52 protein-coding genes and 1 tRNA gene (1 of these 53 running past the window's edge) are annotated in these 57,671 nt (G+C 62.3%); 35 read left to right on the top strand and 18 right to left on the bottom strand.

Going from position 1 to position 57,671, the window contains the following annotated elements; all coding sequences use genetic code 11:
• Positions 1-110 carry the end of a sensor histidine kinase gene (locus B9A23_RS10240; RefSeq protein WP_084278771.1) on the top strand. 1,294 nt of this gene lie to the left of the window's left edge, so 110 of the gene's 1,404 nt are visible here — the last part of the coding sequence; its start codon lies beyond the left edge, outside the window; its stop codon occupies positions 108-110.
• Between the two features lie 20 nt (positions 111-130).
• Here the strand turns inward: B9A23_RS10240 and B9A23_RS10235 are convergent, their stop codons facing one another.
• Together B9A23_RS10235 and B9A23_RS10230 are read right to left on the bottom strand one after the other, a co-directional pair.
• A complete protein-coding gene (locus B9A23_RS10235; RefSeq protein WP_254895070.1) occupies positions 131-745 on the bottom strand; it encodes a group I truncated hemoglobin in 615 nt (204 codons plus the stop codon).
• Between the two features lie 17 nt (positions 746-762).
• Positions 763-1,674, bottom strand: a complete 912-nt coding sequence (locus tag B9A23_RS10230) for a DUF3034 family protein (RefSeq protein ID WP_084278770.1) — start codon at positions 1,672-1,674, stop codon at positions 763-765.
• Positions 1,675-1,734: 60 nt separating this feature from the next.
• On the opposite strand from B9A23_RS10230, the gene B9A23_RS22765 reads away from it, so the two are divergent.
• Both B9A23_RS22765 and B9A23_RS10220 read left to right on the top strand, forming a co-directional pair.
• Positions 1,735-2,436, top strand: coding sequence for a cupredoxin domain-containing protein (locus tag B9A23_RS22765; protein WP_176217954.1), 702 nt, complete (start codon positions 1,735-1,737; stop codon positions 2,434-2,436).
• A gap of 8 nt (positions 2,437-2,444) precedes the next feature.
• On the top strand, positions 2,445-4,769 hold the full coding sequence (locus tag B9A23_RS10220) for a putative bifunctional diguanylate cyclase/phosphodiesterase (RefSeq protein WP_176217953.1): 2,325 nt from the start codon (positions 2,445-2,447) through the stop codon (positions 4,767-4,769).
• A gap of 9 nt (positions 4,770-4,778) precedes the next feature.
• Here the strand turns inward: B9A23_RS10220 and B9A23_RS10215 are convergent, their stop codons facing one another.
• On the bottom strand, positions 4,779-5,858 hold the full coding sequence (locus tag B9A23_RS10215; RefSeq protein ID WP_084278767.1) for a YeiH family protein: 1,080 nt from the start codon (positions 5,856-5,858) through the stop codon (positions 4,779-4,781).
• 131 nt (positions 5,859-5,989) lie between these two features.
• Between B9A23_RS10215 and B9A23_RS10210 the strand changes: the two genes are divergently transcribed.
• Positions 5,990-7,216: an MFS transporter gene (locus tag B9A23_RS10210; RefSeq protein ID WP_084278766.1), complete on the top strand. Its 1,227-nt coding sequence runs from the start codon at positions 5,990-5,992 to the stop codon at positions 7,214-7,216.
• 46 nt (positions 7,217-7,262) lie between these two features.
• Here B9A23_RS10210 and B9A23_RS10205 read toward each other — a convergent pair whose 3' ends face one another.
• Both B9A23_RS10205 and B9A23_RS10200 read right to left on the bottom strand, forming a co-directional pair.
• Positions 7,263-7,457, bottom strand: a complete 195-nt coding sequence (locus B9A23_RS10205) for a hypothetical protein (protein WP_084278765.1) — start codon at positions 7,455-7,457, stop codon at positions 7,263-7,265.
• Positions 7,458-7,568: 111 nt separating this feature from the next.
• Positions 7,569-9,905, bottom strand: a complete 2,337-nt coding sequence (locus tag B9A23_RS10200) for a TonB-dependent receptor (protein WP_084278764.1) — start codon at positions 9,903-9,905, stop codon at positions 7,569-7,571.
• A 175-nt stretch (positions 9,906-10,080) separates the two neighbouring features.
• On the opposite strand from B9A23_RS10200, the gene B9A23_RS10195 reads away from it, so the two are divergent.
• The 4 genes from B9A23_RS10195 to B9A23_RS10180 all read left to right on the top strand — a co-directional run bounded on the left by B9A23_RS10195 (position 10,081) and on the right by B9A23_RS10180 (position 15,192).
• A complete protein-coding gene (locus B9A23_RS10195; protein ID WP_254895069.1) occupies positions 10,081-12,090 on the top strand; it encodes an alpha-glucosidase in 2,010 nt (669 codons plus the stop codon).
• Positions 12,087-13,100, top strand: a complete 1,014-nt coding sequence (locus B9A23_RS10190; RefSeq protein WP_084278762.1) for a LacI family DNA-binding transcriptional regulator — start codon at positions 12,087-12,089, stop codon at positions 13,098-13,100. The genes B9A23_RS10195 and B9A23_RS10190 overlap by 4 nt, the downstream gene beginning before the upstream one ends.
• Positions 13,097-14,011 carry an aldo/keto reductase gene (locus B9A23_RS10185; protein ID WP_084278761.1) on the top strand — a complete coding sequence of 305 codons (915 nt, stop codon included), beginning with the start codon at positions 13,097-13,099 and terminating at the stop codon, positions 14,009-14,011. The genes B9A23_RS10190 and B9A23_RS10185 overlap by 4 nt, the downstream gene beginning before the upstream one ends.
• Positions 14,012-14,103: 92 nt before the next feature.
• Entirely contained in the window at positions 14,104-15,192 is a 1,089-nt protein-coding gene (locus B9A23_RS10180) for an LLM class flavin-dependent oxidoreductase (protein ID WP_084278760.1), read from the top strand.
• 101 nt (positions 15,193-15,293) lie between these two features.
• On the opposite strand, the gene B9A23_RS10175 is transcribed toward B9A23_RS10180, so the two are convergent.
• The 3 genes from B9A23_RS10175 to B9A23_RS10165 form a co-directional block, all read right to left on the bottom strand.
• A tRNA-Thr gene (locus B9A23_RS10175) sits at positions 15,294-15,369 on the bottom strand.
• A gap of 29 nt (positions 15,370-15,398) precedes the next feature.
• Positions 15,399-16,268, bottom strand: a complete 870-nt coding sequence (locus B9A23_RS10170; protein WP_084279218.1) for a hypothetical protein — start codon at positions 16,266-16,268, stop codon at positions 15,399-15,401.
• Positions 16,265-17,587: a replication-associated recombination protein A gene (locus B9A23_RS10165; RefSeq protein WP_084278759.1), complete on the bottom strand. Its 1,323-nt coding sequence runs from the start codon at positions 17,585-17,587 to the stop codon at positions 16,265-16,267. Before B9A23_RS10165 ends, B9A23_RS10170 begins: the two co-directional genes overlap by 4 nt.
• A gap of 100 nt (positions 17,588-17,687) precedes the next feature.
• Here B9A23_RS10165 and B9A23_RS10160 point away from each other — a divergent pair, with 100 nt between their 5' ends.
• Both B9A23_RS10160 and B9A23_RS10155 read left to right on the top strand, forming a co-directional pair.
• Positions 17,688-18,320: a PadR family transcriptional regulator gene (locus tag B9A23_RS10160; RefSeq protein ID WP_084278758.1), complete on the top strand. Its 633-nt coding sequence runs from the start codon at positions 17,688-17,690 to the stop codon at positions 18,318-18,320.
• Positions 18,321-18,406: 86 nt separating this feature from the next.
• The gene (locus B9A23_RS10155; protein WP_084278757.1) at positions 18,407-18,859 is read left to right on the top strand and encodes a hypothetical protein; all 453 of its coding nucleotides are present in this window, start codon (positions 18,407-18,409) and stop codon (positions 18,857-18,859) included.
• Here B9A23_RS10155 and B9A23_RS10150 read toward each other — a convergent pair.
• Entirely contained in the window at positions 18,856-20,046 is a 1,191-nt protein-coding gene (locus B9A23_RS10150) for a glycosyltransferase family 4 protein (RefSeq protein WP_139797416.1), read from the bottom strand. The genes B9A23_RS10155 and B9A23_RS10150 overlap by 4 nt on opposite strands.
• Before the next feature lie 346 nt (positions 20,047-20,392).
• Between B9A23_RS10150 and B9A23_RS10145 the strand changes: the two genes are divergently transcribed.
• On the top strand, positions 20,393-21,292 hold the full coding sequence (locus B9A23_RS10145; RefSeq protein ID WP_084278755.1) for an outer membrane protein: 900 nt from the start codon (positions 20,393-20,395) through the stop codon (positions 21,290-21,292).
• A gap of 244 nt (positions 21,293-21,536) precedes the next feature.
• Here B9A23_RS10145 and B9A23_RS10140 read toward each other — a convergent pair whose 3' ends face one another.
• The 3 genes from B9A23_RS10140 to B9A23_RS10130 all read right to left on the bottom strand — a co-directional run bounded on the left by B9A23_RS10140 (position 21,537) and on the right by B9A23_RS10130 (position 27,676).
• Positions 21,537-24,539, bottom strand: a complete 3,003-nt coding sequence (locus B9A23_RS10140) for a TonB-dependent receptor plug domain-containing protein (RefSeq protein ID WP_084278754.1) — start codon at positions 24,537-24,539, stop codon at positions 21,537-21,539.
• Positions 24,540-24,846: 307 nt separating this feature from the next.
• Entirely contained in the window at positions 24,847-26,667 is a 1,821-nt protein-coding gene (gene typA / locus B9A23_RS10135) for a translational GTPase TypA (protein WP_084279216.1), read from the bottom strand.
• Between the two features lie 130 nt (positions 26,668-26,797).
• Positions 26,798-27,676, bottom strand: a complete 879-nt coding sequence (locus B9A23_RS10130) for a LysR family transcriptional regulator (RefSeq protein ID WP_084279214.1) — start codon at positions 27,674-27,676, stop codon at positions 26,798-26,800.
• Positions 27,677-27,929: 253 nt separating this feature from the next.
• Between B9A23_RS10130 and B9A23_RS10125 the strand changes: the two genes are divergently transcribed.
• On the top strand, positions 27,930-30,617 hold the full coding sequence (locus tag B9A23_RS10125; protein ID WP_084278753.1) for a TonB-dependent receptor: 2,688 nt from the start codon (positions 27,930-27,932) through the stop codon (positions 30,615-30,617).
• 75 nt (positions 30,618-30,692) lie between these two features.
• Here B9A23_RS10125 and B9A23_RS10120 read toward each other — a convergent pair whose 3' ends face one another.
• Entirely contained in the window at positions 30,693-31,427 is a 735-nt protein-coding gene (locus B9A23_RS10120) for a hypothetical protein (protein WP_084278752.1), read from the bottom strand.
• Between the two features lie 100 nt (positions 31,428-31,527).
• Positions 31,528-31,836, bottom strand: a complete 309-nt coding sequence (locus tag B9A23_RS10115) for a hypothetical protein (RefSeq protein WP_084279213.1) — start codon at positions 31,834-31,836, stop codon at positions 31,528-31,530.
• A gap of 13 nt (positions 31,837-31,849) precedes the next feature.
• On the opposite strand from B9A23_RS10115, the gene B9A23_RS22235 reads away from it, so the two are divergent.
• On the top strand, positions 31,850-32,044 hold the full coding sequence (locus tag B9A23_RS22235) for a hypothetical protein (protein WP_139797415.1): 195 nt from the start codon (positions 31,850-31,852) through the stop codon (positions 32,042-32,044).
• 10 nt (positions 32,045-32,054) lie between these two features.
• Here B9A23_RS22235 and infC read toward each other — a convergent pair whose 3' ends face one another.
• Both infC and pdeM read right to left on the bottom strand, forming a co-directional pair.
• Positions 32,055-32,576, bottom strand: coding sequence for a translation initiation factor IF-3 (gene infC, locus B9A23_RS10110; protein ID WP_084278751.1), 522 nt, complete (start codon positions 32,574-32,576; stop codon positions 32,055-32,057).
• 146 nt (positions 32,577-32,722) lie between these two features.
• A complete protein-coding gene (gene pdeM / locus B9A23_RS10105; RefSeq protein WP_084278750.1) occupies positions 32,723-33,397 on the bottom strand; it encodes a ligase-associated DNA damage response endonuclease PdeM in 675 nt (224 codons plus the stop codon).
• 64 nt (positions 33,398-33,461) lie between these two features.
• Between pdeM and hemF the strand changes: the two genes are divergently transcribed.
• From hemF to B9A23_RS10090, 3 genes are all read left to right on the top strand, one after another.
• Positions 33,462-34,325, top strand: coding sequence for an oxygen-dependent coproporphyrinogen oxidase (hemF, locus tag B9A23_RS10100; protein WP_084278749.1), 864 nt, complete (start codon positions 33,462-33,464; stop codon positions 34,323-34,325).
• Position 34,326: 1 nt separating this feature from the next.
• Entirely contained in the window at positions 34,327-34,950 is a 624-nt protein-coding gene (locus B9A23_RS10095; protein ID WP_254895068.1) for a GNAT family N-acetyltransferase, read from the top strand.
• A 74-nt stretch (positions 34,951-35,024) separates the two neighbouring features.
• On the top strand, positions 35,025-37,112 hold the full coding sequence (locus B9A23_RS10090) for a RelA/SpoT family protein (protein WP_084278748.1): 2,088 nt from the start codon (positions 35,025-35,027) through the stop codon (positions 37,110-37,112).
• On the opposite strand, the gene B9A23_RS10085 is transcribed toward B9A23_RS10090, so the two are convergent.
• Positions 37,109-37,924 (bottom strand): transglutaminase-like domain-containing protein, encoded by an 816-nt coding sequence (locus B9A23_RS10085; protein ID WP_254895067.1) that lies wholly within the window; start codon positions 37,922-37,924, stop codon positions 37,109-37,111. The genes B9A23_RS10090 and B9A23_RS10085 overlap by 4 nt on opposite strands.
• Before the next feature lie 454 nt (positions 37,925-38,378).
• Here B9A23_RS10085 and rpsM point away from each other — a divergent pair, with 454 nt between their 5' ends.
• From rpsM to B9A23_RS10015, 14 genes are all read left to right on the top strand, one after another.
• A complete protein-coding gene (gene rpsM / locus B9A23_RS10080; protein WP_084278747.1) occupies positions 38,379-38,747 on the top strand; it encodes a 30S ribosomal protein S13 in 369 nt (122 codons plus the stop codon).
• Positions 38,748-38,796: 49 nt separating this feature from the next.
• Positions 38,797-39,186 carry a 30S ribosomal protein S11 gene (gene rpsK, locus B9A23_RS10075; protein ID WP_011446170.1) on the top strand — a complete coding sequence of 130 codons (390 nt, stop codon included), beginning with the start codon at positions 38,797-38,799 and terminating at the stop codon, positions 39,184-39,186.
• A 121-nt stretch (positions 39,187-39,307) separates the two neighbouring features.
• Positions 39,308-40,372: a DNA-directed RNA polymerase subunit alpha gene (locus B9A23_RS10070; RefSeq protein ID WP_084278746.1), complete on the top strand. Its 1,065-nt coding sequence runs from the start codon at positions 39,308-39,310 to the stop codon at positions 40,370-40,372.
• 119 nt (positions 40,373-40,491) lie between these two features.
• Positions 40,492-40,917, top strand: coding sequence for a 50S ribosomal protein L17 (rplQ, locus tag B9A23_RS10065; protein WP_084278745.1), 426 nt, complete (start codon positions 40,492-40,494; stop codon positions 40,915-40,917).
• Between the two features lie 169 nt (positions 40,918-41,086).
• Positions 41,087-43,222 carry a prolyl oligopeptidase family serine peptidase gene (locus B9A23_RS10060; protein ID WP_084278744.1) on the top strand — a complete coding sequence of 712 codons (2,136 nt, stop codon included), beginning with the start codon at positions 41,087-41,089 and terminating at the stop codon, positions 43,220-43,222.
• A 44-nt stretch (positions 43,223-43,266) separates the two neighbouring features.
• Entirely contained in the window at positions 43,267-45,513 is a 2,247-nt protein-coding gene (locus B9A23_RS10055; protein ID WP_254895066.1) for a prolyl oligopeptidase family serine peptidase, read from the top strand.
• A gap of 129 nt (positions 45,514-45,642) precedes the next feature.
• The gene (locus tag B9A23_RS10050) at positions 45,643-46,224 is read left to right on the top strand and encodes a hypothetical protein (RefSeq protein ID WP_084278743.1); all 582 of its coding nucleotides are present in this window, start codon (positions 45,643-45,645) and stop codon (positions 46,222-46,224) included.
• A gap of 117 nt (positions 46,225-46,341) precedes the next feature.
• Positions 46,342-46,878, top strand: a complete 537-nt coding sequence (locus B9A23_RS10045; protein ID WP_084278742.1) for a hypothetical protein — start codon at positions 46,342-46,344, stop codon at positions 46,876-46,878.
• Positions 46,879-46,986: 108 nt separating this feature from the next.
• A complete protein-coding gene (locus B9A23_RS10040) occupies positions 46,987-47,310 on the top strand; it encodes a DUF1476 domain-containing protein (RefSeq protein ID WP_084278741.1) in 324 nt (107 codons plus the stop codon).
• Positions 47,310-47,543, top strand: coding sequence for a BolA family protein (locus B9A23_RS10035; protein WP_084278740.1), 234 nt, complete (start codon positions 47,310-47,312; stop codon positions 47,541-47,543). The genes B9A23_RS10040 and B9A23_RS10035 overlap by 1 nt, the downstream gene beginning before the upstream one ends.
• A 23-nt stretch (positions 47,544-47,566) precedes the next feature.
• Complete coding sequence (gene grxD / locus B9A23_RS10030) at positions 47,567-47,890, top strand: Grx4 family monothiol glutaredoxin (RefSeq protein WP_084278739.1); 324 nt, start codon at positions 47,567-47,569, stop codon at positions 47,888-47,890.
• A 310-nt stretch (positions 47,891-48,200) separates the two neighbouring features.
• On the top strand, positions 48,201-48,998 hold the full coding sequence (locus B9A23_RS10025; protein ID WP_084279208.1) for an NUDIX domain-containing protein: 798 nt from the start codon (positions 48,201-48,203) through the stop codon (positions 48,996-48,998).
• 417 nt (positions 48,999-49,415) lie between these two features.
• Positions 49,416-49,877, top strand: a complete 462-nt coding sequence (locus B9A23_RS10020; RefSeq protein ID WP_084278738.1) for a hypothetical protein — start codon at positions 49,416-49,418, stop codon at positions 49,875-49,877.
• A gap of 146 nt (positions 49,878-50,023) precedes the next feature.
• Positions 50,024-51,277: a metal-dependent hydrolase family protein gene (locus B9A23_RS10015; protein WP_084279207.1), complete on the top strand. Its 1,254-nt coding sequence runs from the start codon at positions 50,024-50,026 to the stop codon at positions 51,275-51,277.
• Between the two features lie 37 nt (positions 51,278-51,314).
• Here B9A23_RS10015 and B9A23_RS10010 read toward each other — a convergent pair whose 3' ends face one another.
• On the bottom strand, positions 51,315-51,686 hold the full coding sequence (locus B9A23_RS10010; RefSeq protein ID WP_084278737.1) for a winged helix-turn-helix domain-containing protein: 372 nt from the start codon (positions 51,684-51,686) through the stop codon (positions 51,315-51,317).
• A 65-nt stretch (positions 51,687-51,751) separates the two neighbouring features.
• On the opposite strand from B9A23_RS10010, the gene B9A23_RS10005 reads away from it, so the two are divergent.
• The 5 genes from B9A23_RS10005 to B9A23_RS09985 form a co-directional block, all read left to right on the top strand.
• Positions 51,752-52,888, top strand: a complete 1,137-nt coding sequence (locus B9A23_RS10005; protein ID WP_084278736.1) for an aminotransferase class I/II-fold pyridoxal phosphate-dependent enzyme — start codon at positions 51,752-51,754, stop codon at positions 52,886-52,888.
• 109 nt (positions 52,889-52,997) lie between these two features.
• Positions 52,998-54,110: an AraC family transcriptional regulator gene (locus tag B9A23_RS10000; RefSeq protein WP_139797414.1), complete on the top strand. Its 1,113-nt coding sequence runs from the start codon at positions 52,998-53,000 to the stop codon at positions 54,108-54,110.
• A 112-nt stretch (positions 54,111-54,222) separates the two neighbouring features.
• Complete coding sequence (locus B9A23_RS09995) at positions 54,223-55,770, top strand: acetyl-CoA acetyltransferase (protein WP_139797413.1); 1,548 nt, start codon at positions 54,223-54,225, stop codon at positions 55,768-55,770.
• On the top strand, positions 55,767-56,972 hold the full coding sequence (locus B9A23_RS09990) for a CaiB/BaiF CoA transferase family protein (RefSeq protein ID WP_084278733.1): 1,206 nt from the start codon (positions 55,767-55,769) through the stop codon (positions 56,970-56,972). Before B9A23_RS09995 ends, B9A23_RS09990 begins: the two co-directional genes overlap by 4 nt.
• 182 nt (positions 56,973-57,154) lie before the next feature.
• Positions 57,155-57,671: TadE/TadG family type IV pilus assembly protein (locus B9A23_RS09985; protein WP_176217950.1), on the top strand; the 517-nt coding region annotated here is incomplete at its 3' end.

The following is a 57,671-nucleotide window of genomic DNA, read 5'->3' as shown; positions in this document are numbered from 1 at the left end:
GGTTGATCGAGCGCTCGGTCCATCACGGGCTTGGTGGCAAGCTGGATTACCAGTACCGGCCCGAAGGCGTGTACTGCAGGATCACGATTCCCAAGACCGCGCTAGTGTAGGTGCGCAGCAGGCTGCGCAGTCACCTAGTGACCACGTCCTTGTCCATCGGCGCCAACTTGGCCAAGAACCTGTTCTGCGCCGCAAACGGGACTTCCGCCTCGCGCATGGCCTTCTGAAGGTTCTCGACCAGAGCGTTGAGATCGGCCCGCGTGACGCCCAAGTCCTTGTGCGCCGATTTCATGTCGCGACCGGTGTAGGCGCAGCCCGCATCGAGCAGGTAGCAGAACTGTTCGAATAGCGTACGGCGCAGGCGGACGATGTCCTGGTTGCGGAAAATGGCGTCGATGCGCGGGTCCGTGGTGTTCAGTTCGACGAACCTGTTCACGATCGCGCGAATTCCCGCTTGCCCGCCAAATGCCTGCGCCATGTTGGAGTGCTGGAACGGCTTTGCGCCCGCGTTGGCGGGGGAAGTTTCGTAAGGCGCGACCGGCAGCTCGCCGGTTACCGGATCGGGCACCTTCTTCTCGACACCGAATTCCTTTTCCCAATCGATGCTGCCCGCAGCGTCAGTCGCCGGATCGGCTTTTGCAACTTCTGCCTCTTGCGGACCGGTCATGTCCTGTGCGCCGGCGCAGCCCGGATTTGTAAGAGCGACAGCGCAGGCCAGCGGTGTCAGGTGCTTGAGCACTTTCATCATCGTTTCAGAGTCCGTCAGAATGCAAATTGCAAGGAGACCAGCGCACCGCGCTGTCCATCGAAAGTGGCCACCGATCCGACATCTGCATAGGCAGCCGTCAACGTTGCGTTGCGGCTCACCGCCCAGGCCACGAACAGGTCATGGGCATCATCTTCCCGCGCGAATGCCAGGTTGCTGGGGCGCGTCCGATATTCCCCGCCGACAACCACGCGCGGTGAGAGCATCCAGCCCAGCGAACCTTCGAATTGCAGGCTGCGTGATGCGTTCAGAGGGCTGCCAAAGCCAAGCAAGCCGAACTGGTTTGCGTTGGTCAGGCGCGCGGTGGCATTGACCAGAAGGCTACGTGACAGGATAAGCTTCGTTGCGCTGGCAGTGAAGTCGGTCCCGCTGGCAGATCGCGCGCCGACAGCCTTGACTATGGCGCCGTCAAGACTGCGCTTGTGGTGCATACCCAGGCTGATCTGCGGAAGCAGCGCGGAGCCATAGACCACGTCACCTGCCAGCCTGACTTTCACGGCGAAGATGTCCTGATTGAAACGGTAACCTTCGCCCAGGCCCAGGGCGGCACCCGCTTTCCGGGTGTCGAAATTCTGGCGGGCATAGGACAGCTCGACGCGGTCGTGCACGCCGATCGACACGCCATGGCTCTGCCAGCCATAGTCCGCAAGCTCGATACCGGTTACGTGCCCGGAAATGCCGATTGCCCGGTCTGTTTCCATGCCCGCGATAGTCGACCAGGCCGCCAGACCGCCACCGCTCGCGCCTTCAATGGTCGATATGCCATTGGTGAGAACGAGTTTTCCGCCATCGAGCAGGGGGTCCGCACATGCAGGCGAAGCAACTGCGCAGGTCAGAAGGATTGCGCTGGCTGTTTTCCGGCAAACCCTGCCGAGCGAGTGCAGAGAGGCCGGACGTAACTCTTTCATATGCGATCAACCCGTGAACCAAAATCGATTTCGGGGTTAAATTTGACTCACTAGCAAATAGTGAAACATGCAATTCGGTTGTTTTGCAATGTATTAGGAAATGTTTGTGATTTGGCTCACATGACATTCCCGAAGCCCCTCTTTTTGGCCTTTGCAAGCCTCTCTCTTTTCGCAGGTATCCTGCCGGCGATCGGAACCGCCGCAGCACCTGCAGCCGTTTCCTTCCAGATTGTCGATCAGGCCGGCATGCCTTTGCGCGATGCGGTCATCGAAGTTGCGCCGCTTGCGGGCGATACCCGGAGACTTGCTTTTTCGTGGCGGAATGCGATGGCGCAGCGCAACCTCGCTTTTGTGCCTGGTACGCTGATCGTGCCGAAGGGGGCGACTGTCGCTTTTCCCAATCTGGATACCGTCCGCCATTCGATCTACAGCTTCTCGAAGCCAGGGCCATTCCGCATCGACCTGTACAGTCACGATCAAACGCGCTCGCAGCGGTTTGACAACGCCGGCACGATTTCTCTGGGATGCAACATTCACGACACGATGCAAGGCTATGTCCGTGTCGTTTCCACCCCTTACGCGGCGCGCTCCGATGGCAACGGCCTGGCACAGATCGATGGCGTCTCGGGAGGACGCCGCGAGGTTGTCGTCTGGCACCCACGGATCAGAGGCATCGGTGGGGAATGGCGGGGCAAGGTGCAACTCGTCCCCGGGCAGCGAAATCGCCTGACTGTCGCCGTAAGACCGATTGCCGGCAAATGAGCGCGGTCATGAGCATCAGGATGCGCGCCATGTTTGCGCGCAGCAAGTCCCTCATAGGCTTGCGTGTACGCTCTCTCGGCAGCCGCATCGCACTGGTTTACGTCGTGCTGCTGGCCATTCTGATGGTGGCGACCTTGTTTGTCGCCAATTCGAGCATCGCAATCTTTGCACGCGAAAATGCGGAAGGCGATCTTGGCTCGAATGCGCGCGTGTTCGATCAGATCATTGCGTCCCGGCAGAGCCAGATGGCCAATGCCGGTCAGGTCGTTGCCCGTGATTTCGGGTTCCGGGAGGCCTATGCCACTGGTGACACCGACACGCTGATCTCTGCCCTGCAAAGCCTGCGTGACCGGGCCAACGTCAGCGAAGCTGCCATCGTTCAACTCGATGGCTCGGTAATTGGAGGTGACCTTGATGGCACTGCGCTGCTGCCGCGGCTCGAGAACGGCAAGGATCGTGGCGTAATCAGGCTTGGCAAGGATGAAGCGCTTGCCGCCGCGGTCCCGATCGAGATGCCGGATCTTGCCGGGTGGCTGATCCTTGTGAGCCGACTCGGCCCGGCCGACGTGGCGCAACTGTCTCGGCTGTCAGCGGTGCCTATCGAGGCGCATGTCGTGGACCGCGGCGATCTTGCTCCGCATCTGGCGCAATTGCCGCTTGGGAAGATCGGCGAGGTCGATGATGGCAACGGGGAGCGGCTGGTCAGGGTTTCGCCGCTAGCCAGCCTGCAGGAAGGAAGCGAGGGGCGGCTCGTGCTGACTCACTCGCTGGAAGCCGCGATGGCCCGGTACACCGTATTGCACGTCGCGCTCATGTTCATCAGTCTGTTCGGAATGCTTGCCGGGGCCTGGGCTGCGATCCGCATCTCCAGAGGCGTGGCGAAACCGCTGCAGCAGCTTGCCGAGGCTGCCCGCGCTTATGCCGCAGGCGCGGTGTCGAAGGTTCGCGTGAGTGGCCCGTCGGAAGTCCGCTCACTGGCTGCAAGCTTCAATGCGATGGTCGAGGCCGTGGAGGAGCGCGAGCAGCAGATCCTTCACGCTTCGCTCCACGATGTTCTGACGGGGCTGCCCAATCGACGCTTCTTCATCGAAAAACTTGATCGTGCCGTTCAGCGCCAGACAGCTTCGGCAAGGACGCTCGTGGCCTTCATCGATGTCGATGATTTCAAGACGATCAACGACTCCATGGGGCACGCTATCGGTGACGGGGTTCTTTGCGCCGTGGCACAGGGACTGCAGGATCAGTTCCCTGATGCAATGGTTGCCCGTTTCGGTGGTGACGAGTTCGGTCTTCTCCTGAACGGCATCGAAGCCGGGTTCGATTGCACGGCGATCGCCCGATCGCTCGAGATAGTGCTCAATCGGGAAATGACTGTCGACGAACGCCCTGTGCTGGTCTCAAGCAGCATCGGCATCGCGATCGGGCCGGATGATGCGGCCAACGGCGATGGACTGCTGAATAGCGCGGATCTTGCGCTCTATCGCGCGAAAAGTGACGGCAAGGGCGGCTGCCACTTCTTCGAACCTTCGCTCGATGCCGAGGCAAGCCGTCGGCGCCGTATGGAAGTGGACCTTCGTCACGCCATCCGCGATGGCGATTTCGAGCTGTACTTCCAGCCGCTATACTCGATCTCGGAGGGCCGGGTAAAAGGCTTTGAAGCGCTGATGCGCTGGCATCATCGCGAACATGGCATGATCAGTCCGGCGACCTTCATTCCAATCGCCGAGGAAACCGGGCTGATCGTCCCCTTGGGCGAATGGGCGCTGCGCGAGGCTTGCCGGGTTGCTGCGCAATGGCCAGATGGCTTGTCGGTAGCGGTCAATATTTCTCCCCGTCAGCTTGGCGCTGATGGCCTTGCGAGCACTGTCGCGCAGGCACTGGCGCAAAGCGGCCTTGCGGCCCCGCGCCTAGAGCTTGAAATCACCGAAAGCGTATTTATCGGCAATGTCGAGAAGACACTGCGCGTACTTCACACCTTCCAGGCTTTGGGTGTCCGTGTGGCGCTTGACGATTTCGGCACAGGCTATTCCTCGCTTAGCTACCTGCGCTCCTTTCCGTTCAACAAGATCAAGATCGATCAGAGCTTTGTCCAAGCTTTGGGCGATGGTGGCAGCGCTCATGCGATCATTCGCGCCATCACCACGCTTGCCGATGCTCTGGGCATGGAAACGCTCGCCGAGGGGGTCGAGACAGCCGAGCTGCTCGAACTGCTGCGTAGCGAGGGCTGCGACATGATTCAGGGCTACCTGATCAGCAAGCCTGTTCCTGCTGCGGCGGTGCTCAACCTGCTGAGATCGGTACACAGTGCCGACCGCAAGGCGGTTGCCGGATGAAGTAGCAGGTTATCCGATCAGCATGGCCGAAGCGAGCGAAGCCACGAAACTGACGAGCGTTGCAATCGCCACGGGAACAGCCGGCCTGATGCCCGACTCCATCAGAAGGTCCAGTCGACTGCGCATGGCGGTTGCGATGACAGCAATCAGCAGGAAGCCCTTGGATCCTCCAAGGGCGGTATCACGCACTGACGGCGGTGTCTCGACCAGCGAGTTGATCACGACCACGGCGAAGAAGGCAACGATGAACCAGGGCAGGGCCAGCCGCTTCCACAGCGGAGCACTTGGCGTGTCGCCAGTACGGCCGAGAGCAAGGCCGGTGATGATTACCACAGGCGCAAGCAGCGCAACGCGCGAAAGCTTCACGATGGTGGCGTAGCTTCCAGCGGCCTCGGAGAAGGCATAGCCACCGCCGATTGCCTGGGCCACGTCATGGATTGATGCACCGATCAGGAAGCCGGCCTGGCTGTCGCTAAGGCCGAGGTATTCTGCGAGAATCGGGTAAAGCGACATCGCAAGCGCACTGGCAAGCGACACCACGACAAGGGTTATCGCAAACTGCGCCTGGCTCACCCGCTCGCGCCCGATAACGCCATAGAGCGCCATGGCCGCGCTGGCACCGCAGATCGCCGTGGCCCCGCCTGCCAGGATGCCCGTGTAGCGCGACTGGCCAACAAGCCTTGCCCCGGCGATGCCAGCCAGAAACGTGACGGTCATGATTGCCAGAAGCGCGAGGAACGGGTGCAGGCCGAGCGAGCCGATCTGCGAGAAAGTCACCTGCAACCCAAGCAGAACGACGCCAAGGCGAAGGCAGGTGCGCGAGGCGAAATCGAGGCCGAGGTGGCTGCGAGGGTCCTTCGCCACAAAGCTGAGCGAAAGGCCGATCAGCAATCCGAGCAGGATGATCGGGAAGTGATAATGCTCTGAAAGCCACGCCGCCGCCGCTGCTGCAATCGCGCAGATAGCCAGGCCCTGAAAGACGGTCTCGCGCGGCTCGGCTGGCGCAGGCACTTCCTGCGCCAGATGGATCTCGCCAAACAGGTCTGCTGCCGAGGGCAGCGAGTTCCAGTCAATCTCCGCCTTCGCCAAGGCTTCTCTCCCCGAAACACTCCCACCGTCTGTCCTACGGTGTCATATTGGGCTTCCTTTACGCGCTGAAGCGGCTATCGTGCAAGCGAGAAGCACCGCTGCAGCGGTCGGAATTGGTGGGAGATCGAGCAATGTCGAATGGTGCGGTGAAGGGCATGAGCCGCGGCGCGGTCTATGCGCTGGTGGCGCTGCTGTTCCTCGGCAATGCCCTGAACTACGTCGACCGGCAGGTTCTTGCGCTGCTCAAGCCCACGCTGGAGGCGGAATTTGGCTGGACTGACGCCGATTACGCGCACCTTGGCTCATCCTTTCAGATCGCCGCGGCGGGCACGCTGCTCTTCGTCGGCTGGTTTGTCGACCGGCTGGGTGTACGCCTTGCCTACGGCATTGCCGTCGTGGTGTGGAGCGCTGCGGGCATGGCGCACGCACTGGCGCAGACTGTCCAGCAATTCGTCGCCGCGCGCATCGTGCTGGCCGCGGGTGAATCCGTCTCTACTCCCGCCGGGTTGAAGGCAGCAGCAACCTACCTGCCGCTCGCCCAGCGCAACATGGCGATCGGTTTGATCAACACCGCTCCCAACATCGGTGCAATCCTGACACCCATCCTGATCCCGCCCTTTGCGCTGGCTTTCGGCTGGAAGGCAGCCTTCGTCGTCACCGGTGCGCTGGGCTTCCTCTGGCTGATCGGCTGGTGGCTCGGCACCCGCAACCTCCAGCCCGTCGGCAACGTGCCCGAACGCGCCCGCGTGCCGTGGGGCGAATTGCTGCGCGATCGCCGAACATGGACGGTGATCGGCGCCAAGTTCTGCACCGATGCGGTGTGGTGGTTCGTGCTGTTCTGGATGCCCGATTTCTTCAACCGGCAGTTCGGGCTGGGGCAGGGGGCCCTGGGCTGGCCCATCGCCATCATCTTCACGCTGGCCGCATTGGGCGCATTGACCTCCGGCGGCCTCTACCCGATCCTGCTGGGCAAGGGCTTCAGCGTGAACCGCGCGCGCAAGAGCTCGATGCTGTTCTACGCCCTCGTCGTCCTCGCCATGCCGCTATCGCTGCAAACACAAAGCCCGTGGATCGCCGCCATCCTGATTGGCCTCGGCCTCTTTGCGCACCAGGGCTTTTCCACCAACGTCTTCGGCATGACCGCCGACGTCATCCCCGCCACCCGCGTCGCCAGCGTGATCGCACTGGGAGCGATTGCGGGGAACCTGTCAGGCACCGGTATCATCGAGTTTGCGGGCTGGTCGCTGACCAACGGCCTCGGCTATGTGCCGATGTTCGCCATCTGCGGTAGCGCCTACCTGGTGGCGCTGGCCTTCATCCACCTGATGCTGCCGAAGCTGGAACTGGCGGCGGAGTGAAATAGATGAAACTTCTATCTTGATAGAGGCAGTAGTTCACCGGCTGTCATCCCATCGTAGAGGCTTTTGCATAACCGAGAAGCGTGATCACGATGGTATAAGTGAAAACGGCAGTCTGGGTCGAACTTGCAAAACCCCGCCGCAAGATCAGCCAACTGAAAATTGCGGGCGCAATGTAAATGCCCATAATCAGCGGTATACCAAGTTTGCGGCCGCCATGATCCGTGTGCTTTGCCGTCATGCTGACAGTCTGTCACTTTCCCTTGAGATCCGCAACTCTCTAGCTCTGCGGACGAAAAGAGGCTCCGGACCAACGCCCGGAGCCTCTTCTTCCACCCGAGGGAGGGGGAGTTTACTGGAACTTGGCGCGCAGGCTCACGCCGAAGTAGCGGTCGGCGTCGCGCGGGATCTGCAGGCGCTGGCCGGCGCTGACGTTGAGCAGCGCATAGGACTTGTCGGTGATGTTCCGGGCATGGAACGTCAGTCGATAAAGGTCTTCTGCGTCCGAGAAGCCGATCCCGGCATTCCAGATACCGTAGGCGTCGATCGGTCCGCTCTCGCCAAGGTCGGAGAACTGCTTGCCGACATGGCGGAAGTCGGTGTCGAGATAGAGCTTGAAACCGCCCAGATCGCGCTCGTAGCTGCCGCCAAGCGTGTAGGTGAACTTCGGCGCCAGCGGCAGGCGCGTGCCATTGCGTGCGTCGGGTGCGTTGGTGTTGGGGTTCGGGTTGAACTTCAGCACCTTGGCATCGGCATAGGCGCCGCTTGCGCGCAGCGTCAGGCCATCAACCGGCACGGCCAGCAGGTCCACTTCGAAGCCCTTGCTGCGCACTGAACCTGCGTTGGTCAGGTTCGAGACCACAGCCCCGTTGAGCAGCACGAAATTGTTCGCCTGGAAGCCGTTGTAGGTTACGGTGAAGGCCGCCGCATTGAATTGCACGCGGTTGTCAAGGAACTGCGACTTCAGGCCGATCTCGTAGGCGTTCGAGGTTTCCTCGTCGATCGGAATCGCATTGGTTGGCGCGGTGTGGTTGAAGAAGACGTTGAACGCCGGTCCCTTGTAGCCACGGGTGTAGCTGCCATAGAGCATCACGTCCTCGGTCGGCGTGATCTGCAGGACGGCGCGGCCCGAAAGATTGCCGTTGTTGCTCGATCCCGCCGAGGTGTTGGTGCCGTTGCCGCCCGAGGCGATCGTGCCACCGGCTGGGCTGCCGTTGGTGCCGGGGCCTGTCGCGGGCAGGCCGGTGGTGGCGTTCACCGCAGGCGCACGGGTGTGCGTGAACGAGAGGTCATCCCAGGTGTAGCGCAGGCCGCCGGTCAACGAGATCATGTCGCTGAAGCGATAGGTCGCCTGGCCGAAGACGGCGTAGTTGCGCGATTCCACCTCGCTGCGCGACGTCGCGGTCGGGAAGATCGTGTTGACCGTGTCCGGAAGGTTGCAAGGACGTGCGCCAGATGCTGCCACCGGCAGCGTCGATGTGGCGCAGGTCACGTTGCGGCGGGTGAAGTCCTGCTGGTTGTTCGAACCCCAGGCAAAGGCGCCGACCTGATAGAAGAACGGCTGCGTCTGGTCCGAGGCGAGGCGCACTTCGAGGCTGAGCTGCTGCGTATTCACCACGCCAAAGTCGTGAAGCTGGCCGGTGCCGACGATGGTGCGCGGCAGGAAGTCGCCGTCGCGGTTTTCCTCGTTCCGCCAGTTGCGATAGCCTGCGATCACGCTCAGCGTGTGGCTTTCGAAAACGTCGAAATCGCCTGATGCGGTCAGGCTCCACTGGCGGTCCTTGGTCCGCGTGACCAGATCCTGGTTGATGAAGCGCTGGTTCAGGCCCTGCGCCACGCCGCCCGGCAAGCCCAGCTCGGCATCGAGCACCGCGCCGCGGCTGACCGTGGTCACGTCGGCGCAGCAATCGTCGTCGGCGCGGAAGTAGTCGGCGATCAGGCGAAGCTTCGACCCGCCGTTGTCGTAGTCGATGATGCCGCGAGCACCGTAGTGCTCGTAGCCGTTCACCTTGTCGTTCTTGCCGCCATAGACGTTGGTGATGTTGCCATCATAGTTGCCGTAGAAGCCGGTGACGCGGGCGGTAAGCCCTTCGGACAGCGGGCCGGAAACTGAGGCGCGCAGGCGGTATTCGTTGCCTTCATAGGCTTCGATGCGCGCTTCGCCCTGCAGCGTGTCGGTCCCGCCCTTCGAGACGATGTTGACGAGGCCAGCCGACGCGTTCTTGCCGAACAGCGTGCCCTGCGGTCCGCGCAGCACTTCGAGGCGCTGGGCATCGACGAGGTCCATGAATGCCTGGCCCGAACGGCTCAGCACCACGCCGTCGACAACGGTCGAAACGCTGGGTTCTGCCGCTACCGAGAAGGTGATCGTGCCGACGCCGCGCATCACGATGGCGCTGTTCGCGCTGGTCGTGCCCTTGCGGAAGGTGACCGAAGGAACCAGCTGCGTCAGCCCTTCCAGGCTGGTGGTGCCGGCGGCTTCGAGGCGGTCAGCCGTCAATGCGGTGATCGCGATCGGAACGTCCTGGACGTTCTCGGCAACCTTCTGTGCAGTAACGACGATTTCGCCGATGCCCCCCGAGTTCTCTTCGGCGGCATCCTGGGCGTGGGCGGCGCCGGCGATGGCAAAAGTGAGGGCGCTGGCCGAAATCGCCAAGGCGCGCGCGAGTGCGGAATGCTTGAAGCTCATGGATCTCTCCCCTGCAAAAAGCGGTCTTCCAAGGGTAGTCGTGCTCCCTCGTCGATCGGCCGCGATTGGTGCTTGATCTGCTATGGAGCGGTGGATATGTCAAGCGGTGTCAGAAGAATGGACAGGTCTTGCGGGGAATAGCCTGCAATTGGCCGTGGGAATGAGGAAAGCCCTGTTGGAACTGCGGTTCGCCGGTGGGAATGACGGTTTCGAACTCCGATTCGGGGATCGCATCGTGCTGCGGCACTCGTCTCTATGTCCGGCGGTGGTCATGGCGTGCGGGCAGCCGAACGTCGCGATGTACCGCGGCAACTTCACGATTTCCGACGAACCGACTGCCGAACTCGCGCCGAGTGCGTGGCGCGAGACGTCCGCCGGGGTTGAATTCCTTCACGATGGCGATCCGGTCGCCCGGATGACGGTATCCGATAACGCGATTGCCGTCGAAGCCCTGATGTCCGGCTACGATCGGCTCAAAGTGCGCTTCCATGCCGAAAGTGGCGAATGCGTCTGGGGCGGGGGTGAGCAGATGAGCTATCTTGCGCTCAACGGTCGCAAGTTCCCGATCTGGACCAGCGAGCCGGGTGTCGGCCGCGACAAGTCGACCGAACTGACCTGCATCATGGATGCCGAGGGCATGGCGGGCGGCGACTACTGGAACACCAATTACCCGCAGCCGACCTTCCTGACTTCGCGCTGGCTGGCGGTGCATCTTGATGCGACCTGCTACAGCGTGCTGGATTTTACCGATGCTGACGCGCACCTCGTCGAGGTGTGGAGCGGCAGGGCACGCTTCGAAGTGTTTTCAGCCGATGGTCCGGCCGCGCTGATTGGTCAGCTCTCGACCCGGTTCGGTCGCCAGCCCGCGCTGCCGGATTGGGCGATCGGCGGCGCGATAGTGGGGCTCAAGTCCGGCGCGTCCAGCTTTGATCGGCTCGAGACATTCGCCGAGGCAGGCGCCGCAATCTCGGGAGTGTGGTGCGAGGATTGGGCCGGCATTCGCGAGACCACGTTTGGACGGCGGTTGTTCTGGGATTGGCACAGCGGTGCGCGCAGCGCTGCCCGCTATCCCCAACTTCGCGATCGCATCCAGGCGCTTGCGGCAAGAGGCATTCGCTTCCTTGCCTACGCCAACCCCTACATCGCGGTTGACGGCGATCTTTATGACGAAGCGCGCGCTGGCGGCCATTTCTGCCTGCGGCCGGAGTCTGAAGAGGTCTATCTGGTCGACTTTGGCGAGTTTGATTGCGGCGTCGTCGATTTCACCCAGCCCGAAACCCGCGAATGGTTTGCCGAGCGCATCCTCGGGCGCGAGATGCTGGACATCGGGATCGCTGGCTGGATGGCGGACTTCGGCGAATACCTGCCGACTGACCTGCGCCTTGCCGATGGCTCCGACCCGATGGAGGCGCACAATCGCTGGCCGGTGCTGTGGTCGCAAGTCAACGCCATGGCGCTCGAATCGCGCGGCAAGACCGGCGATGCGCTGTTCTTCATGCGCGCCGGGTTCGCGGGTGTGCAGGAATATTGCCCGCTGCTCTGGGCGGGCGATCAGTCGGTCGATTTTACCCGCCATGACGGCATCGGCACGGTGATCACCGGCGCGCTGTCGGCAGGGCTGGTCGGCAATGCCTACAGCCACTCCGACTGCGGGGGCTATACATCGCTCCACGGCAACGTCCGCACGGCCGAACTGATGCAGCGCTGGTGCGAACTGGCTGCCTTCGCGCCCGTCATGCGCAGCCACGAAGGCAACCGGCCGGATGACAATCTGCAGTATGACAGTACGCCGGAACTGCTGACCTGCTTTGCGGCGTGGAGCCGCGTGCACGCCCACCTTGCGCCTTATGTCCGCCATTTGTGCGATGAAGCGCACGCCTCGGGCCTGCCTGCCCAGCGCCCGCTGTTCGTGCATTATCCAGAAGACCCTGCGCTCTTTACGCTTCAGGACCAGTTCCTCTACGGTGCCGACCTGCTGGTGGCACCGGTGATCGGGGAGGGGGCCCGTCACCGCCAGGTGGTCCTTCCCGGGACCAGTACATGGCGGCACTGCTGGACGGGCGAGGACTTCGCCTCCGGCAAGCACGACATCCCCGCGCCTATCGGCCAGCCACCGGTTTTCTACCGTCCGGACAGCGCCTTTGCGCCGCTGTTCGAGGGGTTAAGGGGGGCGTTGGCAGGATGAGCGAGCGGGCGAACATCAGGGACGTGGCGGCAAGGGCCGGGGTGGCGGTGAAAACCGTCAGCCGCGTGCTCAACGGCCATCCCTATGTCAGCGCCGATACCAAGGCGCGGGTCGAAGAGGCGATGCGCGCGCTCGATTTCCGCCCGAGCGTCGCTGCGCGCATCCTTTCAGGCGCCAAGTCGAACCAGATCGCGCTGATCTACGACAATCACAGCCCCTACTACATGTTCCAGATCCAGGCCGGCTGCTGGGACTTCTGCCGGACCAACAACATCCGCCTGCTGGCGCAGCCGGTCGATGTCGCAGATCCGCAAGTTGGCGAGCAGGTGAGGGGGCTTGTCAGCGAGACCCACGTCGACGGTATCATCCTGTCCTCGCCGGTCACCGATTGCGACCCGGTGCTGCGGGCTCTGGAGGCAATGGACATTCCGTTCGTGCGCATATCGCCCGGCACGAACCATGCGCTGACCAGTTCGGTGTTCATGGACGATGCGCAGGCCGCCGATGACATGACCACGCACCTGATCAACGCCGGGCACCGCCGCATCGGCTTCATCAAAGGGCATCAGAACCACATGGCCTCGGACGACCGCCTTTTCGGCTATCGCCGGGCGCTTGATCGGGCGGGGATTTCCTACGACCCGGTGCTGGTCCGCGATGGCGAATTCGATTTCGATTCCGGCACGCGCGGTGGTCAGGCCTTGCTCGACCTGCCCAACCGCCCGACCGCAATCTTCGCATCGAACGACGACATGGCTGCCGGCGTGCTTGCCATTGCGCACGATCGCGGCATCAGCGTGCCGGGTGAGCTGTCGGTCGCGGGTTTTGACGATACCACGCTGGCCCGCACCGTCTGGCCGCCGCTGACAACGATCCACCAGCCAATGGCCGAGCTTGCCCGCACCGCCACCGAGATTCTCATTGCCGGTGGTGACATCACCCACCGGCGCCTGCCCCATACACTCGTAGAGCGCGCCTCGGTTGCGCCCCCACACAGGATTGTTTCATGAGCCTCTTGCCACCTCCGCCTGCTTTCCGTCCGCTTGGGGCTTCCGGCATTGCCGTATCGCCGATTGCCTGGGGCATGTGGCGGCTTGCCGAAGAGGGCCGCAGCGCCGCCGACGCGGCGAAGCTGGTCCACGCCGCTCTTGATGCCGGGATCAACTTTCTCGACACGGCAGACATCTACGGTTTCGACGGGCAAGGCGGCTTCGGCGATGCCGAGGCGTTGCTGGGCGAAGTGCTGGCGGTAGAGCCGGCCCTGCGGAGCCGCATGGTGCTTGCCACCAAGGGCGGCATCCTCCCCCCGTCGCCCTATGACCAGAGCCCCGATTACCTGCGCAAGGCCATCGAGGATTCGCTGCGTCGCTTGCAGACCGACGTGATCGACCTGTGGCAGATTCATCGGCCCGACATCCTCGCCCATCCGCATGAAACGGCGCGAGTGCTCGACGATGCGGTTGCCTCCGGCAAGGTCAAGGCGCTCGGCGTATCCAACTTCACGCCGGCCCAGATCGCCGCGCTCAACCACTTTCTCGGCGAAAAGCTGGCCACGACGCAGCCGGAGATCAGCCCGCTGCGCATCACCTGCTTCGAGAACGGTGAACTCGATCAGGCCATGCAGCTTGGCCTGACCCCGATGGCCTGGTCGCCGCTCGGGGGCGGACGTCTGGCCGCGCCGGAGAGCACGCGGGACATGGCGGTGGCGCAAGCCCTTGATGCCGTGGCCACCGCGCAAGGTGTATCGCGCACTGTCGCCGCCTACTCGTGGCTCATGGCGCACCCTGCCGGGATCATCCCGATCATCGGGTCGCAGAAGGCAGAGCGCATTGCCGAGGGCGCTGCCGCGCTCAACGTGCGCTGGACACGAACGGAGTGGTACGCCGTGCTCGTCGCGGCGCGAGGCGAGCGGCTCCCTTAAGCGGCCGCAACGGATTGAGACTCAAGGCGGACGGCAACTGACCACGGTTTTGCCGATAGAATGTTGCGTCCGCGACAAGCAGGAGAGGCAAGATGGCCGAACAGAATTGCGAGATCGCCTGGTTCTCGGCGCTGTGCGACGATGACTACGAATTCCTCGGCGTGCCCGACAAGTACCTCCAGTCCAGCTGGGAGCACTGCCGCAACATCGTGCTGCGCGCCGAAGAGGGCGGGTTCGACAACATCCTGCTGCCCTCGGGCTATAGCCTCGGCCTCGATACCACTGCCTTTGCCGCCGCTGTTGCCACGCAAGTCCGGCGCATCAAGCTGCTCTGGGCCACGCGCATGGGCGAGGACTGGCCGCCGCAGCTTGCACGCCGCATCGCCACTCTCGACCGTATCCTCGGCCCCAATGCTTCTGGCACGGGCGGGCGGCTCAACGTCAATATCATCTCGTCGGACATGCCGGGCGAAACCATTGCCAGTGGCCCGCGCTATGCCCGCGCGACCGAGATCATGAAGATCGTGCGCACGCTCCTCAACGGCGAGCACCTCGATTTCCAGGGCGAGTTCTACAAGCTCAAGCTCGATCCGCCGCGCGTCGGCACGCTCTCGGGCAGGTGCCCCGCTTTCTACTTCGGAGGCCTCAGCCATGACGCCCGCGAATGCGCTGCCGAGGCCAGCGACGTCTACCTGATGTGGCCGGACACCATGGACAAGGTGCGCGAGACCATCGCCGACATGAAGGCCCGCGCCGCCAACCATGGCCGCACTCTCAAGTTCGGCTATCGCGTCCATGTCATCGTGCGCGAAACCGAGGACGAGGCCCGCGCCTATGCCGACCGCCTGCTTTCAAAGCTTGATGACGAGGCGGGGCGCGCCATTCGCGAAAAGTCTCTGGATGCCAAGAACTTCGGCGTGCAGCGCCAGCAGGAGCTGCGCGGTGCCGCCGATGGCGACGGCTTCGTCGAGGAAAACCTGTGGACCGGTATCGGGCGGGCGCGTTCGGGCTGCGGTGCGGCCATCGTCGGCACGCCGGACCAGGTCCTCGCCAAGCTGCGTGCCTATCAAGCCGAGGGCATCGAGGCCTTCATTCTCTCGGGCTATCCGCACGTCCAGGAAGCGGACATGTTCAGCCGTTATGTCCTCCCGCACATCAAGCATGGTCCCCTCGACATCTGAAAATGCCCAGGTGTTCGGCGTCGCCATGGTCCATGGCGGCGTCAGCACCGGCCAGTGTTACGGAACAGGTTCGCGAAAGGGCGGACGACTTTTGCGGGAAATGGTGCCGGCTACAGGATTCGAACCCGTGGCCCCCTGATTACAAATCAGGTGCTCTACCAACTGAGCTAAGCCGGCCCGCAAACAGTGCGTTGCGCTCCCTAGCGTCAGAAGGCCCCGAACGTCCAGCCCTCGGTTGAGGCAATTTCGCTGGAAAGTTCGCACGGACGCCACAGTTTTGCATCGTGTGCCGCATTGCGCAGCCAGGCCGATGTCACGATCGCATCGCATGTATGGTCGTCGAGGGGGCCAGCAAGGCCGGACGGTGCCGAACCAAGCGCTTCCAATGCTTCGTCCAGCTCGGCGGCAGACCGCATCTTGGAACGCGATGGGGTACGACCGGCGGCCATGGCTGCGATCGTGGTGTAGATCTCGCACACGACCGGGCCGTGGTCGGGCAGGCCGTCGACCGGCCAGACGCCAGCCTTTCCCTTGAGGTGGTGCAGCAGGCGCATGCCGGAAAGGCTCGACTTGCCGACCTGCGCTGCCCCTACAAGATTGAAGTTAGAATAGGGCTTGCACCCCATGCGGCGCTGCGCGGCCTCAGTCATGCGAAAGCGCCCTTGACCGCCGCCGAAGCGGCAGCCTTCGCGGCCGCCATGACGACGGAAATAGGCTGCAAGTTCCGGATGATCGACCATCGTCGTCACGCCCAGATGTGGCTCTGTGGCACAGATTGCGTCGATCAGAGCCCATAGTTCTCGAGCCGAGGCTGGACTCTGTGGCCAGCCGGGGAAAAACGCGCCACGATCGGCAAAGGGCAGCGAGATGCCAAGGTCCATGCCAACCAGTGCGTCGTCCGGCAATTCCTCCTGCAGGAAGGTCAGCACCTCCATCCGCGACCAGCGATGACCGGGGCGAACGATCTGCGGTGCACCCCTTCCGGGCACGGCCCTGGCCAGCGCGATCCCCTTGTGACGCTCTCCTGCGGCACCGGACCAGTCGATGGCAATGAACTGGCCAAAGCGACGCGTCACTCGCCGCTTCTTTCGCGCCGCTTCTTGTCCCACCACTCCAGCCGCTTCATGATCTCACGTTCGAAGCCGCGTTCCACCGGCGCGTAATAGGTTTGCGGTGCCATGCCCTCGGGCCAGTAGCTTGCGCCTGAAAATCCGTCCTGCGCGTCGTGGTCGTACTCATAGCCCTTGCCATACCCTATTTCCTTCATGAGCTTGGTAGGTGCATTGAGGATATTGGCTGGCGGCATCAGTGAACCGGTGTCCCTTGCAGACTTCCAGGCCGCCTTGTGGGCTATATAGGCCGCATTAGACTTGGGGGCTGTGGCGAGGTAAAGCAGGGCCTGCACGATCGCCAGTTCGCCTTCGGGACTTCCCAAGAATTCATAGGCGTCCTTCGCGGCAAGGCACTGCACCAGCGCCTGCGGATCAGCCATTCCGATATCTTCCACCGCCATGCGCACAAGGCGCCTGAGCACGTAGAGCGGCTCCTCGCCCGCCACCAGCATGCGCGCCATGTAATAGAGCGCGGCCTGGGGATCTGATCCCCGCACGGCCTTGTGCAGCGCCGAGATGAGATTGTAATGCCCCTCGCGGTCCTTGTCGTAGACCGCCACCCGGCGCATCAGGAACCTGCCCAGACCCTCCGGATCAAGCGGCGCCGGCAGCTCGACATCGAACAGCATTTCGGCCTGGTTGAGCAGGAAGCGTCCGTCACCATCGGCAGAGGCGACCAATGCTTCGCGCGCAGGCGGCGTCAAGGGAAGCTTCAGGCCGGTGATGTCCTCAGCCCGGTCGAGCAGCGTGCCAAGTGCCGCCGCATCGAGGCGATGCAGGATCAGCACCTGCGCGCGGGACAGAAGCGCCGCGTTCAGCGCAAAGCTCGGGTTTTCGGTCGTCGCACCCACGAGCGTGACCGTGCCGTTCTCGACGAAGGGCAGGAATCCGTCTTGCTGCGCGCGATTGAAACGATGGATTTCGTCTACGAAAAGCAGGGTCCGCCGTCCTGCCAAAGCCATGGCTTCGGCTTCCGCGAAGGCCTTCTTCAGATCGGCGACACCAGAAAATACGGCGCTGATGGCGACGTAGCGCATTCCGACAGCCTCGGCGAGCAAGCGGGCGATGCTGGTCTTGCCGGTGCCAGGCGGCCCCCACAGGATCATCGACGTGAGCTTACCCGCTGCCACCATGCGGCCGATCGCGCCCTCTGGCCCTGTCAGGTGGTGTTGTCCGATGATTTCGCCAAGGTCGGACGGTCGCAACCGATCGGCCAACGGAGCCTCTGCGCTCGCCATAGGTGGCGGGCGATCCTGGGGTGCGGGGGCGAAAAGGTCGGCCATTCCTTGGCAAATAGGATGCAAAGCAGAAATTTTCACCTGCCACTTGCAAGTCTACGACAAAGATATATCTTAGACGCATCATGAAAGGATATTGGAACACATGAAATTTGAACATCGATATGGCCATCACGGTGGCCAGGCACATGCTCGCCGAGCCTTCAAGATGATGGCAATGATGGGTGGGCGCTTCGGCGATCCCTTCGACAATTCCGGCCGGTTTGGCGGTGATGGGCCGTTCGGCGGTGGGCGAGGGCGGGGCGGTGGCCGTCGCGGCGGACGGATGTTCGCAGGTGGAGAGCTTCGGCTTCTACTGCTGCATCTCGTGGCCGAACAGCCACGCCACGGCTATGACCTAATCCGGGCCATCAGCGAGATGGCTGGCGGCGAATATGCTCCCAGTCCGGGCGTCGTCTATCCGACCTTGAGCTTGCTGGTCGATGAGGACCTCATCGCCGAAGAAGCAGGCGAGGGGCCACGCAAGGCTTTCGCGGTGACCGGTTCCGGCCGCGCGGAACTCGCAGGGAAAGACGCCGAACTCGAAGCCATCATCGCCCGGCTCAAGGCCCTGAGCGAGCAACGCAACCGCGCTGACAGTCCGCCAGTCCGCCGGGCGATGGGTAATTTGCACGCGGTCCTGCGCAACCGGATGCTGTCGCAAGGGGTCGAGACCGAAACGGCTCATGCCATCGCCGACATACTTGACGAAGCGGCCCGCCGGATCGAACGCCTCTGATGTTGCTGGAGTCTGCGCTGTCACGGCGCTTTGACGACGCGCTGGGCCATGGTACCCTCTCCTGCGATATCACGGGGAGAGGGGCCATGGACAACCTCGTTGCTGCATCCTCACGGACACCTGCGCATCTCTGGGCTGTCGGGGTTGTTGGCGTGCTTTGGAACAGCTTTGGCTGTGTCGATTATACCCTGAGCAAGCTCTATCCCGCCACTTACCCGGCCTCAGTCGGAATGGATGCAGAGGCGCAGGCCTACATGCAGGCCTTTCCGGCGTGGCTGACGGTGTTCTGGGCGCTGGGCGTCTGGGGTTCGCTGGCCGGTTCGATCCTGCTGCTTTTGCGATCTCGTCATGCGATCCCGGCCTTTGCGGTGTCGCTGGCTGGCCTGATCGTCAGCCAAGGCTTCGAATATCTGAGTGGCTATGCCCCAGAATCAGTGCACACCACGGCCGTCATCGCCACGTCGGCAGTCATCTGGACAGCACTCGTCTTCCAGTTGTGGTATGCCATCCGGATGAAAACTGCGGGGGTCTTGCGTTAGCGCCGAGGCGACAGGGCTTTCTGTCGCACCAGACGCAAGTACGTGTCGGCGACCGCCTGATTGATCCGGTCCCACGAGAAATCCGTGCTGCGCTCTTCGCCTGCTGCGCCATGGCGCGCACGCAGGGCGGGATCCTCGACGTAGCAGCGAAGCGCTTCGGCAAACTGGCGCACTGCGCCAGGCGTGATAAGACGTCCCGAAACTCCGTCATCGACCAGGCTCTGGCTGCCGGTCGCGGCCGCAGCAACAACCGGTACGCTGCATGCCATGGCTTCGAGCGTGACGTTCCCGAAAGTCTCGGTGACCGACGGATTGAACAACACATCCATGCTTGCCACAGCCCGCCCAAGGTCCGCGCCACCCTGAAAACCGGCAAATACCGCGTCGGGCAGGCGTGCGGCGAACCATTCGCGAGCCGGGCCCTCGCCGATGACCAGCACACGGTGTCTTATGCCCTTGCGCACCAACTGGTCGATGGAGTCCGAAAAGACGTCGAGGCCTTTTTCCATGACCAGTCGTCCCAGAAAGCCGACGACCACTTCATCGTCGGCAATGCAAAGCGATCGGCGCCATTCAAGGCTGCGCGCCGAGGGTTGGAATATCTCGCGATCGACCCCTCGCGACCAGATGCCGATATCATAGTTCATGCGCTGGTCGCGCAGGACTTGCGCCATGGATTCAGATGGCGCGACCAAGGCATCGCAACGCCGGTAGAAGCGCCGCATCAGCGCTTCTACGGCCGGTTCGGCCCAGGCCATGTTGTAATAGCGGAAATAGGTTTCGAAGCGGGTGTGGACCGATGCCAGGATTGGCAGCCCGCGATGGCGCGCCCACGAAACTGCTCGATGCGCGACGACATCGGGCGAGGATACGTGCACGACATGGGGATCGAAAGCCGCAAGATCGCGCCGGACACGCGGGGATAGCGCCAGTGGGAAACGATATTCGGCACGGCCGGGGATGGCGAACGAGGGTATCCCGATCAGCGTGCCGGTTGCCTTGAAGGCGGGCTTTTCAACCTTCGGCGCGTAGATGCGTACATCCGCCCCCTCTCGCAGAAGGTAGCCGACAAGGCGGTTGAGCGCCTGATTGGCACCATCGCGGACGTAATTGTAGTTGCCGCTGAACAGCGCCACACGCAAACCTGAAAGCTGCGTCGGAAAGCTGGGGGGATTTTGCTCTCTCATCGCCTGTGCCATAGCTGTGGCCGAGAAGATTGGCGATAGGCGGCTGTGCATTCTTCACAAGTCGCACGGTAGCCGCCTGTTCACGGTAGCAGGAGGAAGGCTTGCGTGGGCCAAGAAGGCGCCAACACATCCATGTCGTAGGCCGGCGGAATCTTCGGAATTTCTGATCGATAAAAGCAACGAGAAACCGCGTAAGGACTGAAGCGCAGCAGACAATTGCCGTTACGGATTGCACGAAAGTCCATCCACGTTGGATCCGATCCAGACCTTTTTTTGGAAACCTTTGCAGCCGAGCAGTGTTGAGCCGGTGCGCGCTTCTAAGCGCTTTTGCAAAAAGGGAAATCCGATGAGGTCTATTCACCGTTTCGCGTGGCCGTTGGCCGCGACGCTGGCGTTCGTTGCTGCTCCTGCGATGGCGCAGGACGCCGACAGCATGTCCACCACCGCCTCGACCACGACCACCGGTGGGGTAACCGCCGACGGTTTTGATCGCGACCGGCATTTCAACGGCGTGTACATTCAGGGCTTCGGCGGCTTCGGCGTCGGCGGCGAGAATGGCAACACCTTCGAATTCGACACCAACCGCGACGGCTCCTACGGCGACACCGTTCGCACCCTCTCGGGCGTTGACGCCTTCGGACCGGGCTTCTGCAACGGTGCCAAGGGCCCGTCGCGCGCTTCGGGCTGCGCCAACGACAAGGCTGGCGCTGAATACGGCGCACGCATCGGGTTCGACGCCCGCTCCGGCAACATCGTGTTTGGTGGCCTGCTCGAAGGTTCGCGCAATGACTCGATCGAGCGTGCCAGCGCCTTCAGCACCACGCCTGCGTTCTATAAGATCGCCCGCTCGGTCGATTATGCCATCTCGGCCCGCGGCCGCCTTGGTTACACGCCAAATGGCGGAGCCCTGTTCTATGCCACGGGCGGCGTTAGCTATGCCAAGATCGACCACGATTTCTACACCAGCAACACCGCCAACTCGTTCACCGAGCAGAACGACGGTGACATGGTGTGGGGCTGGCAGGCTGGCGGCGGCACCGAAATCATGCTGACCAACAACCTGTCGCTTGGTGCCGAGTACCTCTACAGCCGCTACAAGGACGACAAGTATTCGGTCGGCGTCGGCGCGGGATCTGCGCCTGCAACCAACCCGTTCCTGCTGAACGGTGGCGGCACGAACATGCGCATCCAAGACAAGAACTTCGACGTGCACGCAATCCGTGCGGTCGTGGGTCTGCGCTTCTGAGCATTTGATTGACCATCCCGCGCCGTTCGGCACGGGACCGGCGATTAGGGAAAAGCTGCGGTGCGGAAAGCGCCGCAGCTTTTTCGTTTGCGGGGCAGCCGGCGAGCAATAACATGGGCGTAGGCTATGTCAGATGCTGTCTTGTAGGACAGCCGTTTCGACCCACAGCCATGCTCAACGAGCAGCGGGCAACAAAAAGGGCGGCCATTTCTGACCGCCCTTTTCGATGTCAATTCCGATCAGATCAGAACTTGAAGTTCGCACCTGCGCGGAAGGTGCGGCCGATCAGGCCGGGCAGGTGCCACGAAGCCAGGTAGTTCGGCTGCGTGGTGTAGAGGGTGTTCGCATAGAGCGGTGCACCGGCATTGGTCACGTTGCCGACGAACATGAAGAAGTTGAAGTTCTCATTCACTTCGAACGACGCGTTCAGGTCAGCATAGATGAAGCGCTTGATCTTGCAGAAGGCAGGACCGCCACCATAAAGCGTGGCTGCGCACGACGTGTCGAGGTTGCCCTGGTCTGCGGCAACGCCCTTCATGGCGCCGACGTAGTAGGTCGTCGCGGTCAGCGAGAACTGGCCGAGAACCAACGTGTTCTGCCAGTTGCCGCGCCACTTCGGCGTACCACCGCCCGACGACAGGTCTGCCGGACCAACCGTGCCGGTGAAGCGCTGAACGTCACCGTTGTCGAGGTGGCGGTCATACTTCAGCGTTGCCTGCAGATCGAGGCGGCTCAGCCACTGGATGTCCGGAGCGAGGTCGAACTGCGCGTTGGCGCCGAACTGCAGACCAGAGGTCAGGTCGTAGTCCGAGTTCACGTAAGGCGCGTTGACCACGAGCAGGCGCGGCAGAGCACTGAGCGCGAAAGGATCGGCACCGTCGATGACGTTGCACGAGTAGCCCGCGCCAACCTTTGCCACGGCAGCGCAACCGGCAGCCGATGCAGCGGCAGCAGATGCGAAGGACTGACCTGCGACCGAGTAGTAAGCCTTGATCGCGTCGCCAGCCAGCGGACCTGCCGTAACAAGGCCATTCTTCTTCACGTTGAAGTAATCGACCGTGAAGCTGATCTTGCTGGTGGGCTGGAACACTGCGCCCAGCGTGAAGCTGCGCGAGGTTTCAGGCTGGATGTCAGGGTTGCCCACAAAGCCGCGGCCGACCGAGTACGTGCTCGAGTAAGCGGCGTTGTTGGGGTGAGCGGCCTGGAACGCGGCGCCCGGCGTGTAACCCACGAAGCCCGAGAACGAACTGCGCGGATCGATCTCGGCGAAGGTCGGAGCGCGGAAGCCTTCCGAGTAGGTGCCGCGGATCGCCAGTTCCTTGATCGGCTGAAACTTCGCGCCAAACTTCGGCGAGAAGTGGCTGAAGCCTTCCGAGTAGTGGTCGTAGCGGCCCGAAGCATTGACTTCCAGGGTATCGAGGATCGGTGCGTCAACTTCGAAGTAGGCAGCCCAGACGTCGCGGTTGCCGTAAGCCTGCGCTGTCGAAAGGCCCGGAACGTCGAGGTTCGGGTTGGCGCTGCGGTTGGTCAGCTTTTCCTTGCGGTACTGGCCACCAACGGCAACCTGCAGGTCGCCGCCGGGCAGCGTGAACAGGCTGCGGCTGACCGAGGCATCGACCGTCGCTTCTTCCGAGTTCGACAGCGAAGTGATCGGGGGCAGGACGGAATCACGCACAGCCTGGGAATTCAGGCTGGGATTGACGAAGTTGTACGAGCCCGTGTTGATCGCCTTGACCAGCCCATTGAGGTTGGCAAAGCCGGTCTGCACCAGCTTGAGATCGTCGCGCGAGTAACCCGCTTCGAGGTTCCAGTTCCATGCATCGGCGATGGTGCCGCGCAGGCCGCCAGTGATGCGGTAGAGCTCGTTGGTGCGAACCGAGCCCGACTTCACGTCGCCGAACAGGTAATAGATGCGTGCAGCGCCGGCAGCCGGGTTGTTGGCATAAGCGGCAGCATATGGGTTGTTCGGGTTGAGCGTGCGGCCCGGCGTTGCCGGATTGGCGCAATCGACGCCTGACGGGCAGATCCAGACAGGAAGAACGATGCCCGGGTTCGAGGTAGAGGTCGACGGGGAGCCACCGAAGGCCTGGTTCTGGCGAATGCCGCGCGGCAACAGGGTAATATCGACCTTGTTGTGCGAGTAGCTGCCGGCCAGATAACCTTCGACGTTGTCGCCAACGCGGAAGCTGAAGCGGCCGATTGCGGCATAGCGCTCCTGCTTGGGCAGGATCTGCACGTATTCACGGGTCAGGTCATGCGCGCAAGCCGTGCCGACGCGCGACGCGGTGTTTTCCGTGAAAGTGCCGAACGGGCAGGCGCTGAGCGGCGTGAGCGACGTGAACAGGGCGGGCGAGGTTGCGTTGGCAACGCTGCCGGCCAGAGGGTTGTTCAGATTGGTCTGCGTGACGCGGGTGACCACGGCGTTGGTCGTGGGCGAGGTCAGCGTATCGTCGGCGCGGTTGTTGTCCTTACCGCCGATCGCGCGCAGATCGAGCGTGTCGAAGGGGAAGCCGCGCGATTTGGCAGTGACCTTGCCGCCCTTTTCATATTCGCCGCCGATGTAGACGTTCCAGCCCTGGCTGTTATAGTCGCCATAGCCAGCCAACAGGTGGGCGCGGTACTTCTGGCCGTCACCCTGCTCGGAAACGCCGGCTTCGGCGCCACCTTCAAGTCCGGTGAACTTCTTACGCATGATGATGTTGACCACGCCACCGATCGCGTCGGCACCATAGGTCGAGGAGGCGCCGTCCTTCAGGACTTCAACGCGCTCGACAGCAACCTGCGGGATGCTCGAAAGGTCCACATACGAATTGTGGCCATCGTCGCTGAGCGGGAAGTTGGCCGAGCGCAGGCCGTCGACCAGCACGAGCGTCGAGGAAACGCCCAGATTGCGCAGTGATACGGCAGAGCCGCCGGCGGAAAAGCCGCTGGTGAAGCCGATGCCGATCGAGCCGGCGCCGTCAGCCGAAGCCTGGCGGATCGCGTCAGCCATGTTGGTGACGCCCGCACGCTGCAGGTTTTCAGCGCCGATGACGGTGACGGGCGAAGGCGTTGCCGTGTCGGCGCGGCGCAGCAGCGATCCGGTGACGACGATGGTGGCATCTTCTGCAGGTGCGGGTGTTTCCTCGGCGACCTGTGGTGCAGCCTGTGCATAGGCAGGCGCTGCAAGAAGGCCAAGGCTGCTCAGCGCGAGCGCAGACGTGGCAACAGTGCCGCGCAAAAGCGCAGCCTGCGAAAGCAATTTCATGATGATTACCCCTCAATTGGGAGAGGACGTTACCGTTGTTACGACTTGTCCGATCTCCGACTGCCGGGTGTGATGCATCCGACCGGAAGGGCTGTAAAGGCTATGTTTCGTTAAATTGCTGATTGATCGCAGTTTGTTGCTAGGTGCTGCATACATGCAACACACCTGTAGTAGTTTTAACTGAAACTGAACGGAAACTTTGTCAGGCGAAAAAAAGGGCGACCGCGCGGGCCGCCCTTTGTTTCCATACATCGACCGTTCCAACTCCTGCACACAAAGTGTCGTTCGAAGCAGCCGGATTGTCAGGTTAGGCCGCTTCCTTCTTCCGCGACGCCTTCTTGCGCTCGTTCGGATCGAGGATCGCCTTGCGGATACGGATCGACTTCGGCGTCACTTCCACCATTTCATCGTCATCGATGTAGGCGATGGCCTGTTCGAGGGTCATGATCTTGGGCGGGGTCAGGCGGATCGCGTCGTCCTTGCCGCTCGAACGGAAGTTCGTCAGCTGCTTGGACTTCATCGGGTTGACCTCAAGGTCTTCCGGCTTGGCGTTCTCGCCGATGATCATGCCTTCGTACAGCGGGGTGCCAACGCCAACGAAGAGGATGCCGCGCTCTTCGAGCGGCCCGAGTGCGTAGGCGACGGCTTCGCCGGTGCCGTTGGAGATCAGCACGCCATTCTTGCGGCCTTCGATCTTGCCCTTGTGCGGACCGTACTTCTCGAACAGGCGGTTCATGATGCCGGTGCCGCGGGTATCCGAGAGGAATTCGCCGTGGTAGCCGATCAGCCCGCGCGAGGGGGCCGAGAAGGTGATGCGGGTCTTGCCGCCGCCCGAGGGACGCATGTCGGTCATCTCGGCCTTGCGGATAGCCATCTTGTCAACCACCGTGCCCGAGTGTTCGTCGTCCACGTCGATCATGACGGTTTCGTAAGGCTCGAGCAGGTTGCCGTCCTCGTCCTTCTGGAACAGCACGCGCGGGCGGCTGATGCCGAGCTCGAAGCCTTCGCGGCGCATCGTTTCGATCAGCACGCCAAGCTGGAGTTCGCCACGACCGGCGACTTCGAAGCTGTCCTTGTCTGCCGATTCCGTGATGCGGATGGCGACGTTCGATTCGGCCTCGCGCTCCAGACGGTCGCGGATCATGCGGCTGGTGACCTTCGAACCTTCGCGGCCGGCCATGGGCGAGTCATTCACCGCAAAGCGCATCGACAGGGTCGGCGGGTCGATCGGCTGGGCCTTGATCGGCACGGTGACTTCCGGCGCGGCGATGGTGTTCGACACGGTGGCAACGGTCATCCCGGCGAGCGAGATGATGTCACCGGCGCGAGCTTCGTCGACCGGTACGCGATCAAGGCCGCGGAAGGTCATGATCTTGGAGGCGCGACCGACTTCGATGACCTTGCCGTCCATGTCGAGCGCGCGGATCGGATCGTTGACGCGGATCACGCCCGACTGGACGCGGCCCGTCAGCACGCGGCCAAGGAAGTTGTCGCGATCGAGAAGGGTTGCGAGGAACGAGAACGGCGCCTCGGCGTCGAGGCTCGGCGGCGGCACGTGATCGACGATGAGCTGGAACATCGGCTCGAGCGTACCTTCGCGGCGATCGGGATCGGTGCTGGCATAGCCGTTGCGGCCCGAAGCGTAGAGCACGGGGAATTCGAGCTGTTCGTCGTTGGCGTCAAGCGTGACGAAGAGGTCGAACACTTCGTCGAGCACTTCCTGGATGCGCTCGTCCGGACGGTCGACCTTGTTGACGACGACGATCGGCTTGAGGCCGAGGGCCAGTGCCTTGCCGGTGACGAACTTGGTCTGCGGCATGGCGCCTTCCGAGCTGTCAACCAGCAGGATCACGCCGTCGACCATCGACAGGATGCGCTCCACCTCGCCGCCGAAATCGGCGTGGCCGGGCGTGTCGACGATGTTGATGCGGATGCCGTTCCATTCGATCGACGTCGGCTTCGCAAGGATGGTGATCCCGCGTTCCTTTTCGAGATCGTTCGAATCCATCGCGCGCTCTTCAACGCGCTGGTTGTCGCGGAAGGTGCCGGACTGGCGGAAGAGCTGGTCGACGAGAGTGGTCTTGCCGTGGTCGACGTGGGCGATGATCGCGATGTTGCGCAGGGGCAGCGACATGGAAACTGGCTTTCGTTGAAACTAGGGAATTGGTGGGCACATCGGCACAAGCGACAGAGCCCGCCCGAATATCGGCGCGCGCTTACTCTTTATTGTGCGTTGCGGCAAGTCTGGTCGGGATTTGTTACATCTTGAGCGCCTGGCCAAGGATGTCGCGGGCCATCGCGACGCGCGGATGGCGCAGGGACGAGCGGGCCCAGACCAGATAGAAGGTGTTGGTCGGCACGACGATCGGCGCGCGGATCTCCGCAAGAGTACAGGCGGAGCGTTCCGCCTCGGTGAGGTAGCCCGGCATCACCGACCAGCCAAGGCCGGCACACAGGGCCGATCGCAAGGCTCGCAGATCGGGCGCCGTGACCGCCGGGAGGCGGCTGACTTCGATCCTGTTTGCCTCGAGCCACGTCCGCACCAAGGGGCGATCAAGATCGTAGGCGAAGTAGGGAAAGCTGTTCAGCGCCTCGTCCAGGGGCATGTCGGCAATCTTTTCGACCAGTGCAGGCGATGCCACCGCTCGCAAGTGCTCCTCGCCTAGTCGTTCATGCGCCAGCCGTGCATCGGTGGGCTGTGAAGCCGTGATGCCGAGGTGCACCTTGTCCTCGAGCAGCATCGCATAGAGCGCGTCGCGCCCACCGATATGCAGCCGCAGGTCCAGACCCCGTTCGAGGAGCGGGCCGAGCCGCGGCGCGATCATTTCACCAAGCAAGTCCGAAGGGGCAGCGATGTGGATCGTGCCTGACAGCCGGACCGAGCGGGCACGCGCCGAGGCAAGCGCCGCCTCCGCCGTGTCGAGACTGCTGCCGATCGACGCTGCCAGATCATCGGCGATAGCTGTTGGCCGAACGCCGCGAGAATGACGCTCGAACAGGGGATGTCCCAGTTGCGCTTCAAGCGAGGCGACGTGCTGCGAGACCGCGGGTTGCGTTATCGCCAGCGCCCGCGCTGCGTCGCTGAGAGAGCGGCGGCGATAGACTTCCATGAAAGTGCGCAGCTGAAGGAGGGACATGCCTTGCACGAATACCTTGGCCGGCACCGAACTTCCAAACTCTTTGGCAACGCTGCCAAACCGGTTGCAAGTGTGACCGGTGTGCAACAGTGCATGAAAATGCATGGCTGCCATGGTGTTGTTAATCGAGCAGGAATTGTCGCGGACGCTGCGTGGCTTTAGTAGAGACAACGGGAAATGGATGACCGAATGGCCCGAACCCGGGGCCAGCCGCAGCCCATGGCGCGCGGTCAAGAGAAGGAAAAGCTTGCAGATGAAATCCGTATTCGCCGGTCGCGCCGGCCAGGCCGCGTATCTTTCTGGGGCCTGCGGTCTTGCTCTGGCATTCGCATCGGCCGCACACGCGCAAGACGTTGCACAACCCGTAGAAGAAGCTCAGCCCGCAGCTCCGGCCGCGGACGTCACGGGGCAGGGCAACGAGATCATCGTCACCGCCAGCAAGCGTGAACAGACCCTTCAGGACACGCCCATCGCCGTTTCGGTAACCAGCGCGCGCACGCTCGAGCAGGCGCAGATTCGCGATCTCAAGGATCTGACCAGCGTCGTGCCTTCCTTGCGCGTGACCCAGCTGCAGTCGAGCGCGAATACCAACTTCATCATTCGCGGCTTCGGCAACGGTGCCAACAACGCGGGCATCGAACCCTCCGTCGGCGTATTCATCGACGGCGTCTACCGTTCGCGTTCTGCGGCGCAGATCAGCGATTTCCCCGATGTTCAGCGCATCGAGGTGCTGCGTGGGCCCCAGTCCACGCTGTTCGGCAAGAACGCCAGCGTCGGCGTGATCTCGATCGTGACAGCGGCGCCGAAGTTCGACTTCGGCGGCAATGTCGAGGCCAGCTACGGCAATTACGACGCAGTCGTGCTCAAGGGCGTCGTTACCGGGCCGATCAGCGACGGTCTGGCGGTGAGCCTAGCCGGCGGCATCAACAAGCGTGATGGCTACAACAAGGATCTCGGCACCGGAAGCGATACGAACGAGCGTAACCGCTGGTTTGCGCGCGGACAGGTCCTGTGGGAGCCGACCGCACAGACGCGCGTGCGCCTGATCGGCGACTATTCCAAGATCGACGAACTGTGCTGCGGCGTGGTGAACCTGCAGCCGTCTTCGGCGACAGTGGCGATCCGGGCGTTGGGCGGACAGGTCAACGGGCCGAACGAAATCTATGCCAACCGGGTCTATTCCAACGTCGATTCGGTCAATGACATCGACAATTGGGGCGTGTCGGGCCAGATTGATCATGACATCGGGCCGCTCACCGTCACGTCGATCACAGCCTATCGCCGGACCGATGCCTACACCAATCAGGATTCCGACTTCTCGAGCGCCGACCTGATCGGCTTCAATTCGCAGGACCAGGCGATCAAGACCTTCACCCAGGAACTCAGGCTCGCGACCAATCTGGAAGGTCCGGTCAATTTCCTGGTGGGCGGTTACTACTTCAACGAGAACATTCGCCAAACCAACCAGCTTGGCTGGGGGTCGCAGGCGCGCGGCTATGCCGACTTCATCATTCGCGGCCTTACGCAGAACACGCAAACCCTGCCCAGCCTCGAAGCGACGATCGGGGCGCTCACCGGACAGAACTACACCGGCCGCTTCTTCGGCGCTGGCCAGAAGCTGGATGAGCGCTACCGCCTGAAGAACGAGGCCTATTCGTTCTTTGGCCAGGCCGACTTCAAGGTGGGTGACCGCATTACCGTAACGGGTGGCGTGAACTACACGAAGGATGCCAAGGACTTTGCGGCAGCAGCAGACTCCAGCGACGTATTCTCCAATCTTGACTTGGTGCAGATTGGCGGCACCGCGCTGAGCCGTACCTTCGTGTCCACGGCCCTCGGCACGACCGACCCCGCGCGCATCGCCGCCTTTGCCCAGGCAAACCCTGCGCAGTTCGCGGCGCTGCAGACGCAGGCCGCCGGTTTCGCCGCACTGAACGCCAACCTTTCGACAACTGCGGCAGCAGCCGATGCCAATCCGCTGACGGTCGGCAATCCGCTACTGGCGCTGCAGCGCCTGCAGTTCCTTCCGCCGTTCCTCGCCGTGCCCAACGCGGTTGAATCTGGCCGCACTCGCGATGACAAGTTCACCTACATCGTGCGGGTGGCCTTCGATCTGACCGACCAGATCAACGTCTATGCAAGCTATGCAACCGGCTTCAAGGCAAGCTCGATCAACCTTTCGCGTGACAGCCGGCCGTTCCTTTCGGACCGCGCCGCGCTGATCGCGAACCGCCTAACGGTGGTCAACCAGACCTATGGCAGCCGTTTTGCCGGTCCGGAAAGCTCGACCGTCTATGAAATCGGCCTTAAGGCGGACTGGGGCCTGGTGACGGCCAACCTTGCTGCATTCGATCAGCGGGTGAACGGCTTCCAGTCGAACACGTTTACCGGATCGGGCTTCGTCCTGGCCAACGCAGGCAAGCAGTCGGTGCGGGGCATCGAGTTCGAAGGTACGGTGAAGCCGGCCAAGGGCTGGATGCTCAATGTCGGCATGACCTATCTCGACCCCAAGTATGACAGCTTCGTGCTTTCGGCCGTTGGTGACCTGTCGAAGACACGTCCGGCGGGCATTCCGGCGATCTCGTCGACCTTCGGCGCGAGCTATGATCACGAGTTCAATTCCGGCCATCACCTGATCCTGCGCGGCGATTTCCATTATGAATCGCCGGTGCAGATCATCGAGGGCCTGCCGGGCTTCCTCGATCAGGGTACACGCGTTGCCGTGGCTGCGGCGCGTCCGTACCGCCGCGAGGTAAACGAAGCCAACGCTTCGATCACGTGGGCGATGCCGAGCGGACTTGAGTTGACCGCATGGGGCCGCAACATCACCAATAACCGCTACCTGCTGTCGGTTTTCGACACGCCGGCCCAGCCGGGTTCGATCTCTGGCTATACCAGCCAGCCGCGGACCTATGGTGCGACCGCGCGCTATCGGTTCTGACGCAAGGCCAGCCAATGACGGAAAAGGGGACCGGTCTTCGGTCCCCTTTTTTGTATCCGAAGGCTGCGTGCGCCTTTAGCGAGTTTGTGCAGGTGCCGGCAAGGCGCCGCCGTCGGCATAGGGGCGCGCGTGGAGAGGGGGGAAGGCATCCTCGAGCGGCTTGCTGTCAGGCAGAATATAGACGTAGCCGCCCTTCTTGCCGAACATCGGGGCGATCTTGCCGTTATACAGCGCCTTGGGCACGTTGATGCAGCCAAACGTGATGCGGTTATCCGCTGCGGTCGGCGTGAGCATCCGCTTGGTTCGATTTTCCTTGGCATTGCCGGGAGGGATCGTGTGCAAGGCGACCGAGGTTGCGTAATCGACCCACAGCACCTTGGCATTTCCCGCAGCCAACCCAAATTTTGCGAGGAAGCGGCCAGCAGGCGTCGTCTTCTCGGCTGGCCCGATTTCGGCAAGGCTCTTGGATCCGACACCGGGAGTGGCCTCATCGCCCAACGCGCGCCCGATCAGGACAGGGCCGTGCCCGATGGGCTTGCCGCTGGCATCGAAAGCCAGGATCATCGCGTTGGTCTTGTCGATCACAACGAAGGGCAAGCCGGCATTGTCTCCGGTTGCGCTGACCCATGACAGCACGCGTTGGGCCGGGACGTCCAGGACGGGCATCTCGACAGGGGCGGGGGCGGGTTTCTTGACCCGTTTGCGAGCGGTGCTCTTTGAGGCTAGCGTTGTTGCCGCCTCGGCCGGGGAAATTGCAGGGGAGGGAAGAACAAGCGCCACACCTGCCAGCGCTATCAAAGCCTTGATCATGTTGATCGTTACTCGCACCGGATACGAAAAGCCGGACAGGCTTTCCCGGGTCGACTGACCACAGGCTACCTGTCCGGCCCTTTAACGTTCGAACTAATGCTTAGTTGCGAGCGCGCTTCTGCGGCTGCTGCTGCATCTGCATCATGCGCTGATCCATCCCATCCACGCGACCGGTGAGTTGGTCGAGACGCTGGGTGTTGGTCTGCGCTTGCGCGTTAGCGGCCTGCGCTTCGCTGCGGGCAGCCTGGGCAACGCCGTCAGTTGCCTGGAGACGGCTTTCGACACCGTCGATGCGCTGGTTGACCGTTGCGATCTGCTCGTTGACGTAGCCCTTGGTGGCGCAACCGCCAAGGCCCAGCGAGCCAGCGAGGATGGCAACGGCAGGAATGATCTTGAGAGACGGCGTCATGTAATGCTCCTTGATGAATCTTGTTTGGTTATTGGCGAACCGCAGCGAGAACGCGCAGGAGCGGAAATCAGACACCGGTGAATCGGCGGAACGTGGTCAGGCAAAGGTGAATTGGGGAACGCGCGGCGAGGCGTTTTCACGCGTAGATAACCGGTTCAAAACAAAAGGGGCGCGCCTTGCGGCACGCCCCTTTTGCGGTTCGATCTGATGCCCAGTGCCTACTTCGGCGCAAGGACCATCAGCATCTGGCGACCTTCCATGCGCGGGAAAGCCTCGACCTTGGCGATTTCAGCCACGTCATCCTGCACCTTGCGCAGGAGGTTCATGCCGAGCTGCTGGTGCGATAGTTCGCGACCACGGAAACGCAGCGTGATCTTCACCTTGTCGCCTTCGCCGATGAACTTCACGACGTTACGCATCTTGGTGTCGTAATCGTGGTCATCGATGTTCGGACGCATCTTGATCTCCTTGATCTCCTGCGTCTTCTGGCTCTTGCGGGCGAGGTTCGCCTTCTTCTGCGCCTCGTAGCGGAACTTGCCCACGTCGAGGAACTTGCAGACCGGCGGATCCGCGTTGGGGGAAACTTCGACGAGGTCCAGGCCAACTTCGGCAGCCTGCTCGATCGCTTCGCGGGTGTACATCACACCCAGGTTCTCGCCGTTCTCGTCGATCACGCGCACCTTTGGCACGTTGATCATCTGGTTGTAGCGAGGCCCGCTCTTGACGGGGGGCGCCATCATGCGCCGCGGTGGGGGAGCTATAGTGCTTTCTCCTGCAGTTTTTGCCCAATATGGTTCCGCGCGCTCATATCACAATGTGCGTTCAGATAAAGGGCGGTTTTGCCCTTGGTTCCGCAACGAGCCGGTTTCGCTGACGGATGTTGCCTTCAGGCTGCAGCGCGCCACAGGTTGAACCGGGCAAGCTTTTCACCGGCAGGCACGATCGCATCGATCGACCGTGCCGGCTGCAATGCCTTGAGAATGGCAGGATCGCCAGCGTCCATGCCCCCTGTCAACGCGCCAAAAGCGGGCAGAATCAGGCGGTTCTCGCTTGCGACGGCGCAGGGCCGGGCAATGGTGCGCCCCCGGATCGACACGCGCAGTTTGGGGTGGAAGTGGCCGGAAACTTCGCCTTTGGCGGTGCCCCTGCGCGCGATGTGGCGCAGCGTCAGTCCGCGAACGACGAGTTCGTCAACGAGTGTTCCGCCCGGTGCAGAGGCATCTTCGTCATGGTTTCCGGTGATCCACACCCAGTCCGTGGCGCGGGTGAGCGCATCGAGCATGCCGGCTGCGTGGGGTTCCATACGGGCGACCGCAGCCGCATCGTGGAACGAGTCGCCCAGGCAGAAAACGCGGCGCGCACCTGTCTCGCGCAGGGCCTGGGCAATGCGTTCCAGCGTGGCGCGGCTGTCGTAGGGCGGAAGCATCTGGCCGTGGCGCGCAAAGAAGCTGGCCTTCTCGAGGTGCAGGTCAGCCAACAGCAGCGCGTTCTCCTCTGCCCAGAAAAGCGCGCGCGAGGCGCCGAGGCGGAATTCCTGAGAGGCGAACGAAAAGGGAACCATGGCTTTCCCTTGCCGGATCGCGATTCCCTTGGCAAGTCGCCATGAGAGACCTCTGGGGGATTGCATGACCGACTGGACGACCCACACCACCCGCGCCCGTGCCTGGTTCGAGAGCTTGCGTGACCGGATCTGCGCCGAGTTCGAGGCGATCGAGCGCGAGGCGGGATCGGATGCGTCATTTGCCTACACCCCATGGAACCGTGAACATGAGGGCGAGGCCGTAGCAAATGGCGGCGGCGGCGTGCAGGGCCTGATGAAGGGCAAGGTGTTCGAGAAGGTGGGCGTCAACGTCTCGACGGTGCAAGGCGAATTCTCGAAGGACTTTGCCGGATCGGTCAACGGGGCGAGCGTCGAGGCACCGGGCTTCACGGCAACCGGCATCAGCCTCGTGGCACACATGCGCAACCCGCACGTGCCGGCGGTGCACATGAACACGCGCTTCCTGACGACCAGCAAGGCGTGGTTCGGCGGTGGTGGCGATCTCAATCCGCCGATCCCCTATGAGGAGGACACAGCCGAATTCCATGCCGAGTACAAGGCGGCCTGCGATCGGCATGACCCGGAGTATTATCCGAAGTTCAAGAAGTGGGCGGAGGACTATTTCTGGATCCCGCATCGCAAGGTTCATCGCGGGGTAGGTGGTATCTTCTACGACCATCTCGAATGCACCGACGATGCGGCTTTCGAGGCGAACTTCGCTTTCACGCGCGATGTGGGCGATGCGTTCATCAATGTCTTTCCGCGCCTCGTCCGCAAACGGATGGGCATGGACTACTCGCCGGCAGAGAAGCTGACCCAGCTTGAATATCGCGGGCGCTATGCCGAATTCAATCTCGTGTGGGACCGCGGCACGCTGTTCGGGCTGAAGACCGGTGGCAACATCGACGCGATCCTTATGAGCCTGCCGCCGGAAGCTGTCTGGAGCTGACGTGATCGAGGCGGAAGGCCCGGCGCTCGGGCACGGCTTTCACAACGTTGCGCCAAGCGATCTGGCATGCGTCGTCACCGCGCTCGAGATGCTTGCGCCGCCCGAGGGTCTGCGCAAGCTAGTGCCCGAGGGCGACGTGCCCGTGCAGTTGGTCCGATGGAAGCAGGCGGGACCTGAAAAGTACCGTCTGCTCTACAAGCGCATTGGCGGTCCGTGGCTGTGGTGGACGCGTCTCGGCAAGAGCGATGCGGAACTGGCAGAGATCATACACGATCCGCGTGTGCAGATCTTTGCCGTGGCCGACCGCGCCGGTGTCGAGGTTGGCATGCTGGAACTCGACTGCCGCGTTGAAGGAGAATGCGAGATCGTGTTCTTCGGTTTCATCAAGGGAGCCACGGGCAAGGGCCTTGGCAAATGGCTGATGCGGCGAGCCTTGCAACTGGCATGGGCGCCCGGAATCGGGCGGGTCTGGCTGCACACATGCACGACCGATGATCCGCGAGCGCTGCCATTCTACCAGGCCCAGGGCTTCGTGCCGTTTGCGCGCTTCGTCGAGATCCTACCCGATCCACGTGTTGCAGGACTTCTTCCGCAGGACAGGGGCAGCGCGCCGATTATTCTCTGATCGACCAACACGATTGCATTAAAGAGGTATTCCCCCTTGCGGGAAACGCTCCGATGCCGCCATTTAGGGCGCAGATGCTCCGCCAGTACGAACTTGTCGAACGTGTGCTTGCCTATGATCCCGACGCGGACGAGGCGATGCTCAACCGTGCCTATGTCTATACCGTGCAGAAACACGGCACGCAGAAGCGCGCGAGCGGAGACCCGTACTTCTCGCACCCGGTGGAAGTGGCGGGCCTGATGACCGAGCTGAAGCTCGATCAGGACACGATCATCACCGCGCTGCTCCACGATACCGTTGAAGATACACTTGCCACCGTCGACGAGATCGAGCGGCTGTTCGGGCCGGATGTGGCGCGGCTGGTCGACGGCGTGACCAAGCTCTCGAAGATCGAGACGATGAGCGAGAGCGAGCGCGCGGCGGAAAACCTGCGCAAGTTCCTGCTGGCGATGAGCGAGGACCTGCGCGTCCTGCTGGTGAAGCTGGCTGACCGCATGCACAACATGCGTACGCTTCACTACATCAAGAGCGAGGAAAAGCGCCGCCGTATCGCGCGTGAGACGATGGATATCTATGCCCCGCTGGCAGAGCGCGTGGGCATGTACGAATACATGCGCGAGATGCAGCTGCTCGCCTTCGAGCAGATCGAACCCGAAGCCTATGCCACCATCACCGGCCGGCTGGCGGCGATCCGCAGCGAGGAGGGCGCACAGGTCGATGCCATTGCGCTGGAGATCAAGAAGGCGCTGGCCGAGGCGGGGCTGCGGGTCGAGGTTTCGGGGCGCGAGAAGCACCCCTATTCGATCTGGCGGAAGATGGCCGAGCGGCACGTCTCGTTCGAGCAGATTACCGACATCATGGCCTTCCGCGTCCTGACCGACAACGAGGACGACTGCTACAAGGCCCTAGGCATTCTCCACCGCGAATGGCAGATGATCCCGGGGCGCTTCAAGGACTACATCTCGACGCCAAAGATGAACGGCTACCGTTCGCTGCACACCGCGCTGATCTATTCCAACGCGATGCGCGTGGAAGTGCAGATCAAGACGCACGAGATGCACGAGCGCAACGAATTCGGGCTTGCAGCGCACTGGGCCTACAAGCAGGGCGGCACGCCCGATGGGCAGGTGGGCTGGCTGCGCGACCTGATCGAAATCCTCGAATCCAGTCACGATGCCGAGGAACTGCTCGAGAACACCAAGATGGCGATCTACCAGGATCGCATCTTCGCCTTCACGCCCAAGGGCGCGTTGTTCCAGTTGCCGAAGGGGGCAACCCCGATCGACTTCGCCTTTGCGGTGCACACCAATCTTGGTGCGCAGGCGGTGGGCGCGAAGATCAACGGACGGCATGTGCCCTTGCGCACCGCGCTCGGGAATGGCGACGTGGTGGAGATCATCAAGAGCCGGACGTCGGAACCGCAGCTTTCATGGCTGGGCTTTGTCGTTACCGGAAAGGCGCGTGCGGCAATCCGCCGTTTCGTGCGCCAGAAGGAACGCGCCGAGGTCGCCGCGATCGGGCGCAAGCTTTACGAGGAAATTGTCGAGCGGTTGCCGACCACCATTGGCAAGAAGGCCTTGAACGATGCCCTCAAGCGCTTGAAGCTGGCCTCCGAAGAAGACCTCATGTTCGCCATCGGCTCTGCCAAGCTGGACGACCGGCAGGTGATGGAAGCGCTGGTTCCCGGCAGTGCAGCCAATCTTCCGGAGGAAAACTGGCCAAGCCAGAAGCGCGCCATCGCGGTGCGCGGACTGACCCCCGGCATGGCCTTCAAGCTGGCGGACTGTTGCCATCCGGTGCCGGGCGACCGCATCGTCGGGCTGCGCCGCCCCGGCAAGGGCGTCGAGGTCCACGCGATCGACTGCATGCGGCTGGCCGATGGCGTCGATGCCGACTGGATCGACTTGTCATGGGATGCACGCACCGACGGCGCGATCGGGCGATTGCGGGCAGAACTGTACAACCGCCCCGGGACGCTGGCGGAAATGGCAGGCATCTTCGCCAAGAACCACGCCAACGTCGTCAATCTCGAGATGACGCAGCGCGAGAACCCGTTCCACACCTACGAGGTGGACCTTGAGGTGCGTGACCTTGCGCACCTGACTCGGATCATATCGGCATTGCGGGCAAGCGAGGCGGTGGCGCAGGCGGAGCGGATCTAGATCCGGCGTACCTCGACCACTTGCTCGTTGAGCGTCGCGCTGCCGAAGATCGTGAGGAACGCTATGTCGGCGGCGTCTCTGCCGACGCCGATGATGGCCGTGCTGGCAGGGTCTGCCATGCCAGTCGCCTCAACGAGGTGCCAGGCTCCTGCCAGCCAAACCTGGGCAAGCGCATGGAAGTCCTGCGGATCGACGTCGGGGCTATAGGCGCTGACCATCCTGGCAGGAATGCCAAGGCCACGCACCAGCGCGATCAGGAGGTGTGCATAGTCCCTGCAGACGCCTTCGCGAGCGTGAAAGGTATCGAGCGCGGTGGTGCCGCCGTGGCTCGCGCCGGGTACGTAGGAAAGATGGGTAGATATCCACTCGCGCACGGCCTCCACGATTGCACCGCCGGAGAGATGACCGAACAGGTCCACCGCGGACGCGTGCATCGTGTCAACCGGGCAATAGCGTGACGGGAAGAGGTATTCGAGGACCTCGCCGGGCAGGCTGGTGAGCGTGTCTGCGGCAAGGCTCGCGAGCGCCACCGGCACACGATCGATCTCGACTGTGGCGGTGTAGGCAGCGGTGAAGCGGTCTTCCGGCTCGAGCCAGAGCCGGTTGCCAAGACCGTCATGGCCCGAAACCGTCCGCGTCACTTCGGGCGCAGCGTTGCAGGTTGTATCGATGATGCGTTGCCCCGCCGCGTCCGCCACGCCGATCTGCATCAGCACGGGCGCGGGGGCGTTCATTGCATAGTCGAGCTTTACGGCAATGCCGAGGATATTGGTCAGGGGACTTTTCCGGCGCAGGAGGGGCGGTGCCGCCACCGGCCACGCAACGGGTTAAATAGTGGCCCGATCTCGCTCTGCAAAGAGCCAGGCGAGAAATGCGGTCAAATCGATAGAGGTGACGTTTTGCAGGGGCGATGCTCCATCGTTAGTGATCTGGTCCGTGCCGGCCGAGACGGTTTCCGAAGTGATTTCCAAAGCGATCCGATTTTGACGCCAGCGGAGATTTGCGATATGTCCCTCCACATCGGACTGGCATATCCGCAGGACCGTGCCGGAGCGGCGCGCCGTCCGCCCTTTGCCCCTGTGAAATGGTTGACGTTGCAGTCGAAACCGCCTAATCGCGCCTTTCACTCATTTCCGGGCAGTGTTTGCGCAATCAGGGACAAACTCCTGAAGCCCTGCACAAATCCCGGATTTCCCGAGTGTTATTTCGCGATGAGATAGGCGGCGTGAGTGATTCGCGCGGCCTGTGGAGCAAACGGAGAAGCAAGTGGCTCGTATTGCCGGGGTCAATATCCCCACCAACAAGCGCGTGATCATCGCGCTGACTTACATTCATGGCATTGGCGCTCACAAGGCCAAGCAGATCGCCGACAAGCTGGGTATCGAACACACCCGCCGCGTGGCCGATCTTTCGGATGCCGAAATCCTTCAGATCCGCGAAACGATCGATGCCGATCACACCGTGGAAGGCGATCTTCGTCGCGAAGTGGCGATGAACATCAAGCGCCTGATGGACCTCGCATGCTATCGTGGTCTGCGTCACCGCAAGGGCCTGCCGGTTCGCGGTCAGCGCACGCACACGAACGCCCGCACCCGCAAGGGCAAGGCCAAGCCGATCGCCGGCAAGAAGAAGTAAGACCTTTTCAGGTCCTTCTTCCGTCCCAGTTTCTCGAGGATAGAAAACAATGGCACGCGAACCTCAGCGCATTAAGCGGCGCGAGCGCAAGAACATCACCAGCGGCATTGCGCACGTCAACGCCAGCTTCAACAACACCATGGTGACCATCACCGACGCACAGGGCAACGCCATTTCGTGGTCGTCTGCCGGCATGATGGGCTTCAAGGGCAGCCGCAAGTCGACCCCGTATGCAGCACAGGTTGCTGCTGACGACGCCGGCAAGAAGGCGGCGGAACATGGCGTCCGCACCCTCGAAGTCGAAGTCAAGGGTCCGGGTTCGGGCCGCGAAAGCGCCCTGCGCGCGCTTCAGGCGGTTGGCTTCACCATCACGGCCATCCGTGACGTGACCCCGATTCCGCACAACGGCGTTCGCCCGTCGAAGCGTCGTCGCGTCTGATCCTGCCTATGGTGGATGGGGCGCAGGTACCGGCGCCCCTTTCACCCAATACCTCGACCGGAGCCGGGAATTAAGCATCCCGGCAACCGGCAAAAGCCCGCACAAACCCCAGGGGAATTCCATGACTGTCAACATCAAGAACTGGCAGGAACTGAAGAAGCCCAACAATCTCGAGATCAAGCCGGGCAACGACGCCAAGCGCCGCGCGACCTTCGTCGCCGAACCGCTGGAGCGTGGCTTTGGTCTCACCCTCGGCAACGCGCTGCGTCGCGTGCTGCTCTCCTCGCTTCAGGGCGCGGCGGTTACCTCGATCAAGATCGAGAACGTCCTTCACGAGTTCTCGTCGCTTGCCGGCGTGCGCGAAGACGTGACCGACATCGTGCTCAACGTGAAGCAGATCGCCCTCAAGATGCAGGGTGAAGGCCCCAAGCGTCTGCAGCTCTCGGCCACCGGCCCGGGCGAAGTGAAGGCTGGCGATATCGCCGTCACCGGCGACATTGAGGTCATGAACAAGGACCTCGTGATCTGCAACCTCGACGAAGGTGCGACGTTCAACATGGAACTGACCGTCGACACCGGCAAGGGCTATGTCCCGGCCGTGTCGAACCGTCCGGTTGACGCGCCGATTGGCCTGATCCCGGTCGACTCGCTCTACTCGCCGGTCCGCCAGGTCTCGTACAAGGTCGATAACGCCCGCATCGGTCAGGAGCTTGACTATGACAAGCTCAACCTGACGGTCGAAACCGACGGCACGATCACCCCGGAAGACGCCGTGGCCTATGCTGCGCGCATCCTTCAGGACCAGCTCGCGCTGTTCGTTCACTTTGACGATCAGATGCCGGTCGGCCACGTGCCTTCGGTTGCCGGTGGCGTTGCTGCCCATGCACCGGAAGAGAGCGATGCCAACCAGCTCAACCGTTACCTTCTCAAGAAGGTCGACGAGCTCGAGCTGTCGGTTCGCTCGGCCAACTGCCTCAAGAACGACAACATCATCTACATCGGCGATCTGGTCCAGAAGACCGAAGCCGAGATGCTGCGCACGCCGAACTTCGGCCGCAAGTCGCTCAACGAGATCAAGGAAGTCCTTTCGTCGATGGGCTTGCGCCTCGGCATGGACATCCCAGGCTGGCCGCCTGAGAACATCGAGGAAATGGCTAAGAAGCTCGAGCAAGAGCTTCTCGGCTAACGAAATTCGGGGCGTCCTGCGGGGCGCCCTGTTTTCAAGGGTGACTTGGCGGCAGCCCGAATTCGCCGCCTGGATCGGGGTACCTCGTACGGCCCCCCTTCGAACGGAAAGGAAATACCATGCGTCACAAGCTGGGCCAGCGTAAGCTGGGTCGTACCTCCGCCCACCGCATCGCGATGCTGCGCAACATGGCAGCCGCGCTGATCAAGCACGAGCAGATCACCACGACGACGCCGAAGGCCCGTGAACTGCGGCCTTACATCGAAAAGCTGATCACGCTCGGCAAGAAGGGCGGTCTTTCGAACCGCCGTCTCGCCCACGCTCGCCTGCTTGACGATGCGCAGTTGCAGAAGCTGTTCACCGTTCTGGCCGAGCGTTACGCCGACCGCAACGGCGGCTACACGCGCATCATCAAGGCCGGTGTTCGCGCTTCGGACGCCGCGCCGATCGCCGTGATCGAACTGGTTGACCGTGACACCTCGGCCAAGGGCCAGGACTCGGGCCCGGTCATGACCGCGGACGAAGACGAGTACGAAGCAGCGTAAGCCGTTTCGGGGAGCGAACACGAAGCCGCCTAATCCGCGCTTCGGTTCGACCGACAAGATTGACGGGCGGGGCCATGGGCTCCGCCCGTTTTTCGTTTGCGGGGCTTGTGCCGCGCGGGGAGGGGGCTAGTTTCCGGTGCAACCGAATGATTCACCGGAAAGCCATCCCATGCGCTTGCGCCATACTCTGCTCGCCACTGCCGTGGCGGCCGTTTGCCTGTCCTCAACCGCTCACGCCGGAGATGGGGCTTTGAAGTACCCCACGACAGAGCGCGGGCCCGTGGTTGAAACGGTCTTCGGCGAGAAGGTTGCAGATCCCTTTCGTTGGCTTGAGGCCGATGTTCGCGTCGATGGGAAGGTTGCCGCGTGGGTCGATGAACAGAGCAAGTTTACCGATGCCTACCTCAAGGCGCTGCCCGAGCGGGCCGCATTTGAGAAGAAGCTCACAAAGCTCTTCGATTTCGAGCGTTACGGCATGCCCGTGAAGGCGGGCAAATACCTGTTCTTCCGCCACAATTCGGGCCTTCAAAATCAGTCGGTGCTTTATGTGTGCAATGCCGATGGCAGCGGAGAGCGCAGGACGCTTATCGATCCCAACGGCTGGGCCAAGGACGGCGCAACGGCTCTTGACGAATGGGTGCCTTCACCAGACGGCAGCAAGGTTGCCTATTCAGTGCAGGACGGTGGCACGGACTGGCGCTCGGTCAAGGTCATCGATGTCGAAAGCGGTCAGGTGCTTGCAGACACGATCGAGCACGTGAAGTTCTCGCGGCTGGCATGGGCCGGTAACGACGGGATCTTCTATTCGCGGTTCCCCGAGCCGAGGGCCGGCGAGGCTTTCCAGGCGGTGAGTTCAAACCAGTCTGTCTGGTATCACAAGCTGGGCACAGCCCAGCAATCGGATCGACAGGTCTTTGCAACTCCAGAAAACCCGCGGCTTTATCATTCGGGCGAGGTTACGCACGATCAGCGCTGGATGGTGGTTTCGACCAGCACCGGCAGCGAGAAGGGAAATGCGGTGGGTGTGGCCGCGGTCGGTCGTGGCGACTGGACGGTGCGCCCGCTGGTCACTTCCCTGTCCGACGAATGGACAATGATCGAGGGGGTCGGTGACCGGCTGTGGTTCATGACCAGCAGGGACGCGCCGCGCAAGAAAGTGGTGATGGTCGACCTCTCCGGCGCCGAGCCAGTCTTTACACCGGTCGTCGGCGAAGATGAGGCCGTGCTGGATGGCGTGCGGATCGTCGGCGATCGGCTCGTGCTAAATTACCTGCGTGACGTGAAGGCGGAAATGCGGGTCGCCATGCTGGATGGCAAGGGCATGACCAAGGTGACCTTGCCTGGCATCGGCAGCATTGCAGGCGTGGTCGGGGAGCCTGGTGACAATCAGGGGTACTTTGCATTCAGCGGCTTTACCCAGCCGGCGACGATCTATGCCTTCGATGCGGCAAACCCTGCTTCGGCCAAGGTGTGGGAGGCGCCGAAGCTGGCCTTCGATCCTGCGCAGTTCGAGACACGGCAGGTGTTCTATCCATCCAGGGACGGAACGAAAATTCCGATGTTCGTCGTTCGGCGCAAGGATGTGCAGGGGCCGGTTCCGACCATCCTTTATGGCTATGGCGGCTTCAACATTTCGGTTCTGCCCGGCTATTCTCCGGCGCGCATGGCGTGGCTGCAGGCGGGCGGCGCCTACGCGGTGGCAAACCTGCGCGGCGGTGGCGAATACGGTGATGCATGGCATCTTGCGGGCAAGGGGCCGACCAAGCAGAACGTTTTCGATGATTTCATCGCGGCGGGTGAATGGCTCAAGGCCAACGCGGTGACGTCCAAGGGCGGGCTCGCGGTGGAGGGCGGCTCCAATGGCGGTCTTCTCGTCGGCGCGGTGGTGAACCAGCGGCCTGATCTTTTCGCTGCAGCGCATCCCGCCGTTGGCGTGATGGACATGCTGCGCTTCGACAAGTTCACCGCCGGTCGCGAATGGGTTTTTGATTATGGCTTCCCCGAAAAGGAGGCAGATTGGCGCCTGCTGCGGAGCTATTCGCCCTATCATAACGTCAAGGCCGGCACGGCCTATCCCGCGGTGCTGGTGACAACGGCGGATACCGATGACCGGGTGGTGCCTGGCCATAGCTTCAAGTATGCAGCGGCGCTGCAGGCCGCTGGCCTTGGACCGAAACCGCAATTGATCCGCATCGAGACGCGCGCCGGCCATGGTTCGGGCAAGCCGGTCTCGAAACAGATCGAGGAAAGCGCTGACGTGTTCGCTTTTCTGGCACACTGGACAGGGCTGCAGCCAAAGGAGTGATGGGGCGCCTCGCCAGTATCCCCTTCTAGGTGGAATGTGCTAGAATGCTGGCAACGATGAAGCGGGAGATGGACAAGACCAGGCGTGGCCTGCTTGGCGGCGCATTCGCGCTGGCAAGCGCGCTGTCGGCACAGGCCGCATTGGCCGACAGTGCAGAGGCGGCGTTCCCGGAAAGCGCTGGTGGCGTTGTGGTGCCAGCGCCCGGGCCGAAGCTCGTTCTGCCAAGGTCGGCCTATCCCGCCACCCGTACCGAGACGTTGGAAGAGCAGGTCTTCGGACAGCGGGTGTCCGATCCGTTTCGTTGGCTCGAGGCCGATCCTCGCAGCGATTCCGCGGTCGCCCGATGGGTGGCCGAGCAGAACGCCCTGAGCAGCAGCTATCTCGCAAGGCTGCCGCAACGTGAGCAGATTGCAGCACGCATTCGCTCCCTGTTCGATTTCGAACGCTATGGACTGCCGCGCAAGGCGGGAAGACACTATTTCTATACCCGCAACACGGGATTGCAGAACCAATCGTCCCTATGGGTCCGCAAGGGCGTTGCTGGCGAGCAGCGCCTGCTGGTTGATCCAAACGGGTGGAGCACTGACGGATCATTGGCGTTGGCGCAATGGGAGCCTTCGCCCTCCGGCCGATACGTCGCCTTTGCCGAGCAGGAAGCGGGGAGCGATTGGCGCACCTTGCGCGTGATCGAGGTGTCTACCGGGCGGGTCCTGGCCGAGCGCCTGGCATGGGCGAATGATACCGAGATCGCCTGGGTCGGTGAGGAAGGTTTTCTCTACTCGCGGTTCCCTGCGCCGAGAGCGGGACATGATCCGCGCTCGCCGCGCTTCGACAAGGCTGTGTGGTTCCACCGGGTCGGCACGGGACAGGGCGAGGACGAACTGGTCTATGCCACCCCCGATCATCCCGAATGGAGTCACAAGGCCCAGGTGACCAGCGACGGCCGCTGGGCGGTGGTGATCAGCGAGGTCAGCACCGACAAGCGCAATGCTGTTCATCTCGTCGCGCTCAAAGGGCGCGAACAAGGCAAGTGGACAGCACGGCCGCTTGTTCCCGAGATTGCCGACCACTGGAAACTGGTGGCGGGAATCGGGGATCGCTTGTGGTTCCTGTCAGACCGCGGCGCTGCCAATTACCGCATCGTTTCCATCGATCTTGCGCGTCCGCAGCGCCGTTGGTCTGTCGTTGTGGCTGAACGCGGCAACACGCTCGAAGGCGCCCGCATGATCGGCGACCGGTTCCTGCTGTCATATCTCAAGGATGGTCAGACCGTCGCGGTGATGACCGATCGCAACGGTGTTCCCGGCAAGGCGATCACGCTGAACGGCATCGGCACGGCCAGCGGCTTTGGTGGGCGACCGGGTGACAGTGAAACGTACTATCAGTTTACCAGCTTCAACCTGCCTCCGGCGATATATCGCATGGATCTGCGCACAGGTGCGGTCACGCCTTTCGCTGTGCCCAAGATGACATTCGATCCCGCCGATTATCTGGTGGAACAGCGGCGCTATCCATCAAAGGACGGCACGATGGTGCCGATCTACGTGGTGCGGAAGAAGGTTCTCGCGGCAGCGGGAAAGCCACTGCCGACCCTGCTTTATGGCTATGGGGGTTTCGATATCGCCCTGACGCCCGGCTACTCGCCGGTCCGCATGGCCTGGCTGGAAGCAGGCGGTGCCTTTGCCATGGCCAGCATTCGTGGCGGTGGCGAACTGGGGCGCACGTGGTACGAAGCGGGGCGACGCGAGAACAAGCAGAACAGCTTCGATGATTTCATCGCCGCGGGTGAATATCTGATCAAGGAAGGCATTGCTGCCAAGGGCGGGCTTGCGATCCAGGGCGCGTCCAATGGCGGACTGCTTGTCGGTGCGGTTGTCAATCAGCGACCCGACCTCTTCGCTGCAGCCAATCCGGATGTGGGCGTGATGGACATGTTGCGGTTTGACCGGTTCACTTCCGGGCGGTTCTGGGTCGATGATTACGGGAAGCCTGACCGCGAAGAAGACTGGCGGAACCTGCGCCGCTTTTCGCCTTATCACAATGTTGCATCCGGAAAGGACTACCCGGCTATCCTCGTGACCACCGGCGACAACGACGATCGCGTGGTACCTGCCCACAGCTTCAAGTACGTGGCGGCCCTGCAAGGTGCCCGGATCGGCGATCGCCCGCATCTCCTTCGCGTCGAGAGCAAGGCAGGCCACGGTGCCGGAAAGCCTGTCGAGAAGGTCATTGCAGCGGGAGCTGATGTTCTTGCTTTTCTTGGCTATTGGACCGGCCTCACGCCGCAATAGTGTCGTTCATAAAAATGGGCGTTTAGCTGAACGTGCGCTGTCATTGCGGTTCAGCGTCACATCACCGCGAATCGTGCAGATCTGCATCCGTGGCGGGGAAGGCCCGCTCAGAGTGCAAGGACGAACGAGATGAAGACCATTTCCAAGGCCCTGGTCGGAACTGCTGCCGCCGCTGCGGTTGCGGTGTCTTCGGCCACCCCGGCGCTGGCCCGCGATCATCGCGGCGGGATCGACGGCGGCGACATCATTGCCGGCGCGTTGGTGATCGGCGGTATCGCGGCCATTGCAGCGGCAGCTGGCAACAACAATCGCTACGACTACGACCGTTACGGCTACGGCGGAAACTTCCGCGGCCGTGACGGCTGGAACGGCAACGGCTACTACGGTGGTGGTAATCCGCGCCAGGCCATCGAGCAGTGCGTTCGCACGGCAGAGCGGAATGCCTCGCGCTACAGCTACGGCCAGGCTGACGTGACCGACGTCCGCGACGTGCGCAGCACCCGCTACGGTTACGAGGTTCGAGGTCGTATCGCCGTCAACGCAATGGGTCGCGACTGGCGTCAGGGTGACCGTACCTACGGCCGTGGCTGGGGCGGCGACTACCGCGGTTGGGACAACTCCCTGCGTGGATACGATAGCGGTTCGTTCAAGTGCCGCATCGAGGGTGGTCGCGTCGTGGACCTCGACTACAGCGGCATTCGCGGCCTTTGATGCAGAAGCGCGGTTCAGGCACTGGCAAGCCTGGACCGCGTAATTTGTGAGCATGACGGGACGCCGCCTGCCTAACCAAGGATCGGGGCAGGCAGGCGGTTGCGGGGAGAGACGATTATGACGGTACGAATTTCGGCACTGGCACTGTCCGCAGCGGCGTTGGCGACAAGTTTGCTGCCCGTTGCCGCTCAGGCTCGTCCGGACTGGGGCGGGCGCAACTGGAGCGGTCGTGGCTGGCATCGCGACAGAGGCGGGATCGACGGCGGGGACGTCCTTGCCGGGGTGCTGATCCTTGGCGGGATTGCCGCAATTGCCAGCGCCGCCAGCAACGCCGAGCGCAAGCGCAATCGTGACATCGACGATTCCCGTTATCGTCCACGCGACGAAAATCCCCGCGACTACGTAGGGCAGGGCAGTGGCGGTGACTGGGGTCAGAATTCCCGGACGGGACAGCCGGTGCGCAACCTCAATGACGCTGTCGACGCCTGTGCCGCGGAGGCGGAGCGCAGCGGCGAGGTTGAGGATATCTACGATGCAAGCCGGCAAGGAGGCGATTATCGCGTCTCCGGAACACTGCGCAATGGCGACCGGTTTTCCTGTGATGTGAGCCCGCAGGGTGGCGTGTTGCTCGACATCAGGCGAGGGCGCATCTGATTTGATTTCAGCCGCGCGCCGCAGCGTGTTTCTTTTCATCATGCCTTGCGGCGCGGGCACGGGCTGATTATCGGCTGGTAACCGCTTTTGACAGAGGACACCCGGCTGATGACCACTTTCGACGATCGCGAGAAGGCTTTCGAAGCGAAGTTTGCTCGCGACGAGGAAATGCTGTTCCGCGTCCATGCACGTCGCAACCGGTTGCTCGGGACCTGGGCTGCAGAACGCATGGGCCTCGATGCCGCCGAAACCGAAGCCTATGCCAAGTCGGTCGTCCAGGCCGATTTCGAGGAAGCCGGTGACGAGGACGTGATCCGCAAGTTGCTGGGCGATCTGGTCTCGGCCGGGATTGAAATCGACGAAGCCGAAATCCGCGCGGCGATGGAAGCCAAGTCGGTTGACGCACGTCGGCAACTGATGGGTGAAGCCTGATGGCAATGCCCGCAGCCGAGATCGAGGCGATGATCCGGGCCGCACTGCCTGATGCGATTGTCGAGATTACCGATCTTGCCGGCGATGGCGATCATTATTCGGCGCGCGTTGTTTCGCAGGCCTTTGCCGGCCTGACCCGCGTCAAGCAGCACAAGCTGGTCTATGATGCGCTCGGCGGGCGCATGGGCGGTCAGCTTCACGCCTTGCAACTGACTACATCCGTTCCCAATTGAGGGCGGAAAGGAACTCATCCACCATGTCGACCGATCAACGCATTTCCGAAATCGTGGGCGGCAATGACGTCGTCCTGTTCATGAAGGGCACGCCCCTGTTCCCGCAGTGCGGTTTCTCAAGCAAGGCTGTGGCAATTCTCGAGCACCTCGGGGTCGAGTACGCCTCGGTCGATGTGTTGCAGGACATGGAAATCCGCAGTGGGATCAAGGCCTACTCGGATTGGCCAACCATTCCGCAACTCTATGTCAAGGGCGAATTCGTCGGTGGTTCGGACATCATGATGGAGATGTTCCAGGATGGCGAACTGCAGCAGCTGATGGAGGAATCGGGCGTCAAGTCCGCCTGATTTTCCTCGCCTCGATAAATGCAAAGGACGCGGTCGGCTTTGTCGATCGCGTCTTTTTCATGCGGCATGAAAATTTTGGTAGGCCCGGGAGAGGCGGAGCCATAAGAGACCGGGGGGACTGGCTCCGCCTCGAGAAGAAGCTACTCTTCGGGACACGAAGCTAAAAGCATGAACCGTGCCAAAATCGTTGAGTACCCGGAATCTGCACTTTCTAGAAGGTCGCCGCACGCGCCAGCAGCGTGAACTGTAAAGGCATCCGACATGATCTGGATGCTTGGCAACGGTCACGATCAGCGACATCATGTCGGCGATGGACGACCATGAAACCGACTCCGATGTCTGGCTCGCACGCACGACGCGCGCGGCAACCGTTGTGATCTTCAGGAAGAACCCCGATGGCGGCGCCGCGAAAATCCTCATGGTCGAGCGCAATGCGACCCTGAAGTTTGCAGGCGGTGCGACAGTCTTTCCCGGGGGCAAGATCGATCAGCAAGACATCGCCTTGGCGCAAAGCCTCGTTGCCGGCGCAGACGTAGGAATCGAGGATCTTGCCGCGCGGATCGCCGCGGTTAGGGAAACGCTTGAGGAAACCGGACTGGTGATCGGTGTCGCTGGCAACGTGGACGGCAAGATCGCTTCGGAAGCCAGGCGCATGCTCACCTCGACTGGCGATCTTGGACCCGTGCTTGATGCCTTCGGGTGGTCGTTGCAACTGGATGATCTAGTTCCGTTCGCGCGTTGGTGGCCAAAGCACCGCAGTGAAAGAATTTTCGACACCCGCTTCTATCTCTCGGACTTGGGAACGGGCGCCGTCGATATTGCCGTGGATGCCACCGAGAACCGGCACATGTTCTGGGCCAGCGCAAAAGAGGCTTTGGCTCTGGCAGAACGGGGCGGCATTCGCGTCATATTCCCGACCCGCCGCAATCTCGAGCGTCTTGCCCTGTTCGAAACCTTCGAGGAGGTCCGTGCGCACGCCCGCGAAACTCCCGTCGATGTGATCAGCCCCTTCGTTGCAGAACGCAACGGAGAGCGTTGGCTCATGATCCCGGACGGATTGGGCTACCCGGTACTCGGCGAGGCGCTCGAAAGGGCGCAACGCGCCTGAGGGGCGGTTCCTGAAAACCTCTCGGGACTTGTCCCTATCACCGAAGTTACCGTTATTTCGCCAGCTTGAGAGATAGAGGCATCGTGTCATCTGCAGGATGTGACGATGGTCTCTGTCTCAAGCCGTGAAAGCGTGCTTCCTGCTCCCGAACCGGATCATTCCGTCGAGATTTGCAAGGAGCCTGCTGGCGCTCAGACTTCGCCGGTTCACGAGTTGCAGGCGCGTCTGGAGCGATTCGAAATGGAGGCAGAAATCTCCGATTCGGACAGAGATTCACCGAGGGGATGGGCCATCATTGCGTGGCCTGTCGGATTATCGCTGGGCTTATGGCTTGTAATAATTGAGGTAATTTACGCGATGTGGTCGGAGTTCGTAGCGTAACGAATTGTTGACCGGCCGACTCTTACCTTAGGGTTCATGCGTAACCCCATCGATCTCCTGACCCCCGGTCATATCACGTTCCTCGGCCGCGTTACCGCGGTTGTCGCAGCGATCGCACTTGGCTTCGGATACGTAAGCAACACTATGACGCCTGCCATGGCGGGGGTCGGTTCCTTCTTCCTTGCATGCGCTCTGCTGCTTGCCGCACCGCGGCAGCGGGCGACTGAGATGCTGGGTGCGGTCACGGTGTGGCAGTGCTTTGCCGAATTCCTGTCGACCATCCAAAGCGGCTCTTTCGCAATGTGGCGCCTCGGAGTTGCCGTGGCGACACTGGGGAGCGTGATGGCAGTGATCCGTGTACAGCATTTGCGGGCGCTTTCGCGCCAGAGCCCGTCGACACGGCTGCGCGATCTTGATCGGCGGACAATTGGCGGCATCGGCGTGCTTCCTCCCTCCAGCTCGCAACTGGCTGAGATGCGCCAGAGCGAAGTCGCCTGATTCTGCAAAACAAAGCATGATCGGGGCGATTGCCCACCAGCGGTCCTGCGCTATGCTCGTTGCCAGCCTAAAAAGGATGGCCGATGCGTTTCAGGTTCCCGATCATTTCCGTGGCACTGGCTTCAGTTGCACTGACGCCTTTGGCCATGCCCCTACCGGCCAGCGCGCAGACCGTCGCAGACAGCGCAAGGGAAGCGGTCATCGTACTGCGACCGGATGCTGTCTTCGATGGCGAGACCGCGACCCTGCGCAAGGGCTGGTCGGTGCTTGTGCGGGCAAACCGCATACAGGCGGTTGGCCCTGACATTGCCACACCTGCGCAAGCATCTGAAATACAGCTACCCGGAACGACGCTTATGCCTGGCCTGATCGAGGGCCATTCGCATCTGTTCCTGCACCCTTACAACGAGACCTCTTGGGACGATCAGGTTTTGCACGAACTTCTCGCGCTGCGCACAGCGCGGGCGACCGTGCATGCGCGAGTCACGCTGATGGCGGGCTTTACTACCGTGCGCGATCTTGGCACCGAAGGCGCAGGCTATGCCGATGTCGGGCTCAAGCAGGCGATCGCGCAAGGGATCGTCCCGGGACCGCGCATGCTTGTTGCGACACGCGCGATCGTCGCTCCCGGAGCGTATGGCCCGCGTGGTTTCGAACCCGGTGTTGCTGTTCCTCTTGGGGCTGAGGAAGCAGGTGGCCCTGCCCTTGTCGATGCGGTGCGACGGCAGATCGGGGCAGGGGCCGACCTGATCAAGCTCTATGCGGATTATCGCTGGGGGCCGAGCGAGCCGAGCCGGCCTACGTTTACTGAAGCCGAGATGAGGATGGCGGTCGAGGCGGCACATGGCGCCGGGCGACAGGTGGTGGCACATGCCAGCACGGCCGAGGGCATGCGCCGTGCCATTGCCGCTGGAGTCGACACGATCGAGCACGGTGATGAGGGCACGGCCGAAGTCTTCGCAGCCATGAAAGCCAAGGGTATTGGTTTTTGCCCGACGCTGGCAGCAGGCGATGCGGTTGCACGCTATCGCGGGTGGAACGGTGCAGCACCGGCGCCAAGGTCGGTGCAGGAAGGCTACGACGCGCTGGCCAAGGCGCGCAAGGCGGGCGTCGCGATCTGCATGGGCGGCGATGTGGGAGTATTCGCGCACGGCGACAATGCGCGCGAGGCTGAACTGATGGTCAAGGCGGGGATGACACCGGCCGAGGTTGCCATTGCGGTCACGTCCGGCAATGCTAGGATGTTCGGGATCGGTGATCGGCTTGGCATCGTCAAGCCGGGCATGCTGGCCGATCTGGTTGCCGTGGAAGGCAATCCGCTGACCGACATCAGTGCGATCCGCAAGGTATCGCTGGTGATGAAGGACGGCATACTCTGGAAAGGCCCTGCGACCCGTTAGGCGCGACCCAGTGGGCGCGAACCGGAAGGTGCGCCGGCTAGGGCTTTTGCCGAGCTTTCGGCGCGGCCAGCATGGCATCTTCCAGCGCAATGTACTCCGCACTGTCCGACAGGGCTGCCAGCTGTGCCTGGAGCGCGCGATATTTGTGCAGGACGGACTGTCCCGTGGCGGTAAGCCTCGCGCCGCCGCCCTTCGTGCTTCCGGGCGACGTCTCGACCAGCGGCTCCTGCCAGCATCGATTCATCGTATCGACGAGCAGCCAGGCACGCCGATAGCTCATGTCCATTGCGCGTGCGGCCGCGGAGATCGAACCCTCGCGCGCAATGGCTTCAAGAAGATCGGCCTTGCCGGGTCCCATTGCGATTTCGTCGCCGCAACAGAACTGGATCTTGACCTTCACGGCTTGCATGGCGCCAGGGTATCCGGCTCTGCGGCAGGCTTGCAACTTGTTTCGGCGGCAACTAGCACGCTGCCATGATTGCCGAAGTCGAACCGTTCCATGCCATCGCCATCTCCCGTCTCGCGCATGACATGAAGGCGTCTGGCGCCAGCGTCATCCACATGGAGTTCGGGCAGCCTTCCACCGGCGCGCCAGCACAGGCCATTTCCGTCGCGCACGAGGTGCTCGATACCGAGGCCATGGGCTATTGGGAAAGCGTGCCGCTGAAGGAGCGGATCGCCGAGAGTTACGCCGAAAATTACGGCGTTTCCGTCGAGCGCGAACAGGTGATCCTCACATGTGGTGCATCGCCGGCCTTCGTGATGGCCCTATCGTGCCTGTTTCGTCCCGGAGCGCGCGTGGCCCTGGCGCGGCCTGGATACGTGGCCTATCGCAACACCTTGAAGGCCCTGTATCTCGAACCGGTAGAGATGCAGTGCGGGCAGGCCGAGCGTTTCCAAGTCACGGCAGCCGGGGTCGACGCTCTCGATCCCGTCCCTGATGGATTGATCATCGCCAGTCCCGCAAACCCCACGGGCACGATCGTCGACGCCGAGGAACTGGCGGCCATCGCCCAAGTCTGTCAGCGCAAGGGCATCAGGGTTATCTCCGACGAGATCTATCATGGCCTGAGCTATGGCGCGAAGGCTGCGTCGACGCTTGAATATCTGCCCGATGCGATCATCATCAATTCGTTTTCCAAGTACTTCAGCATGGCCGGGTGGCGGTTGGGGTGGCTGGTCGTGCCACCGACGCTGATCGATGCGGCGCGCGCCCGCATGGGGAGCCTGTTCCTCACCCCGCCAGTCCTTGCGCAAAAGTCCGGTCTTGCCGCGTTTTCCTGCCGCGAGGAACTTGATGGCCACGTCGCCACTTATGCCCGCAATCGCGCCATTCTGCTCGATGCCTTGCCGCAGATGGGACTGGGGCGCATCGCACCTCCCGATGGGGCGTTCTACATTTATGCAGACGCGAGCGAATTCACCGATAACAGCCTTGCCCTGTGTGAGGAACTCTTGCGCGATACCGGCGTGGCGACTGCACCGGGTATCGATTTCGACCCGGTCGATGGAAAGCGTTTCATCCGCTTCAGCTTTGCCGTGTCGACGCCCCTGACGGAAGAGGCTGTGCGCCGGATCGGGCCGTGGTTCGCTGCCAGAAGAAGGCGCTAGAGAACGTACCGCCGCCGGCTGGCATGACGGTTGCGGGCATTGGCGCTACCCCGAACCCGCGGTCCCGCATCGACTTGTCGCTACAAAGCATTTAATCGCTTAATTGATCTTGACGGATCGTATCGGGCTGTTGTCAAATCAGTGGGTCAACCGTGGAGAGACCCGCCTGGAAATGCAGCAGGAAATAGGCCTCGCGCATACCAGCGCCATGCGTCAGTTCGTGCAGTTCGCTGTCGTTGCCGGTATCGACCTTGCCAAGGTCTGCCCGCCCGATCTGCTTGCACTGATGGACCGTGCAAAGGTTGCCGAATGGCTGCCGGCAAGTGGCCACGTCGATATTCTCGAGGCCGTGTCGATGGGCACGGGGCGGCCCGATCTTGGCGTTGCCTTCGCGATGTGGTGCAACATGCGGGGCTTTGGCCCGGTCAGCCTGGTGTGGGATCACTGCGCCACGCTCGACGAGGCGATAAGGATGACGCGCCGCTACATGCATCTGGAGACGGCGGCGATGCGATCGAGCACCGACATCGCCGGGCACGAGGCTGCCCTGCGCCACGTCCTGACGGTGCCCACCCAGTTTGGCGGTTCGCAATTCATCGAGGCAACGCTGGCGTTGCAGATGCGCATAACGCGAAGCATGCTTGGCGAGGAATGGAAGCCGATCCGGCTTGAACTTGCGCACCGGGCACCGCCAAGCCACCGGTATCATCAAGCGGTGTTCCGTTGCCCGATCGAATTTGAATCCGATCGCAGTGCGCTGGTCTTCCGCAAGTCCGATCTTCACCGGCCTTCGCAACGTGCAAATCCGGTAATGCGCCAGTTCCTCGAGCATCAGCTTGCCCAGGCCGACAGCCAGTGGCCGGGGGACCTCGTTCAGCAGGTGCGCTATTTCATCGCAACCAATCTGATGGAGCGCTGTGCCAATTTGCCCCACGTTGCACGGCTTGCCGGCCTTTCGCCGCAAAGCCTGCAGCGGCGCCTTGCCGAGCGGGGCACCAGTTTTGCCGTGATTCTCGAGGAAGAGCGCAAACGGACGGCGGACGAATACTTCCGCACAGCACGGCGGCCGAACCTTGCCGAGCTTTCCCATCGCATCGGCTACACCGACGCCAGCGCTGCCAGCCGCTTTCTTCGCCAGCACATGGCAACCGGCGCCCGTGCGCTCATGGCGCAGAGCAGGCATTCGCGTCGCCATCCGTCTGCCGACCGGCTCGTATCATGATTGTGCCGGACCCGGCATGACCCCGCATCTTCCGCACGACATCCGATCAGGTCATTGATCCGGTCGGATCATGGCCGGCCCTAACAGCGAAAGCCACGACATGGGACAAAGCATGACCTTGCCTGAAACGACGCCGGTCATCGTCGGGGTCGGCCAATTTGTCGAGCGCATCGACTCCGCCGGCTATCGCGGTCTCGGATTCGCCGATCTTGCCGCGCATGCTGTCCGAGCTGCTCTGTCCGATGCAGGTTCGGCGGGCGATATTACCCCGCTTATCAAGGCCGTTGGCTCGATACGCACATTCGAGGAATCAGGGGCAATGCAGGTGCCCTTCGGCCGGGCCGACCACCTCGCCCTCGCGGTGTGTCGGCGGCTGAACATCAAGCCTGCCGTCGCCATTCTCGAAAAGGGGGGGGGGCAGTCGCCACTCGCCCTGCTCAGTGACCTTGGCAGCCGGATTGCCGCCGGTGATGTGCCTGCGGCGCTGATGTTTGGTAGCGAAGCGATCTCGACCGTGCGCCATCTTCAGCACAAGGGCGAAACGCGCGACTGGTCGGAGCATGATGACCCTGCTGCCGATGGCATCGAGTGGATCGACAAGGGCTTGGGGTTCGAAGGCACCCTGTCGGCCACCAGCATTGCCCATGGCATCCGTGCACCGGTCACCGCCTATGCCTTGTGCGAAAACGCCCGTCGGGCCCGTCTTGGACTGTCCCGGCAAGACTACGCGGCGCGAATGGGTGAACTGTTCGCACCCTTTACCGAGGTCGCGGCTGGCAACCCCTATAGCGCGGCTGCCGTCCAGCCGATGTCACCTAAGGAAATCGTCGAGGTCAGTTCACGCAATCGCCTGATCGCCGCCCCCTATCCATTGAAGCTGGTCTCGCGCGACCAAGTCAATCAGGCTGCGGCAGTTCTGGTCATGTCGGCAAAGGCTGCGCGCGAGGCGGGCATCCCCGAGGATCGCTGGGTCTATCTGCATGGTGCTGCCTTGACGAGCGAGCGCGAGATACTCGAACGCCCCGACATCGGCGCCTATCCAGCGGCGAATGCCGCGATAGCGTGGGCGCTTGATACGGCCGAGGCAACGCCGGACGGCATAGATTTCTTCGACTTCTATTCCTGCTTTCCTGCGCCGGTATTCAACGCCGCGATCGATGGCCTTGGCCTGTCGTCCGATGATCCACGCAAGCTGACGTTAACCGGCGGGCTTCCGTATTTCGGCGGTGCGGGAAATAACTATTCCACGCATGCCTTGGCAACGATGGTCGAAAGGCTCCGAGGCAAACCTGGGAGCAAGGGCCTCGTCGGCATGAATGGTGGTTTTCAATCGAAATATGGTGCCTGTGTCCTTTCTACCGGGCCACGCGCCTGGCCTGGCTGCGAGACCCGATCCGTTCAGCAGATGCTCGACGCTGCGCCACGAGCGACGTTGGCCCCGGTGATGCAGGGCAGGGGCCATATCGAAACTTATACGGTCGTGTGCGGCAAGACTGGACCGGAGCAGGCGATTGTCATCGGCGCGATGGCGACCGGCGACCGCTTCATCGCACAGAGCCGTTCCCCGGAGGTGCTTGCCGCTATGCTGGCGAACGATCCCCTCGGCCACGCCGTCACTTTCACGGCCGGTACCAAGAACAGCGAGTTCGCCTTGTCATGACCGTGACCCAAGGCAGCGAGGCGCCCGTTCTGCTTGAGGGCATCCGTGTCGTCGACCTCACCACGGTGGTGTTCGGGCCATATGCAACGCAGGTTCTTGCCGACCTTGGAGCGCAGGTGATCAAGGTCGAATCACCGGGCCAGGGCGATGCGTTTCGCTGGTCGGGGAAGGCCGCGGTAACGCCAGGGATGGCGCCGGGCTGGATGGCGCTCAATCGGGGCAAGAAATCGATCGTCCTCGATCTCAAGGATGATGCCGATCGGGCGGTCATGCTCGATCTCCTGCGCGAGGCGGACGTGTTCATCGTCAATGTACGCGGCAAGGCCCTCGAACGCATCGGGCTTGATCCGCAATCCTTGCGCGAATGCAACCCGGGCCTCGTCTATGTGCATTGCCTCGGTTTCGGTCAGGAAGGCCCTTATGCCGATCTCCAGGCTTACGATGACGTGATCCAGGCTGCGACCGGCACGACCACGTTGCTGCCCCGCGTCGACGGTGATGCGCGGCCGCGCTATCTTCCGTCTCTCATCGCGGACAAGGTCGCTGGACTTCACGCCGTCTATGGCGCGCTCGCTGCCATCATACACAAGCAACGCACCGGACAGGGGCAGTTGGTGGAAGTGCCCATGTTCGAAGCGTTCAGCAGCTTCATGCTGCTCGAACATCTCGGCGGGCTCACGTTCGACCCGCCAAACGCCCCAGTGGGCTATGCTCGCCAGATCGATCCGGACCGCCAGCCTTTTCCGACTGCCGATGGCCATGTCAGTATCGTCGCCTATACCGACGACGCATGGCATCGCATCTTTGCACTGCTCGACCAGCCTGACTTCCTTGGGCAGGACCATCTGGCGACCCCCCAGCAGCGCGCTCGCGCACAGGCAGAGCTCTATCGCGCAATCGCCAGTTTCACGCCGCAGCTGACGACGCGTGAAATTCTTGAGCGTTGCCACGCCGCACAGATTCCGGCCCAGGCGGTCCGGGACCTGTCGGACATCATGGCCGACCCACATCTTGCAGCGACCGGATTCTTCAAGAAACGCGATCATCCGGTTGAGGGGGCATGGTTCGAACAATCTGCGCCCGTGCGGTTCGAGGTTAGCACAGAAGGTAAACGGACGCTTCCGCCACCATTGGTAGGGCAGGATGGGAAAGAGATCAGGAAACGCATGTGGTCGGCGTTTCAGGCTGATCCGAATGGTTAACGGCCCCTTCCGCGCAATATCGGGGGATTTTCATTAAATTGCTTTAAATCGATGGTGAATTGCCCTTCAAGGTAAGACTCCTGAAACCGTGAAGAGTGGCTCTGGCAGCACGATTGCAGCAAGAAGCCCTTGTCACGATGAATGACGGTCAGAAAAGTTAATGCCTGAAGTGGCGCAAGGGCGTGATCGCTCTGCGCCATCTACTGCGCCGATTGCGCTTCAACACCTCGGGAAATGTCCTGATCATCACGGCGCTTTGCCTGGTGCCCTTGCTGATGCTCATCGGAAGCGCGGTCGACATCAGCCGTGCAACCATGGCGAGAAGTCGCCTGCAGAACGCCTGTGACGCTGCCTCGCTGGCTGCGCGCCGTGTCATGCGCAACGATACCTTCGACGATTCCGTCAGCAACACCGGGCGCCAGTTCTTCGCCTTCAACTTTCCGCAGCGATCCTTCGACACCGAAGCCTTCACTCCGCAGATCACGCGACCATCTGCCGGCGTCGTGCGGGTCACAGCCTCGACGCGCATCCACAACCAGATCATGAACATCTTCGGTTTCGATACGATCGCGCTGAACGTGGACTGCGACGCTTCGCTGAATTTCGTGAACACATGGAGTAATCGCGGGAGCGCGATTCGCCGTCAGCCACATGTGTGCTTGGATTTAGAAGTTGGCTGCTCCCCGATAAGATGGAGAA

This window comes from Novosphingobium sp. B1 (assembly GCF_900176395.1).
GTDB lineage: Bacteria > Pseudomonadota > Alphaproteobacteria > Sphingomonadales > Sphingomonadaceae > Novosphingobium.
Note: the sequence above shows the minus strand (reverse complement) of the source record. Positions and strands in the feature narration are given on the sequence as shown.

Bases quoted from the DNA above. Each gene is read 5' to 3' on its own strand.
- B9A23_RS10070 (WP_084278746.1), top strand. From the start codon at position 39,308: ATGACTGTCAACATCAAGAACTGGCAGGAACTGAAGAAGCCCAACAAT.
- rpsK (WP_011446170.1), top strand. From the start codon at position 38,797: ATGGCACGCGAACCTCAGCGCATTAAGCGGCGCGAGCGCAAGAACATC.
- B9A23_RS10230 (WP_084278770.1), bottom strand. From the start codon at position 1,674: ATGAAAGAGTTACGTCCGGCCTCTCTGCACTCGCTCGGCAGGGTTTGC.
- B9A23_RS10205 (WP_084278765.1), bottom strand. From the start codon at position 7,457: ATGACGGCAAAGCACACGGATCATGGCGGCCGCAAACTTGGTATACCG.
- B9A23_RS10125 (WP_084278753.1), top strand. From the start codon at position 27,930: ATGAAATCCGTATTCGCCGGTCGCGCCGGCCAGGCCGCGTATCTTTCT.
- B9A23_RS10120 (WP_084278752.1), bottom strand. From the start codon at position 31,427: ATGATCAAGGCTTTGATAGCGCTGGCAGGTGTGGCGCTTGTTCTTCCC.
- B9A23_RS10040 (WP_084278741.1), top strand. From the start codon at position 46,987: ATGACCACTTTCGACGATCGCGAGAAGGCTTTCGAAGCGAAGTTTGCT.
- B9A23_RS10090 (WP_084278748.1), top strand. From the start codon at position 35,025: ATGCTCCGCCAGTACGAACTTGTCGAACGTGTGCTTGCCTATGATCCC.
- B9A23_RS10160 (WP_084278758.1), top strand. From the start codon at position 17,688: ATGAAATTTGAACATCGATATGGCCATCACGGTGGCCAGGCACATGCT.
- B9A23_RS22235 (WP_139797415.1), top strand. From the start codon at position 31,850: ATGAATCTTGTTTGGTTATTGGCGAACCGCAGCGAGAACGCGCAGGAG.
- B9A23_RS10020 (WP_084278738.1), top strand. From the start codon at position 49,416: ATGCGTAACCCCATCGATCTCCTGACCCCCGGTCATATCACGTTCCTC.
- B9A23_RS10035 (WP_084278740.1), top strand. From the start codon at position 47,310: ATGGCAATGCCCGCAGCCGAGATCGAGGCGATGATCCGGGCCGCACTG.
- B9A23_RS10200 (WP_084278764.1), bottom strand. From the start codon at position 9,905: ATGAGCTTCAAGCATTCCGCACTCGCGCGCGCCTTGGCGATTTCGGCC.
- B9A23_RS09995 (WP_139797413.1), top strand. From the start codon at position 54,223: ATGACCTTGCCTGAAACGACGCCGGTCATCGTCGGGGTCGGCCAATTT.
- B9A23_RS10180 (WP_084278760.1), top strand. From the start codon at position 14,104: ATGGCCGAACAGAATTGCGAGATCGCCTGGTTCTCGGCGCTGTGCGAC.
- B9A23_RS10060 (WP_084278744.1), top strand. From the start codon at position 41,087: ATGCGCTTGCGCCATACTCTGCTCGCCACTGCCGTGGCGGCCGTTTGC.
- B9A23_RS10010 (WP_084278737.1), bottom strand. From the start codon at position 51,686: ATGCAAGCCGTGAAGGTCAAGATCCAGTTCTGTTGCGGCGACGAAATC.
- infC (WP_084278751.1), bottom strand. From the start codon at position 32,576: ATGATGGCGCCCCCCGTCAAGAGCGGGCCTCGCTACAACCAGATGATC.
- B9A23_RS09990 (WP_084278733.1), top strand. From the start codon at position 55,767: ATGACCGTGACCCAAGGCAGCGAGGCGCCCGTTCTGCTTGAGGGCATC.
- B9A23_RS10210 (WP_084278766.1), top strand. From the start codon at position 5,990: ATGTCGAATGGTGCGGTGAAGGGCATGAGCCGCGGCGCGGTCTATGCG.
- B9A23_RS10235 (WP_254895070.1), bottom strand. From the start codon at position 745: ATGAAAGTGCTCAAGCACCTGACACCGCTGGCCTGCGCTGTCGCTCTT.
- B9A23_RS10165 (WP_084278759.1), bottom strand. From the start codon at position 17,587: ATGGCCGACCTTTTCGCCCCCGCACCCCAGGATCGCCCGCCACCTATG.
- grxD (WP_084278739.1), top strand. From the start codon at position 47,567: ATGTCGACCGATCAACGCATTTCCGAAATCGTGGGCGGCAATGACGTC.
- B9A23_RS10190 (WP_084278762.1), top strand. From the start codon at position 12,087: ATGAGCGAGCGGGCGAACATCAGGGACGTGGCGGCAAGGGCCGGGGTG.
- B9A23_RS10025 (WP_084279208.1), top strand. From the start codon at position 48,201: ATGGACGACCATGAAACCGACTCCGATGTCTGGCTCGCACGCACGACG.
- pdeM (WP_084278750.1), bottom strand. From the start codon at position 33,397: ATGGTTCCCTTTTCGTTCGCCTCTCAGGAATTCCGCCTCGGCGCCTCG.
- B9A23_RS10015 (WP_084279207.1), top strand. From the start codon at position 50,024: ATGCCCCTACCGGCCAGCGCGCAGACCGTCGCAGACAGCGCAAGGGAA.
- B9A23_RS10005 (WP_084278736.1), top strand. From the start codon at position 51,752: ATGATTGCCGAAGTCGAACCGTTCCATGCCATCGCCATCTCCCGTCTC.
- B9A23_RS10145 (WP_084278755.1), top strand. From the start codon at position 20,393: ATGAGGTCTATTCACCGTTTCGCGTGGCCGTTGGCCGCGACGCTGGCG.
- B9A23_RS10055 (WP_254895066.1), top strand. From the start codon at position 43,267: ATGCTGGCAACGATGAAGCGGGAGATGGACAAGACCAGGCGTGGCCTG.
- B9A23_RS10050 (WP_084278743.1), top strand. From the start codon at position 45,643: ATGAAGACCATTTCCAAGGCCCTGGTCGGAACTGCTGCCGCCGCTGCG.
- B9A23_RS10150 (WP_139797416.1), bottom strand. From the start codon at position 20,046: ATGAGAGAGCAAAATCCCCCCAGCTTTCCGACGCAGCTTTCAGGTTTG.
- B9A23_RS10185 (WP_084278761.1), top strand. From the start codon at position 13,097: ATGAGCCTCTTGCCACCTCCGCCTGCTTTCCGTCCGCTTGGGGCTTCC.
- B9A23_RS10130 (WP_084279214.1), bottom strand. From the start codon at position 27,676: ATGTCCCTCCTTCAGCTGCGCACTTTCATGGAAGTCTATCGCCGCCGC.
- B9A23_RS10220 (WP_176217953.1), top strand. From the start codon at position 2,445: ATGAGCATCAGGATGCGCGCCATGTTTGCGCGCAGCAAGTCCCTCATA.
- rplQ (WP_084278745.1), top strand. From the start codon at position 40,492: ATGCGTCACAAGCTGGGCCAGCGTAAGCTGGGTCGTACCTCCGCCCAC.
- hemF (WP_084278749.1), top strand. From the start codon at position 33,462: ATGACCGACTGGACGACCCACACCACCCGCGCCCGTGCCTGGTTCGAG.
- B9A23_RS10155 (WP_084278757.1), top strand. From the start codon at position 18,407: ATGGACAACCTCGTTGCTGCATCCTCACGGACACCTGCGCATCTCTGG.
- B9A23_RS10115 (WP_084279213.1), bottom strand. From the start codon at position 31,836: ATGACGCCGTCTCTCAAGATCATTCCTGCCGTTGCCATCCTCGCTGGC.
- B9A23_RS10140 (WP_084278754.1), bottom strand. From the start codon at position 24,539: ATGAAATTGCTTTCGCAGGCTGCGCTTTTGCGCGGCACTGTTGCCACG.
- B9A23_RS10045 (WP_084278742.1), top strand. From the start codon at position 46,342: ATGACGGTACGAATTTCGGCACTGGCACTGTCCGCAGCGGCGTTGGCG.